Source organism: Streptomyces sp. NPDC037410 (genome assembly GCF_055602235.1).
The window spans coordinates 1-55,295 of sequence record NZ_JBVJWR010000031.1 but is presented as its reverse complement, the minus strand read 5'-3'; the positions used below and the strand labels follow the sequence as shown (position 1 = coordinate 55,295).

The window sequence follows — 55,295 nt, the reverse complement described above, 5'->3', positions numbered from 1 at the left end:
CCCGGCGTCAGCGCCACCGTCGCCCGAGAGTCGGGCCCCGACCTCGACGTCCACATCGTCACCCACGACGAGGCGGCGAAGGGCCGCAACCTGCCCGTCAAGCGCCGGGCGAAACTGGGCCGGTCCCGCACCATCTGGGGCTGGCTCGTCGGCCTCGTCGGACCCGTGCTGCTCACCCTGCTGCTCGGCGTCACCCCCGAGATCGGGCTCGCCAACGACGTCCTGCTCTTCCTCACCCTCACCGTGGCCGCCGCCCTCCTCGGCGGCCTGCGCCCGGCACTGGCCTCATCGGCCGCCGGATCGGTGCTGCTCAACTACTACTTCACCCCGCCGATCCACGAACTCACCATCGCGGACCCGGAGAACATCGTCGCCCTGGTCGTGTTCGTGGGCGTGGCGATCTCCGTCGCCTCCGTGGTCGACCTGGCCGCCCGCCGCACCCACCAGGCCGCCCGGCTGCGGGCGGAAGCGGAGACGCTCTCCTTCCTCGCGGGCAGCGTGCTGCGCGGCGAGACGAGTCTGGACGCGCTCCTGGAACGACTCCGGGAGACCTTCGCCATGGAGTCCGTCGCGCTCCTGGAGCGCCATGACGACACCGAGCCGTGGACGTGCGTCGCCTTCGTCGGCACCCGGCCGGTCGGCCGTCCCGAGGACGCCGACGTCGACATGCCGGTCGGCGACCACCTGGCGCTCGCCCTGACCGGCCGCGTCCTGCCCGGAGAGGACCGGCGCGTCCTCGGCGCGTTCGCCGCCCAGGCGGCGGTCGTGCTGGACCGGCAGCGTCTCGTCGACGAGGCGGAGGAGGCCCGCAGGATCGCCGAGGGGAACAAGATCCGCACCTCGCTGCTCGCCGCCGTCAGCCACGACCTGCGCACCCCGCTGGCCGGCATCAAGGCTTCGGTCTCCTCACTGCGCTCCGACGACGTCGACTGGTCGGAGGAGGACCGCGCCGAACTGCTCGCGAACGTCGAGGAGGGCGCCGACCGGCTCGACCACCTCGTCGGCAACCTCCTGGACGTCTCACGCCTGGAGACGGGGACCGTGACCGCCGTCCTCCGGCAGACCGACCTCGACGAGGTCGTCCCGATGGCGCTCGTGGGCGTGCCCGACGACAGCGTCGAGCTCGACATCCCCGAGACCCTGCCCATGGTCGTCGTCGACCGTGGCCTCCTTGAGCGGGCGGTCGCCAACATCGTCGAGAACGCGGTGAAGTACAGCCCCGCCGGCACACCGGTCCTCGTAGCCGCCAGCGCCCTCGTCGACCGCGTCGAACTCCGTGTCGTCGACCGCGGCCCGGGCGTTCCCGACGAGGCCAAGGACCGCATCTTCGGCGCCTTCCAACGCTACGGCGACGCCCCGCGGGGCGCGGGCGTCGGCCTCGGCCTCGCGGTGGCCCGCGGCTTCGTCGAGGCCATGGGCGGCACGGTCACGGCGGAGGACACGCCCGGCGGCGGCCTCACCATGACCATCAGCCTGCGCATGGACGCGGACGCCCCGCCGTTCCGCCCGGAGGAGCGCGCGGAGACGACCTGACCAGCCCGGATCGGGCCGTCCGCCGGCCATCCCGGCTCTCGGCGCGTGCGACTCGGCTGTCGTCGCCGGCTGTTCAGACGACCCGAGTGGGGGTGTCCCGCGGTCCGGCGGGTGACGTGGAGCGCTCCCCAGGGCGACCGCCCGAGACTTCCGTGACGGCGGGAGCGGTGAGCGTCGGGTCGACGGTCAGCAGCGTCGTACCCAGGGGCTCGGCCAGCGACCGCAGTACGGCCTCGGACAGCCGGATCCACGGCTGCTCGGGGCCGAGCGTCGCGGCCAGCCGGCCCGGGTCGGTGAAACCGACCGCGGTGCGCGTGCCCAGCGGGGTGCGGAACATACGCACGACCACCTCCGCCGACCCCGCCCGGACGGGGACGTACAGCAGGGCGGCCGTGGTCCGTTCCTCGGGCTCGGGGTCGTCGTCGTACCGGAACAAGCACATGGGGCCCTCCTGGGGATGCAATGACGGCGGCTCGCGCCCCGGGGAACCGGGGAGCCGGCCCGGGAGCGGAACACCGAAGCTATCCCCACCCCGTCTCCCTCCGGCCAGGCCCTGACGCGGCCTTGACGACGACCGGCCGAGTCCATACGGGCCGCTGACTCCTCCCCGTCCCACCGTGCTCCTGGTCGCCGCGCTCGTCGCGTCCCGTACCTGGGACAGCACGGCGGACCGCCACGCCCCGCAGACGGTCAGCGCCGCCGGGCTCAACCTCGCCCTCGACGACATGGACGCGCAGGCCGCCAACATCCTGCTGTCCAGCGGGAACGCGGGCAGCGAGCGCATGGGCCTCCCGTACGTGAAGGCTGTCGAGTTCTACGAGCAGGCACGGCACACCATCAGCGGGAAGCTGCGCACGCTCGCCGTCGCGGCGGAGGGGGAGCCGGAGGACGAGCGGGCCGTGGAGACGCTCACCGAGGACTTCGCCCGGTACCAGGAGCTGCTGGGGCGGGCGTTGGAGAACGACGGCCGTGCCGGCGGCAAGACGGACGCGCTCGCCGACCACCGTGACGCGACCGACCTCCTCGCCGCGCGACTCCTGCCCGAGGCGCGCGGCCTGGTCGAGGCCAACGACCACGCGTCGTACGACGCGAAACTCACCGAGACCTGGGCGCGTTACCGGGCCGATCACGAGGACCGGGTCTTCACCGGCGAGTTCCGGCGCGAGCTGGACGACATCACCTTCGCGGGCGAGCGGGAAGCGGCCGAGCGGACGGTCGAGGCCTACGCCGCGTACCAGCGCGACGACCGCACTATCCGGTCCTTGGCCGACGGCAAGGAGCGGGAGGCGATCACCTTCGGCATCAGCTGGGACCCCGGCAAATCCAATGCCCACTTCGGCGCCTGGATGAAGGCGCTGGACGACGTGACCGCCATCAACCAGGCAACGTTCGACAACGCCGTACGGGACGGACGGGAGACTGACACCGACCGGCTGCCCTGGGCGGTGGGCGCATTGCCGGCCGCCGGCGTCCTCACGGTGCTCGGTCTGCGCCCCCGCCTCGCCGAGTTCCGCTGACCGGACACCCGACCGCAACGCTGCGCGAGGGATGCGAAACCCGCTCCATACGAAACCTTGACGCCGAACTCCCGTACGACAGAGAACCTGACGCTCCCTTATCGGCAATCGTGGTTCACGTGACGTCAACCATCCATCTGCGCCTGCCCCTTGGGCAGCGCTCCCAGCACATGGTGATCTGCGGCGACGACGGTCTCGCCCACCGTCTCGCCATCGAACTCGACGCCGTCTGCGGCGAGACGGTGACGGTGGTCCTGCCCTCGCGGCGCGATGTGTACGGGGCGGAGGTCGCCGACCTGCACCGCGACCCCCGATCGCCGGTCGAGTTGCTGGTGGCGGCGAGGCCGGACGAGCAGACCCTGCGCGCGGCCGGTGTCGAACGGGCCGCCGCCCTCGCGCTGACGTACGGCGACGACCAGGTCAACATGACCGCCGCGCTCCTCGCCCGCAGCCTCAATCCGGCCATACGCCTGGTCATCCGCATGTACAACCGCGAGCGCGGGCGCCATCTGGAACGGCTCCTCGACCGGGCCGCCGAGGTCGGGGGACAGGCGGACGACGCGTCCCTGGACGCCTCCACCACCGTCCTGTCCGACGCCGACACCGCCGTTCCGGAGCTGGTCTCGGCCGCCGCCGTCGGCCAGGGCCACACGCTCCAGGTCGAGGGCAAGGTCTTCCGAGGCGTGGTACGCCCCGCCGGGGCCCCTGGCAGGCCGACCGATCTGGCCACGCTCGCCGTGCTGTCCGGGGCTCACCAGGACGACCCGGCGAGCGAGGACAGCGCGGAGACGCCCGGCGAGAGCGGCACGCTGCTGCTGCCGGACACCCGCACGGCCTACCATCGCCAGTTCACCCACGGCCGGCTCATGCTCGAAGAGGTCACCCACCACCACGACCCGGAGACCCCGAGGGCCTCCCGCGCCTACCGGGACCTGCTGTTCGGACATCTGGCCCACCTGCCGTGGAAGGTCTTCGTGTCCAAGGAGGTCACCGCCGTGTACGGGGCGCTGGCCGCGATCGTGCTGCTGCTCGCCGTGGTGACGTCCCTCGTCGTGGACGTCCCGCTGTGGAAGGCCGTGTACCTGCCGCTGCTCGACATCTTCACCATGGGGGACCCGGCGACCGACGAGCAGCCGGCCCGCCGGATCCTGCAGCTCGTCGCCGGCTTCGTCGGACTCGCGATCCTCCCGCTGGTCGTGGCCGCCACCATGCACGCCACGGAGGCCTTCCGCACCGCTTCCGCGAACCATCCGCCGTCCAAGGACCTGAGCGACCACATCGTCCTGGTCGGACTCGGCAAGATCGGCACACGGGTCCTGGCCCGGCTCGGCACCACCGATCACAGGATCGTGGCCGTCGAGCGGGACCCCCGCGCCCGCGGGGTCGCACTCGCCCGCGAGCTCGGGATACCCCTCCTCCTGGAGGACGCCACCGCGCCCGGTGTCCTCGACCAGGCCCGCATCGGGCGGAGCAAGTCCCTGCTCGTCCTCACCCGGGAGGACAGCGAGAACCTGGACATCGTCATGGCCGCCCGCGAGATCAACCCGGGCATCCGGGTGGTGATGCGGCTGTACGACGACGACTTCGCGGCCACCGTCTCCCGGACGATGCGTGCCTCGTACCCGGCCGCCCTGACCCGCAGCCGGAGCGTGTCCGCGCTGGCCGCCGGGTCCTTCGCCGCGGCGATGATGGGCCGGCACGTGCTGGGGGTGATGCCGGTCGAGCGCGGCTCGCTGCTGTTCACCGTGGTCGACGTCGCCGGGCACCCGGAGCTGGAGGGGCGCTCGATCCACGAGGCGTTCCGCGAGCACGAGTGGCGCGTCCTGGCCGTCGGCGCCGCGGGCGCCCGGTTCTCCTCGTCCTCGATGGACACGCTCGCCGGGCTGCGGCTCGACCGGCAGGGCCTCGACTGGCGCCCGCCGCACGGGCGGGTCCTGCGCGCGGGGGACCGGGTGGTCCTGGCGACGACCCGGCGGGGCCTCGACTTCCTGATGACCGGGGTGCAGCCGCACCCTCCGGGGCGGAGGCCCTGAGCGTCGGGCAGGGGAGCGACGGCCGGGGGCGAGCGGAAGCGTCGCCGCGCGGACGGTCACGGGCCCGCCCCGGTAACCATTGGCCTCGGCCACCTTGCGGCCGTACGGAAGCCACCGCGACACCGGAGCAGTCAGAGGTCCATGCCGGAGGCCCTGAAGACGGCCTTGGCCGCCTCTCCGTCCACCATGCTGGACAGACGCCGCAGAGTGACGACCCCGTACTCCAGCGTCCCCCGCTCCTGTGAGACGCGGGCGCCGGCGTCCAGCAGATGCCACAGACGGGGATTGTCGACCAGGACGCGCGGATCCAGAGGGACGAGCCCGCCGTCGCCGTCCTTGAGGACCAGTCTTTGCGCGACCCCGTCGGACCACACGACGGACGTCAGCCGATCCGTCCGGACCTTCCGGGTCCGGAACAGGTCGCGTGTCGCGAGCCACCCGGGGCCGGCGGTCACGCGCGGAGGCAGCAGGATCAGGAACAGCGACAGGGCCAGAACCGCCCAGAGGCCGGAGCGCACGACGCCGAGTGTCCCGTACGCCGCGTCGACGACGAGCAGCAGAGCGAGAAGAGCCGCCGCGCAGCAACCGGCGTACCGGAGGTCACCGGCCCACCGCTGGTTGTGCGCCACAGTGTCGGGCGTCGCCGGGGAACGCCACGGGTGGCGTGCTGTGAAACGCCGTCGCATACGGCCAAGCTAATCCCGACCGATGGAAGGGCCCCCGCATCCTGACGTGCCTTTGGCGGCGAGTCCCCAGGTCTTGACGCCTTCCTGACGTCACGGCGCGACCCGGACGACGAGCCTCGACGTCGCCTCGGCGCACCGTCTGATGGCCGACGACACCGCCCTGCTCTGGGCCGGCGACTATCGTGTCGAAGGTGTGGAGGCCCGTCCGCAGTGGGAACCCGTTTCAGGGCAGGATCGCTCGCTGCTCGCGGTGGAATTCCAGACTTGGAGGTGCCGCACACCACCTCGGACGATCAACGCCAGGGGCGAGACGATGCGCTGCCAGGGCACGTCATCCACCCTCGTCCATGGTGCGCGATCGATGATCTCCGACGATGCGTCGCCGGGTCCCGCTCCCCGACGGGCTGTGGTCACGCTGATCGGCCGGAACTTCCACTCCCGCAGACCGCACCACGCCCTAGACTGCGACCGCTCCAAGACCTGGAGATCATCGGGAGGGCGTGCAAGATGAAACGAGCACTGATCGGCGCATTCGCGGCCGTGGCGTTAGTCGTGTCCGGGGGGAGTGTCGCCACCGCTTCCGACAGCGCTGCGCCACGCACCACGCACGGCCCTTGCCAGTACACGCAGACCCCGGACGAGCCGCCGGCGCGCCCCGTTCCGCTGCCGCCCGACCCGCGGCGCACCCCCGGTCGTGGCACGGTGGACATGGCGGTTCCGACCAGCCATGGCTCGCTCCCGCTGCACGTGGACCGGGCCAAGGCACCGTGCACGGTGCAGAGTTTCCTGCACCTGGCGCGGCACGGGTTCTACGACCGTACGGTGTGCCACCGTCTGACGGCGTATCCGACGCTGAAGGTCCTGCAGTGCGGCGACCCGACCGGTACCGGCGAGGGCGGCCCCGGGTACAAGTACAAGGACGAGCTGCCGGTGGACCTGCCGCCCGCACCCACCGATCCCACCGGCACGCGCCGCCTCTACGGGCGCGGCCTGCTGGCGATGGCCAACGCCGGTCCGAACACGAACGGCTCACAGTTCTTCGTCGTCTACGGCGACTCCGCACTGCGACCGAACTACACGGTGTTCGGCACGGTCGGCCCCGACGGCCTGACGACACTCGACAAAATCGCCGCCGCAGGCATCGAGCCGACCGCGGAGAACCCGGCACCGGTCGACGGCACACCCGTCCTGCGGACCGAGCTGCTCCGCGTCCGGCCGTCCTGCCGGCATTGACGCACCGCGACGTGGCCACGTCCTCGATGAGCATGCCTGGCGCCTGCGGCCGCCCCAGGGGGACTACGCCGACCGGGTGAATCGTCCGGGAGCGGAAGGGGAGGGCTTTGGACCTTGTGCCCGGACGACGTGAAGCGCCCAAGGTCCAACCTCTGCACTCCGTACGATGCTGCCCGTGGACATCGCACCAGTTGTCCGGTCCCGGCTCCCTGCCGGGGCCGGACTCCGTCTTGGACGTACGGGCGGCCCGACCCGCGTGACTCCGAGCGTATTCAGCCACCAGCCGTCGCCGATGCACCTCGGGCCCTGGTCAGATCGTGACCGGGCCGTGGGCGGTGGCGAACTCGACCGAAACCAGGCCCGGTTCCTCATCTTCGACCCAGGTGACGTCAATCTGGTCGAGGGGGTGGTCGGCCGGTTCGCCGAGGAATTCGGCGATGGAGGCGGCGTCGCCGGCGATGGAGACTCCGTGGATGGTGGTGGAGGTGCGCGGGTCGGCGCTCGGGCGCTCCTCGCTGGGGACCAACCACTGAAGGAAATAGGGTAGTTGCGGGTCCTCCAGTAGTTCCAGCAGGCCGATCTGCTTCCACCTCAGGTCGAACCCGTCGGGGCGGACACGGTGGCCCTCGGTCGAGGTGCGGCCGAGGCGGGCCTCGACCGGGGCGATGTCGTCGACGGAGACCACCCAGCCGAGCCAGCCGCCGCCCTCGGCGGCGCGGCGCGCGACCGCCTGGCCGAAGGGTGCGCGGTCGGCGGCGGGGTGGTCGAGTGTGGTGACGACCTCGACGTAGGTGCCGTCGCTCAGCGGGAGAATGAAATTGCGGGTGCCGAATCGCGGGTGCACGCCCCCGTCGACGAACCCGGCGCCGAGGGCCGATCCGATCCGCTGGACGGTCGAGACGAAGCTGTCGCGGGCCACCGCATAGGACACGTGATCAAGTCGCACTTCGGCATCATCACCCGACAACCCGTCCACATCCCGACGCCACGCCCGCCGCCCCGGCCGCGTCCGTCGTGGATTCAGTCGTGGAGCGGATCGATCATCGTCATCCCGGCTGGGGAGGCCACCCCGGCCCGGTTGAAGCGGGCAGCAGCACCGCGGCGTCGTCGAGGCCCACGCCCCGCTCGGTCAGCCGCTGCCACACGCTTTCGAGCCGGCATGCAGCACCATGCGCATGGCAATTCCACGAGGCGGGCTCTATGCCTGACGGCGTGTGCCCGTGCCCCGGGCAACGAGTCGATCGGTAAGTCGCGTGATCGGTTGGATGGTGCATGGCGGCGGTCGCCGCCCTCGGACCGTAGGCAATCGGTCAGGGAGGTGAAGCCCGCCGACGCGTGGGCTTCGACGTAGGCGCGGCAGGCGTCGCTGGGTCTCAGCAGGGCGATCGAAGCCCTCTCGCAGCGCCTGACGATTCGTCAGGAAATTCGGCAAGTGGTCAGCCCTTGACCTGCAAAAACGCAGGCAGGGAGCCTGAGTCCAGGAGTACCTCGATGATACGTACGATGTTCAAGTCGAAGATCTGACTATGTGGCGTCGCCGCAGGTCAGGGGCATCATGTGCCCCCCTCAGGTCAGTAAACGGTCAGCACGCGTCCCAGACGTGTCCCCGCTTGCTGACCCTCGACCCGCAGCGCGGCGCTTGAGCAGGCTCTTGGGCTGGAACGGATGGTGCGTGACATGGCCCGACAGCTCGCCCGCGGCATGGGGTCCTTCTTCAAGGACTGCGGCTGCACCAAGCCCACCCGCTGCCCTCACCCGTACTCGATCCGATTCCGCGACGCGCTGGGCAAGCAGCGCGAGGAGTCCGGTTTCGGTACGCAGGACGAGGCGATCGAGCGTCTTACGCAGCTCTACACGGAGAAGAAGACCACGGCGCCGTCGGTGGCGGCAGCCCGCCGTGAACTGGGACAGCAGACGGTCGAGGAGTACACGAAGCAGTGGCGGCCCCGTCAGCGCAAGATGACCGAACCGACTACTCCACGGGCGAGCACGTCGACAGCTCGATCAACGTGCGCATCGTCCCGCGCCTCGGATCGCGGAAGCTGAACTCAGTCACCCCGATGGTGGTCGAGCGGTTCCTGGACGAGGTGGAGAGCGACGGGGTCGGCCGCGGAACCAGATGAACATCTTCCGCACCCTCAAGACGTTCCTGCGCGACGCCTATGGCAAGGGGGCCATGGCCGACGATCCGGTGAAGGGGGTGCAGGAGCCGGAATATACGCCGGGAATTGTGGTCATCCCGTCCCTCGCGTACGTGACGAAGGCGCTGGCCGTTGCCGATGAGGATCTCGCGCTGGAGATCGTGATGATGGCGGGGTGCGGTCTGCGCAATGGTGAGGCGCGGGCGGTGAACGTCAACAATGTCGTGGCGGATGACGTCTACCGGGTGGGTGAGCAGATCCGCTCCAACACGCTGAGGCCGGCGAAGTTGAAGCACCGCAAGGTGGGGGAGTTCCGGGAGGTACCTCTGCCTCGGTCGGTGCGGGAGGCGATCGAGCGCTATGAGGCCAAGCACGGCACGACGGAGGACGGGTATCTGTTGCGTGGCCCGGGCGGCTACTTCACCGAAGGCATGGAGCGGCGTCGGGTGAAGAGGCTCTTCAAGAACCTCCCTCCGGAAGAAGGCGTCGGGACGTACGGCTTCCGGCACTACTTCGCCTCGAACGCCCTCGGCAACGGCATCCCGATCACCGACGTCGCGGAATGGATGGGTCACAAGTCCATCGAGGAGACGTACCGGACCTACCGGCACCTGATGCCGGGCAGCATCACCAAGGCCGCCCGGATCCTGGACGCCGGCCTCTGGGAAGCCACCTGATTTCTCTGGGGGATGGTTCGGTCATGTCCGGGGTTCGGCGCGCGAACGGGAGGGACGGTCTCGCACCGGTCCGGCGTGATGTAGTCGTGCGGCATTCCCGGTGTTCCGGGCGGCCGGCGGGAACCACGCCCCTCAGCAGCCCGGGCGCCGGCACCCGTTCCATGATCGTGAGCCGGTTGTGCATGTTGACCAGCGGCCAGCCCCACAGGTACGCGAAACGTCCCATGGTGCGAAGGTATTCATCGGTCATCCGCTGCCCGGCAACGGGCGCGGAGAGGTCGGCGGACGCTTGGATGGTCCGGATCCAGCGTTCCTCGTGGCCAGGAGGTGGTGTCGGGCCGACGTACAGGTCGACGGTGCCGGCGTCGCGCGGAGCGAGCGTCTCGTACAGCGACCGCAAGGCCGCCTTCCGCTCGTCGGTCACCAGTTGGGAGCGGGTCGCGGTGTCGTAGACCGTCAGGGACCACAGCAGCGCGGCCGTTACCGAGGCCGGGACGCGCAGACGGTACGTGCGGGAGCGCCGAGCCAGGCGCCGCCCGGCACGCCCCCTAGCGCGTCGTTGAGTCTCCGCAGTCCGTCGCCGCCTCGGCGAGTGCGTGCACCAGTGGGGTCGCCCGGTCGGTGCGCCAGATGAGGGCCCACTGGACGGGCGGGGCATCGTGGAGGGGGAGGAAGGCGATGTCGGGTTGCGCGTGGTAGCGCCGTCCCTCGTCGGGGACGGCGCACACCGCGTCGCCTGCCGCGACGAGGGCAAGGATCTCGTAGAAGGTGGAGGCGGCCGGGCCGCGGCGGACAGGGCGTCCAGCCGGTGTGCGGGCCGGTAGGACGGCGCTCTCCCAGTAGGCCGGAAGAGGGCCGTCCAGTCGGGGTACGACGTGGTCGCCGAGCACCTCCATGCTCACCGACTCCTGCCGGGCGAGCGGGTGGTCCCGGGCCACCATCAAGTGGAGCGGTTCCTCGCGCAGCACCACGCCGACGGTCAGGTCCGGCTCGCGAACCGGCAGCCAGGTGGTGACCGCGTCGACCTCACCCGCCCGCAAGGCTCCGAACGGATCGCTGAAGAACACTTCCCTGAAGCGGAGTTCGACGGACGGGTGCCGGGCCCGGAAGCGGCTCAGAACCGGGCGCATGTCGTGCATCTGAGCACCCATGACCCCCAGCGTCAGTGTGCCGGCCGAGCGGCGGGCGATCGTGGTCACCTCCGCGATGGCTTCCTGGATGCCCTCGTATGCCGGCTTCACCCGCTGGAGCAGCACCTCTCCGACGGGGGTCATCCGCACGTGGCGGCTGGTCCGCTCGAAGAGCGGAGCGCCGATGAGGCGTTCCTGCTTCTTGATCGCCTGGCTGACACGGGCTGGGGAGACATGCAGGCGTTCGGCGCTGCGGCCGAAGTGGAGCTCCTCCGCGAGCGTCAGGAAGATCTCTATGTCCCGCAGTTCCATTCCGTCCCGGTCCCCTCGTGACCCCGAATTCGTGAACCTCTGGGTTAACGATCCTAACAAGATCGGCCGTTGCTCCCGGGCTTCTCGCTACGCATGCTGGTTACCGCACACGGAGCCGCCTTCCGCAGGTGGCGACATGAACCGTACGAGACTGCTGAATCGACCCGCTCCCTTCAGCTGACGGCCCGAAAGTCATGGACCGCGCGGGAGGCGGTTGCCTCATCGGCCTGGATCCTCGCCGCCCAGGGCTTTGCCCGCCGCGCACGAACCCCCACGGAGAGATTCCCGCGTGACATCTGACCCGAGCGCCGGCCGGACACCTGACCCGGCCACCCTCCATCCGCTGCCCGCCCACGAGCGAGTCGTCTTCCTCAAGCCACTGGTCGCCGGGACCAACGTCGTGGCAGGTGACTTCACCTACTACGACGACCCGGACGGCGCGACCGACTTCGTGCAGCGCCGTGTGCTCTACGCCTACGGTCCGGAACGGCTGATCATCGGCAAGTACTGCGCGATCGCCGCGGGCACCAGGTTTTTGATGGCGGGCGCCGACCACCCGTCGATGGGAGTGTCCACCTTTCCCTTCACCATGTTCGGCGGTCAGTGGGCCGAGCAGACTCTCGACATCGTCACCGGCATGTCCAGCCGCGGGGACACCGTGGTCGGCAACGACGTGTGGTTCGGATACGGAGCCACCGTGATGCCGGGAGTACGGATCGGCGACGGCGCGGTGATCGCGGCCGGCTCGATGGTCACCGCCGACGTCCCGCCGTACACCATCGTGGGCGGGAACCCGGCCAGAACGATCAGGAAGCGCTTCGAAGACGTCGACATCGAACGACTCGTGCGCGCCGCCTGGTGGGACTGGCCCGTCGAGCTGGTGACGGCGCACGCCCGCGTCATCATGTCCGGTTCCCCGCGGGACATCGCGCGCATCGCCGCCGCCGAGGGTCTGGAGCAGCAGTGACGACCCGGGGCGTCGAGGAGTACGCGGTGTCCGGTCGCGACAGCGGCCCGTACGCGCTCACCACGGGACCGGACGGTGCGTTGTGGTTCACCATGGTGCACAGCGGCCGGATCGGCCGGCTCGTCCCCGGACAGGATCCGACCAGTCATCAGCTCGCCCCGGACAGCGGCCCGACGGTCATCAGCAACGGGCCGGACCGCGCTCTGTGGTTCACCGAGTACCGGGCTCACCGGATCGGCCGTATCACGACGGCCGGCGAGGTGACGGAGTTCGCGCTGCCGACCGCGCGGTGCGGTCCCTTCGGTATCGCCGCGGGGCCGGACGGCGCGCTGTGGTTCACCGAGACCGCCGCCGACCGCATCGGCCGTCTCACCGTCGACGGGTCGGTCACGGAGTACCCGCTGCCGTGCACCGGCGCGTTCCCCTCGGCGATCGCCGCGGCCGGGGACGCGATGTGGTTCACGTTGAACCAGGCCAACGCCATCGGCCGCATCGGCATGGACGGCTGCGTCACGGTCCATGAGCTGCCCACCGAGGCGGCTGCGCCGGTGGGTATCGCCGCGGGGCCGGACGGCGGCGTCTGGTTCACCGAGATCGCGGCCAGCCAGATCGGTCGCCGCGCGCCCGACGGCCGGATCACCGAGTACCCGTTGCCCGACCGCTCGGCCAGGCCGCATGCCGTCACCACCGACGCCGACGGCACCGCGTGGTTCACCGAGTGGGGTGGCAACCGCGTCGGCTCGATCACCTCCGACGGCACGATCACCGTCCACGACCTGCCCACCCCGGCCTCCGAGCCGCACGGGATCACGGTGGGCCCGGACGGCGCCCTGTGGACGGCCCTGGAGACAGGCGCACTGGCCCGCATCGAACCGACCACCACCAGAACCGGCAGCACCACCAGGAACACCGAACAGAGGAGCACCTTATGAAATACGCCCTCGTGATCTTCGAGACACACGCGTCACGCGCCCGGATCCAGGCCGACCGCGACGCCTACCGAACGGCGTACGAGACGTGGATCGGTGAGCTCGCGGCAGCGGGCAAGCTGGTGGGCGGCGACGCCCTCGACACCGAGTACCAGGGCCCTGTCACCGTGCGCAAGACGGCGGAGGGATCCGTGGCGGTGACCGAGGGGCCCGTGCACAGCGGCGAGGAGACCCTCGGCGGCTGGTTCGTGCTGGAGGTGGCCGACCATGCCGAGGCGATCGAGCTGGCCAGCGGCTTTCCCACCCCGGAGGCGCTCGAAATCCGCCCGGTCCTCGAATCGGCCTGAACAGCGGGTGGCCCTTGCCACCCTCTGCCCGGACGCCCGGAGCGCCTGAGCAGCACGACCATATGATCCCCAACGCCAGACCCTTTCACAGGAGTTGACTTGATACCGACATCGGTGAGCTACCGACCTCTGACCGGCCCCGAGGAGATCGACCTCTTCTGTCGGCTCTCCTACGTCCTCGACCACGAACTGACCGACGACTTCGCCAACGGATGCCGCCGCCCCGAGTGGACCTGGGTGGCCCTGGACGGCGACCGTCTCCTCGCCCGGCTCGCTTGGTGGACGACCCCGGGCGGTGACATGCCGCTGCAGTTCGACTTCTTCGACATCGACGACACGCTGCCCAGGGCCGACCGCGACGAGATCGGCCTGCGGCTGTTCAGGACGGCGACGGCGAGCGTCTTCCCGGCGGGCGCGAAGCTGCCGGAGTACGGCCGCTTCGTCCCGCCCAACTGGCATGAGGACCCCGCAGCCCGCGAGGTGGTCGAATCCCGCACGCGCGTGCTGGAGAGCACGGGCGCACGGCTCCTGGTCGAACGACTGCGGCTGCAGTGGACCCCCTCGTCCCTGCTCCCGGAACTCAGGGAACGTCTCGTCTTCCGGCCGGTGGTCGACCGCGAGGACCTCCTCGCCCTGATGGCCCCGGTCATGGAGGGCACCCTCGACGCCCACGGTCAGGCTGACCTGGCATCCGGACTGACCCCGCGCGAGGCGGCCGAACGGCACTACGACGGCGAGTTCGCCAACTTCAAGAGCCCGCACAAGTGGTGGCGCATCGCCGAACTGGCCGACGGCGGCGGTCCAGTGGGCTTCGTGGTCCCGGCCCGCAACAGCTACCACCCGATCATCGCGTACCTCGGTGTCCTGCCCGCACACCGCGGCAACGGCTACATCGACGAGATCCTCGCCGAGGGCACCCGCATCCTGGCCGGCGAGGGCGTCGACCGGATCAGGGCATCGACGGACCTCGGCAATATCCCCATGGCGCAAGCCTTCTCCCGCGCCGGATACGCCAATTTCGAACGCTCCCTCAATCTGGTCTGGGACTGACCCCACCTGCTCCGTCTGCGAATCCCCCCAATGGCTGTCGCCCCGCGCGACCTTCGCGTAAGCGTCAGCCGAACCCCGTGACCAGGCTCTGGGCGATCTCGAGCCTCTGGTTCAGGCAGCATTGAGCAATAGGGGCGTGGGGGGATCTGATGACTGGCCAGTGGGAGACGCTCGGCAAAGCGGGCGGCATCGAGGCGTACCTACACCGTCCGGTGGGTGAGGTGCGGGGTGCGGTGGTCGTCTGCTCCGAGCTGTACGGAGTCAACGCCTACGATCGCGCCGAGCGTGGCGGCCACGAACGGGAACACCTCGGCGGTGAGAGTGGCGGTGGCCGTCGCCGCGTCCCAGCCGTCCTGGTCGATCGCTCCGGTGTATCCGAGTTCGGCGAGCACGTGCTCGCGCGGGATGGTCGCGGCCTCGGTCGGCAGGTCGGCGATGGTGACGACCGCCGAGACGGCTCCGCTCCTACTCGGGCGGTGCGAAAGGGAAGTCGGCGGACGCCCGCGCCTCGCCGTCCGTGGTGACGGTGAGCAGGGCGTACCCGGGCATGGCGGCGATCCACCGATGGGCCTCCTCGGCGCCCAGAACCATCGCCGCCGTCGCGTACACATCGGCCCACAACAGTTCCGGGCCGGTCACGGTCGCCGCCAGCAGAGCGGTGGCCGGGGTCCGGGTGCGCGGGTCGGTGATGTGCGCGCCGCGCTCCGACGTCCCCGAGGTGGCGACCGCGTGATCACGCCCCGCCACCACTGCCAGCAGCCGCCCTGGCCGGCGGGGATCCGCGACGCCGATGCGCCAGAGTCCCGCCGGTCCGGGCGCGCCGCCCACCCGCACGTCCCCGCCCGCGTTCACGCACACGTCGGTGGCGCCTGCCTCCCGCAGCACCCGCCACGCCCGCTCGGCGGCCCAGCCCTTCACCAGACCGCACGGATCCAGGCGGCCGTCCGCCCAGGCGTCGAAGGCTCCCCGGGTACGGCTGTGCGCCCGCTCGCACAACTCCAGCACCCGGCGAACCTCGGGCGGGGCGTCAGCCCGGCCCAGCTCGCCGCGTCGTAGTCGGCTCACGGCGCTGTCCGGCAGGAACGGGGAGAACACCCGGTCGGCCTCGTGGAGCAGGGCGACGGCCTCGTCCAGCGCGGTCCGTAGTGTCGGCGTCGGGCGGTGGCGCAGCGCGAACGAGAACACGGTGCCCATCACCGGTTCGACGTGCCGCCACGGAAACGGAGAGGTATCGGCCTGGTCACCCATGGGCCTGGTCCAGCGCGCTCTGGAGAGACTGGACGTAGCCCTCGCTCGTGTACGTGGCTCCCGACACGGTGTCGATGTGCGCGCTCTGCGCGGTCAGCGCTTCGCCGGTGAGCATCGGCACCGCATAGCCGGCGATCTCCCGGTCGCGTCCGTTCTCCGAAGGGGTCCTGAGCGCCACGACCTCGGTGAGCCGCCCACCGCTGATCGTGACGCGAACCTGCACCGGCCCGTACCGGGTGTCGATGGTGTCCCCGGTGTACGTGCCGGAGGCCGGCGTCCCGGACCCCGCACCGGGCGATCCAGGTCCGGTCGGGGCGGCGGAGACCGGCGGAGCGGCCGGATGGTGTGGTTTCAAGGCGAGCAGGGAGCAGATCGCGGCCACGGTCACGGCGACGGAGAGCAGCGAACGGCGCATCGGAGGCCCCCTCGGGGTCGGTCGGCGGAACAGGCATCGGAATCGGCGGGCCGGTCTGACGTGGCGGGCTCAGAAGGCGAAGGACTCGTGGTGGATCCGTCGGGCGGGAACACCCGCCGCGCGCAGCGCCTCCTCCGCCGCCGCGGTCCACTCGGGTGGACCGCACAGATAACAGACCCGCCGAGCGACGTCCGGCACCAGTCCGCGGAGCGTCCCGGCGTCCAACGACAGCCGGTAGCCGGCCGGGTGGCTCACCGAGTAGTACACGCGCGTGCCGCGCAGCGCCGCGACGGTGTCGATCTCGTGTCTCAGGACCAGGTCCTCGGGCCTCCGGGCCCAGTGGATCAGCACCGGATCCTCCGGCAGCGTTTCGAACAGCGTACGCAAGGGGGTGATGCCCACTCCGGCCGCCAACAGCAGCGTCGGACGTCCCCCGGCCCGGTCCGCGGTGAGCGCCCCGTACGGTCCCTCGGCCCATACGCGGGTGCCGGGGCGCAGCGCGGCGAGCGCGGCGCTGTGGCCGCCCACGGCCTTCACCGTGATCCGCAGGCTCCGCCCGTCGGGGACGGCGGACACCGAGTACGGCGAGGCGGTCCACCACAGCCCGGGGGACAGGAACCGCCAGCGGAGGAACTGCCCGGGGCGGACGGTGAGCTCCTCCAAGTGCTCGCCGGTGATCAGCACCGACACCACTCCCGGGGACTCCCGCCGGACGTCCGCGACACGCAGTCCGTGCCGCCGCGACAGCCGCAGCGGCGTGAGCATCCGGAACCAGACGATGAGCGCCGCGGCCCCCACGTACAGCGCGTACCAAGCGGCCCGTACCGCCGGCCGGTCGAAGTCCGCGCCGTTCGCGATCTGGTGTCCGAAGGCGAGGAACACCGCCGCGTACGTGAGCAGGTGGAGGTAGTACCAGGTCTCGTGGCTCAGCCGGCGCCGGGCGGCGCGCGCCGAGACCGCCGCCGTCACCAGCAGGAGCAGCAGTGCGCCGGTCGCCTTGAGCATGTCCGGATAGTGCAGAACCACCCGGACGCCCTCGGTGACAGGGTCCGTCCGGCCGGTGAGCGCGTAGCCCTCGACGATCAGCACCGTGTGGGTCAGCGTCAGGCCGATGGTGTAGCGGCCCGCCGCCGCGTGCCAGCGGGCCAGCCGATCGGTGCCCACCGTCCGGTCAAGGAGCGGTACCCGTGCCATGAGGATCACCAGCAGCGCGCAGGCGTAGCCGGCGAGCAGGCCGGTGATCCGGCCCGCTCCGGTGAACCAGCCTGCCGGTCCCACCACCGATGCCGTGTCCACCCACCACAGGGCGAGCACGGCCGCCGCCCCGGCCCAAGACATCACCTGGACGGCTCCCACCATGACAGTCGCCGATCCGGCGGTTCGGCCGACGCGGTGTCGGCCACCCGGCCGTGCGACTTCCGTGATCATCCGCTTCCTCGCCTTCGGACTGGTGGCACCCGGTCTCTCGCCTCAGGTCCGTGACGCTCAGGCCCCGCCCACTGTGGTCCGCGATCCTGTGAGGACCTTCTGAACCCGGCCCCACGCGGGGCCTGGCAGCCCACCCCGGATCCACCCCGGACCAGGTGGAACACGGGCGGGCGCCGAGGACTCGTTCAGAGGAAACTCAGAGCCACGGGCGGATCACCGACCCGGCGCCGTCCGGCATCCTGGGAGGACCATGAACCCATCGCCGCGCACCGAGGTGCGCCGCTCCGACGGCACCAGGCCCCGGGTGCTGGTCGTCGACGACGAGCAGGACCTCACCGAAGTGCTGGCCGCAGCCCTGCGCGCCGAGGGCTGGGAGGTGCGCACCGCGGGCACGGCCACCGAGGCCTTCGCGTCCGCCGACGACTTCGGCCCGGACGCGGTGGTCCTCGACTGGATGCTGCCGGACCACGACGGACCCCACGTGCTGACCCGGCTGCGCGCGGCCCGCCCCGACCTGTGTGTCCTCTTCCTGACCGCGCGCGACGCCGTCGAGGACCGGATCGCCGGGATCACCGCCGGCGCCGACGACTACGTCACCAAACCGTTCAGCCTGGAAGAGGTGCTCGCCCGGCTCCGGGGACTGTTGCGCCGCGCCGGACTCGCCGACGCCACGCAGGGTGGCGGCCCGCGCCTGAGCATCGCCGACCTCGTCATGGACGAGGAGGGCCACGAGGTCACGCGGGGCGGAACACCGGTCGACCTCTCCCGCACCGAGTTCGAGCTGCTGCGCTACCTCCTGCGCAATCCGCGCCGCGTGCTCTCCAAGCAGCAGATCCTGGAACACGTCTGGCGGTACGACTTCGGCGGGCGCGCCCATGTGGTCGAGCTGTACATCAGCTATCTCCGCAAGAAGATCGACGCCGGCCGCTCCCCGCTCATCCACACCGTGCGCGGAGTCGGTTACGTGCTCCGCCCCGAGCGGCGATGACGACGCAACGCCCCCCACGCCCGTCGCGTGCCCCGTCGTCGCCGATCCGCCTGCCGCGTGTCCGGCCCCGGTGGCCGCACTCGCTCCGTGCCCGGCTCACCACCGGACTCGTCGCTCTCCTCGCCCTCGCCTGTGTCACCGTCGGCCTGGTCACCGTGCTCGCGCTGCGCGGTTTCCTGGTCAGCCGTCTCGACCAACAGATCGCGGAGGCCGGTGGCCGGTTCGCGGTCAGCCTTGAGCACGAGAACCGGCCCGACGCCGACAACCGGGGCGACACCCGAGGCCAGGCCGACGGGACATTCGGCGCCCGGCTGCTGGGAGGCCGGGTCGAACAGGCCGCCGTGGTACGCGGCACCAGCGACATCAAGGTGCCGCTCACGGCCGACGACGCGCGGGCGCTCGCAGCCCTTCCGGCGGATGCCCGGCCCCGTACCCTGCGTCTCGCCTCCCTCGGCGCGTACCGGGTCGCCGCCTGGACCGGCGACGACGGAGACGTCCTGCTGTCGGGACTGCCCCTGCACCCCGTCGAGGAGACGGTGGAGCGGCTCGCGGCCGTGGAGACGGTCGTGTTCGCGGTGGTCCTCACCGCGGCCGGCGTGTCGGCCGCCGCCTGGATCCGGCTTTCCCTGCGCCCTCTCGAATCCCTGGCCGCGACCGCCGACCATGTGACCCGGCTCCCGCTCGCTTCGGGGCAGGTCGCCATGCCGACACCGCTGCCCGGTACCCGGCCGGAGTCCGAGGTGGGGCGGTTGACCGGTGCGTTCAACCGGATGCTCGGCCATGTCGGCGACGCCCTGGACCGCCGCCACGTCGTCGAGGAACGGCTGCGTACCTTCGCCGCCGACGCCGGACACGAACTGCGTACTCCCGTGGCCACCGTACGGGCCCGCGCAGAACTCGCCCTGCGCAGCCACGGTGACACCCTGCCCGACGACGTCCGGCACGCCCTGGAACGCATCGACGCCGAGTCCCGCCGCATGAGCCTCCTGGTGGACGAACTCCTGCTACTGGCCCGGCTGGACGCGGGCCGCAGCCTGCGCCGGGATGCGGTGGACCTGACCCGCGTGGTGCTCGACACCGCGGCGGACGCGCTCGCCCGGCACCCCCTGCACCACTGGGAGCTGGACCTCCCGGAGGAGCCCGTCCACGTCACCGGTGACGACGACCGCCTGCGCCAGGTCCTCGCCAACCTCCTCGCGAACGCCGGAGGGCACACCCCGGACGGCACCCGCGTCACGGTCGCCCTCGCCGCAGACGCCGACGGCGTCACCCTCAGCGTCACGGACGACGGCCCCGGCATTCCCCCCGAGCTGGTGCCCGGCGTCTTCCGGCGATTCACCCGGGGCGACTCCTCGCGCTCCCGCTCGACCGGTTCGACCGGGCTCGGCCTCGCCATCGTGGACGCCGTGATCCACGCCCACGGCGGCCACGCGACGGTCACCAGCCGACCCGGCCGTACCCGCTTCACTCTCTGGCTGCCGCCGCGCCGAGAGGAGACGCATGACGTCGAAGAGAGAGCCTAGGTACGTCGGTTCAGAGTGGTACGCCCCGGGCCATCGTCATACGAAGGCCGGTTCCCGTGCGCGCTGTCCGTGAGCGGGTACGGACCATGCTCAGGCATCGGATGCGTGGTCTGCGGTGGACTCGACACGCCTGGGACGCCGCGCTGCCGCCCGAGTGCGGAAGGCGACGGGGGTTCGTGGCCCGGCAAGCGGGCGCGACGATCCAGCTCGCACAGCGAAGGGCACGGACGCCCGGAACCGTGCCCGCTCTCAGTCCTTCGATGCGGCCAGGGCCCTGGTCAGGCGCTCGACGGCCTCCCTGGCCACCGGAGCCAGTTCCGGCCGTCCGGTGACCTGGACCAACAGGGCGGGGTCCATGGCCTCCACGAGGACACCTTCGAGTGTGGTGCGTACCACGACGTTGCACGGCAGAATTGGCCGTGACCCTCGAAGCCCCGTTCCCGGAGGCGCTGAAGCGGGTCCGTGAGGCTGGCTGCGCCCAGCGGGTACATCAGACAACATACCCCGGGGAGTATGCATTCCGGATGGCTCTCGCGCTTGATTCACACCAGTGGGTGTTCCGAACGCAGACGTTCGTGGAACGCCGTCACGCAGCCCCTGCAGGAGGCGGCCTGCGCGTCCCGAGCCTGCCGCGGCCGAGCCGATCCTGGGCAAGCGGATGGCGTGCGGCGAGATCGAGGAGGAGTGCCGTCGGCGCCTTGAGCGCATTGCGGACCGGGGAGACGTAAGCGGTCGCGGCCGGGGATGCGGGTGGGGGCTCGTCCCGTCACGCTGGGAGCATGGCCGATCGGATGTCCGAAGGGCCGGGCGGGACCGGTGATGCGTTCCGCGCGCTCGCCGCACGGGACGGCCGGCGCGGCGGGCTCCTGCCGTCGGCGCTGGAGCGCGGTAGGGCCGGCACGGCCGAAGAGCCCGAAGCGTGGGCGCCCCGGGTTGCGTCGGCAGCGGGCCTGCCAGCGGCCGCGGGTCTTGGCGCCGCCACGTACTACGCGGATCTCGCCGCCCCGCACGGCGAGCGGCACGTCCGCGTGTGCACCGCGACGGCGTGCTTCGCCGCAGGCGGCGGACGGCACCTGGAGCAGGTCGAGGAGGCACTCGGCGTGCCGGCCGGACGTGTCGACGCCGAGGGCCGCACCTCGCTCCAGGCCGTGCACTGCCTCGGATACTGCTACGCGGGCCCCGCCGCCCTCGACGGCACGCGCCCCTGCGCGGGGCCCGACCTCGTCGACCAGCTCGCCGGGCGTACGGAGCCACACGCACCCGGCATCCCCGCCGCCGACACCACAGGCGCGCCGGTTCTGCTCGCGGGCATCGCGGCCGGCGAGCCCGTCTGGGACGTGTGGCGCCACGCTGTGAGCCGGCTTCGGCCCGAGGACGTGCGCGAGCGGGTCGCGGCCTCCGGGCTGCGCGGGCGTGGGGGCGCAGGATTCCCCGTGGCGGCCAAGTGGGGCGCCGCGCTGGGAAAGGGGGATGCGTTCGTCGTCGCCAACGGGGACGAGGGCGACCCCGGGTCGTACGCTGACAGACTGCTCCTGGAGGAGGACCCCGAGCGGGTCCTCGTCGGTCTCGCCCTCGCGTGCCTGGCCTGCCGGGCGCGGCGCGGCACCGTGCTCGTTCGCTCGGAGTACCCGAACGCGGCGGCCCGTCTGCGCCAGGCGGTGAGCCGTGCCATCGCGGCGGGGGACCTCGCCTCCTCGGTCCACGAGGTCGGCCCGAGGCCGTTCGTCGAGGTCGCCGAGGGTGCCGGGTCCTACGTGGCCGGTGAGGAGACCGCGCTCATCGCCCGCCTGGAGGGCCGTCGCGGTGTCGCGCGTCCGCGACCTCCGTATCCGACCGATCACGGCCTGTGGGACGCGCCCACCGTGGTCAACAACGCGGAGACCCTGGCCGCCGTCCCCTGGATCGTGCAGCACGGGGGTGCGGCCTACGCCCGGCGCGGCACAGCGGACGAGACCGGAACGAAGCTGGTCTGCCTGTCCGAACGGTTCGCCCGCCCGGGCGCGTACGAGGTGGAACTCGGCACACCGGTACGGGAGATCGTCACCCGGATCGGTGGTGGTCTCAAGGAGGGCCGGGAGCTCGTCGCCCTCCAGATCGGCGGCCCCCTCGGCGGCTTCCTCGCCGGAGACGCCCTCGACGTTCCGCTCACCTCCCATGCGCTCGCGGGCCGCGGCGCCGCCCTCGGGCATGCCGGCATCGTCGCCTTCGACGCGGACGTCGACCCGGTCGAACTGCTCCGTCACACCTGGGAATTCGCCGCCGAGGAGAGCTGCGGCGCCTGCTCGCCGTGCCGCGTCGGCAGCAGTCGTGGGCTCGCCCTCGCCCGTGCCGACGGTCCACCCGGGGAGACGTACGAGCCGATGGCCCGCCTGATGACCGAAGCGAGCCTGTGCGCCTTCGGCCGCCGAGTCCCCCTGGCCGTCCGCAGTCTCGCTCGCGCCTACGGTACGGCCCTGGCGGGGTGGGACCGGTGACGCACCTTCAGGTCGACGGCCGCACCGTCGAGCTGCCAGCCGGAGCGACGCTGCTCGACGCGGCACGGGCCGCCGGCGCCGAGCTGCCCACCCTCTGCCACGACGACCGCCTCCGTCCGGCCGGCTCCTGCCGGACCTGCCTCGTCCACGCCGACGGCCGGACCGTCGCCGCCTGCGTCACGCCGGCCGCGCAGGGCATGACGGTCGACACCGCCGGTGAAGAGGTACGGAACCTGCGCCGGGAGGCCGTCTCCCTCATCGTCTCGGCACTCCCGCCGCACGCGCTCGCGGAGGGGGCTCCCAGCGAACTCGCCGAAACATGCGAGAGGTTGGCGATCGAACCGGTCACGGCCGCCGCGTCCCCCCTGCGTGGTCGTGACGACAGTCATCCGTACGTCCAGCTCGACCGGGACCTGTGCATCGCCTGCGGGCGCTGCGTCCGCATGTGCGCCGACGTCCAGGGAACGTTCGCGTTGACCCTCACCGGGCGCGGCTCCGACACGGTAGTGGCCCCCGGCACAGGCGGGCCATGGGCGGATTCGGACTGCGTCGCCTGTGGCGGTTGTGTGGACACCTGCCCCACCGGCGCGATCACCCAGCCGGGGCCCGGCCAGGGGCTCACCTCCCGGCGACCGGATCCCGACCGGGTCCGCACCACGTGCGGGTACTGCGGAGTCGGCTGCACTCTCGACGTCGTCGTCCGCGACGACCGCGTGGCCGCGGTCCTCCCTGCCCGGGACGGGCCCGTGAACCGGGGGCACGCGTGCGTGAAGGGCCGTTTCTCGTACGGGTACCTCACTTCGGCCGAGCGCCTCACCGAGCCCCTGCTCCGCCGCGACGGCACTCTGACCCCGGTGAGCTGGGAGACGGCGATCCGTGTCATCGCGGACGGGCTGCGAGCCGCCGTCGACCAGGGCGGTTCCGACGCGGTCGCCGTGATCTCCTCGGCCCGCGCCACCAACGAGGAGAACTACCTGGTCCAGAAGTTCCTGCGGACCGTGATCGGCACCAACAACGTGGACAACTGCTCCCGCCTCTGCCACGCGCCCTCCGCCGCCGGGCTCACGGCGTCCTTCGGGCGGGCCGGCGGGACGGACCCCTTCGACGACGTGGAGACCGCCGACTGCCTTCTCGTCGTCGGAGCGAACCCCGTCGAGGCCCATCCCGTCGTCGGAGCGCGGCTCCTCCAACGGGCCCTCGACGGCGCAACCCTGGTCGTCGCCGACCCGCGAGCGGTCGGCCTCGCCCGTCACGCCGACCTCCACCTGCGGCCTCGTCCCGGCACCAACGTCGCCCTCTTCCACGGTCTCGCCCACGTCCTCGTGGCCGAGGGCCTGACCGACTCCGCGTTCCTGCGCGAACGCGCCATCGGGCTCGACGAACTCGTCATGCTCCTGGCCGACTACCCGCCCGAACGCGCCGCCGGGATCACCGGCGTCCCCGCCGAGGACATCCGGACGGCTGCCCGGTACTACGGCCGGGCCGAGCGCCCCGCCGTCGTCTACGGGCTCGGTGTCACCGAGCATCTCCATGGCACCGACGGCGTGCGCACCCTGGCCAACCTGCCCATCCTGCGCGGCGCCGTGGGCGGCACCGGACGGGGCTTCGGCATCAGCCCCCTGCGCGGCCAGAACAACGTCCAGGGCGCCTCCGACATGGGGGCCCTGCCGGACTTGCTTCCGGGCTATGGCCGGGTCACGGACCCCGAGGCCCGCGCCCGCGCCGAGGCGGTGTGGGGCCGGCCGGTGCCGCCGACGCCCGGGCTGCGCATCCCGGAGATGTTCACGGCGGCCCGGGAGGGGCGGCTGCGGGCCTTGTGGGTCATCGGCGAGGACGTGTGCGCAACCGACCCCGACAGCCGGCGCGTAGCCGAGGCCCTCGACGTCTGCCCGCTGGTCGTCGTCAACGAGCTGTTCCTCAGCGAGACCGCCCGGCACGCGGACGTCGTCCTGCCGGTGGCCTCGTGGCTGGAGAAGGACGGGACCTTCGTCAACTTCGACCGCCGGTTCCAGCGGGTCCGCGCCGCGGTCAGCCCGCCCGGCACCGCCCGTACCGACTTCGATGTCGTTCATGCCATCGCCACCGCGATGGGTGCCGATCTCGATTGTCCCGCGCCTGCGGAGGCACTCGCCGAGTGCGGGCGGGTCGCACCCGTCTTCGCCGGGCTCTCGTACGAGCGCCTCGATCGCGAGGGAGCCGTGCCCTGGCCCTGCACCTCGCCCGACCGGCCCGGCGAAGCCACCCTGTACGCCGAGGAGTTCGCGACCCCTGACGGGCGGGCCCATCTCTCCGCCGCCCCCTATCTACCGCCGGGCGAGGAACCGGACGCCGACTACCCACTGCTGCTCGTCACGGGACGCCGCTGGGCCCACTACAACTCCGGCAGCATGACTCGGCGCGGCGCGAACCTCATGCTCGACTCCCGTGGGCGTCTCGACCTGCACCCCGAGGACGCCGCACGCTACGGGGTGCGGGACGGCACCCCCGTACGCGTCGACAGCCGTCACGGACGGGCACGGCTCATTGCCCGTGTGGGGTCCGAACTCGCCCCGGGACAGGTCTTCTGTGCGTTCCACTTCCCGGACGACGGCGTCAACTCCCTCACGTCGGACCATGCCGACACCGTGACCTCGTGCCCGGAGTACAAGGTCACGGCGGTGCGGCTGCGGCCCGCCGAGTCGGACGACTGACCGGCGCCCCAGATCACTCGTGGGGCACGAGGGCGACAGGGGCGCGGCTGTGGTGCAGTACGGCGTGGGCCACACTGCCGATGTGGGCGCCCAGCGTGGAACGCCGAGTGCGCCGGCCCACGATCACCAGGTCCGCGTCCCCGGAGGCCTGCACCAGCTCCAGGCCGGCGGATCCGATCACCACGCGCGCGGTGGCCGTCACATCGGAGTACTTGGCGCGCCACGGCTCAAGGAGATCGTCCAGGGAACGCTCGATCTCGGGGGCCACGGCGAGCCGGACGTCCGGCACCATGGCCGGTCCGAGCGTGCCGTAGAGCGGAAGCTGTTGTGCGTGGACGACGTGCAGGACTCCGAGCCGTCGTGCGGCCGCCTCGAACGCGAACTGCAGGACGGCATCGGCGGGTTGCTGCGCGTCGATCCCGACCGTGACGGAGCGGCGTGGTGAGGCGTCGCCATGGTCTCGTACGAGGACGACGGGCCGGTCGACGACACCGGCCACGGACAGTCCCACCGAGCCCACCAGATAGCCGGCCACACCGCTCAGCGCGCGCGAACCCAGGACCAGGAGCTCGCCCTCCTCGGCCGCCGCGACGAGGCCCGGCACCGGCCCCGAGGGGATGAACCTGACGGTCACCGAAAGCCCCGGGCGCCGCGCGCGCAGCCGTTCGGCGGTCCGGGCGAGCAGCTCCTCGGCCCACGGCTCCTCGGACGCCCGTGCCGCGAACGGGGCGACGGACTCCGGCCACGGTTCCCTCGCGTGCACCAGACGCACCCCGGTGCCGCGAAGCATGGCCTCGTCGGCCGCCCACTCGGCGGCCGCGTCGGCCTGCTTCGTGCCGTCGATGCCGACCACGATGCCCTGCGTCATGACCGTCCACCTCCTGATGTGATGTCATCGTTCTCGTAGCCCAGCCGGGTGCGGGAGACCGAGACGACGCCGTCGACCGTCGCACACATGCGCTCGATCGCCGGGATCATGCCCCGGTACGCCACGGTGCCGCCGAGCTCCACCCGCCCGTTGCGCACCTCGACGGTCAGGGCGGCCGTATCGAGGCGGAGAGTGCCGACGAGTACGTCCTCGGTGATCTCGCGGCGGATGTCGTCGTCCTCACGGAGGAAGACTCCCAGCAGGTCGCGGCGGCTCACGATGCCCACCAGCCGGTCGCTGTCCTCGACGACGGGGAGTCGCTTGACGCCCTGTACCTCCATGAGCCGGGCGGCTTCCACCACGGTCCAATCGGGCCGGGCGCAGACGGCGGGTGCCGACATCAGCTCCTCCGCGCGCGTGCCCTCGGCCTTCGCCCGCTCCCACGCCTCGAACCCCGGCACGGCAGGCAGGTCTCCCGGTGCGGCGGCCTGGTCGGCGGTCTTGCGCAGCAGGTCGGCCTCCGACACGACACCGATCACGCGATTCGCTCCGTCCACCACCGGCACCGCGGTCACCCGGTTCTGTGAGAGCACCCGCACGATCTCCTTGAACGGAGCGTCGCCGTGGACACTCACCACCTCACGGGTCATCAACTGGCCGATCCTGCGGTGACGCATCACCCGCTCCTTCCGTGCATGGACGCGCCCGCGTCCGCCTCCGGCACCACGCCGAGCAGCCGCCGGTCGTCGTCGACGAGCGGGACTGCCGAGATGTCGTGGTCGGCGAGGAGCCGGGCGATGTCCTCGAACCCGGTGGTGGGAGCGCCGGTGACCACGTCGTGCGTCATCACCTCGAAGACGGGCCGGTGCTGCATGACGCTCCTCCCTTCACGGGATGCGAGGCCCGGTGCGTCCCACAGTGCCGCGCGGGCCGTGCCCGGCAGCAGTGCCGAATGGTCCCCTTCCGGGACTGTTGGCCCCTGTGAGGCGGGCCGACCGGCGTGCAGGATGAAGACAAGGCGGTGCAGTCTCGGAGGACGCCGCGTCCGCGCGCTCGTGCCGGGACGCGCTCGTGCCGGGAGGAGAGGGCCATGACCGGAACCGGAACCAGAACACGACACAGCCGGGACGGGTACCGCGCAGGGCTGTGGGCCCGCGTCGGCGACCGGCTGATCGTCGGCGGCGCCACCGTCGGGGACGAGGGGCGCGACGGGGAGATCGTCGGTCTGCATCACCAGGACGGCACTCCTCCCTTTGACGTGCGGTGGTCGGACACCGGACGGGTCACGCTCGTCTTCCCCGGCCCCGACGCGCGTGTGCAGCACTTCCCGCCGTCCGGCCGGGAGGCGTGACCCGGGCCCGCGGGCGCGGTCACAGCGGGCCGCCGCGGCTGACGACTCCGACGGGGTGTCCACCGCCGTCCACCACGGGAAGCCGCTTGAGACGGCCCTGCTCCATCAGCCGGGTGGCCCTCGCGAGCGTGGCGCCCAGCGGAACTGTGGCGGGCGGAACGGACATCGGGTGGACCGCTGTCGATCCGCCGGTGCCCTCTTGGGCGTCGCCCGGGACCTTGCCGAGCACGTCCGCTCCGACACCACCCGTGCGTCATCACGTCGTCGACGGTACGCGGATGCTTCATGACGGCCTCTGATAGCCCGGTCCTGCGAGGTCCTGTCGCACGGGTGCGTGTCACCACGAATCTGCGCCGTCGGGCCCCGGGAGGGAAGGGCCGAACGGGGTCCGGAAGGGCCCGGTCAGCCCTCGCATGCGAGGGCACGGCGTGGTTGCCTGAAGGTGAGGAAGGACCCGCGTGAGGACGCGGAGCAGCGGTCTCGTACCGCGCACCGCGCAATCAGGATCCGCGAGAAGCGGATGGGTCCTTTCTCCCGTCGCGTCTGCGCGCAGCCGCCGACCGTGCTTCCGGATGCGGGTCCGGTCCGGGCCGTGCGGACCGGGGCCGGGACCGACCGGCCCTATCGAGGCACCGCGCCCGGTGCGAGCGTGGCAGCGGGCCCACTCATCCGTGGAAGGCGGTGGGGACGATGAAGTCGCCCGTGGTGGTAGGCGTCGACGGTTCCGACGGCAGCCTGACGGCCCTGGACTGGGCGGTCGACGAGGCAGTACGGCACGGACAGCCGCTGCGTATCGTGCACGCCTCGCTGTGGGAGCGGTACGAGGGAGTGGTACCGGCCTGGAGCACGGACCGGCCGTCGGGCCAGGTCTTCGCGGAGAACATCGTCGGCATCGCGGCGGAACGGGCCCGGCGCCGCTCGCCCGATCTCACCGTCACGACGGATGTCCTCGCCGAGGACGCGACCACGGCGCTGCTCACCGCAGGTCAGGAGGCCATGCTCCTGGTCGTCGGATCCCGAGGGCGGGGAGAGCTGGCCGACCTCCTGCTCGGATCCGTCGGTCTCGTCGTCGCCGCCCGGGCTCACGGCCCGGTCGTCGTCGTCCGTGGGGACCGGCAGGCCCTGGAGGCGCGCCACCAGCGGATTCTGCTGGGCGTCGGCGATCACGACGTGGACGCGCCGGCCGTGCGGTTCGCCTTCCGCGAGGCAGCCGTACGAGACGCGGAACTCGACGTCGTACGCAGCTGGCGACGACCGGCCCACGGACCCGTCGACCACCCGCTGCTGGCCGGCGAGCCCAGCGCGCACCTCGAGCACCGAGCCTCGGAACTCCTCGACAAGGCCCTGGAGGCGACGGCGAGTGAGTACCCCCACGTACGGCTGCGCAGAAGCACGGTCGAGGGCCTTGCCCACCGGGTGCTGACCGAGCGCTCCGCCGCCGCCGACCTGATGGTCGTCGGGGCGCGACGCCAGGGCCGAATGGTCGGCCTGGAGCTCGGCAGGGTCGCCCACCGTGCTCTGCACCATGCTGCGTGCCCGGTCGCCGTCGTTCCGCGGCACGACCCCGTCGCCTCGGAGGGAGACCTGTGATGAACCCCGCAGACCGGCACCACATGAGCGACCTCGGCCGCCGGGTCGAGGCCAGGCGCACCCGCCTCGGCCTGTCCCGCGAGGAGGTGGCCGCACGCGCCGGATCCACACCGGGCTACATCGCCCTCCTGGAAGAGCAGCTGCCCGCCCCCGCGATCGAGTTCCTGGTCCGGCTGGCGAACGCACTGGACACGACGGTCCAGGACCTCACCGGATACGCCACGGATTTCGCGCCCGGAAGGGGTAGGGCCGGGTATCACGCCCGGATGGACGAGATCGACGCATCGGAATGCTGGGAGCTGCTCGACGACCATGGCGTCGGCCGTGTCGCGGTCACCGGCCCCGACGGGCCGGAGATCTTCCCCGTGAACTACCAGGTCGTCGGCAGGGAGGTCCTGTTCATGACCGCGGCCGACGCGCCGCTCACGCGCGCGGCGGAGTCCGGCGCGGCGATCGCCTTCGAGGAGGGCCACGTGGACGAGGCCTTCAGCCAGGGCTGGAGTGTCCTCCTCGTCGGACCCGTGCGCAGGGTGTCCGACCCGGATGCGGCCCGGACGCTCGAAGGCGCGATGTACTCGGCGCCATGGGCCGGAGACGGGCGGAACACGATCGTGCTGCTCTCGCCTCGCCGGGTGACGGGACGACGCGTCGTGGTCCAGGGCGCTCCCGGGGTGCCGTCCGCCTCCGACTCCTGACATGTCGGCGTCCGGCCCCGTACGGCAACGCTTTCAGGCCCCCTGCCCCGCCTCCGGAAGAAGGGGCCGTGCAGGTCTCGGTGGGGGCCGAACGGCCCATCCGGGCACGGTCCAACGGATGCGAGCCTGAGAGGGCGATTTCCCGGGGGCGTATCGCGAGGAGGAGACCATGACCAGCGAGATCCCCGGCCGACCGGAGTTCGGCGACGTCGTCGTGGGAGTCGAGGGATACCCCTCCACACGTTCCGCGGCGCTCTGGGCCGTCGCCGAAGCCGACCGCCGGGGCTTTCCCTTCCGCTTCGTCCACGCCGCCGGCACCGACCGGTGGGCCTACTGGGCCGGCTCCGAGACGGTCCAGGAGATACGCGAAACGGGCCGCGACTTGCTGATCGTCGGACACCACGTGGAGACGGGCACGAGCACCCCCGGCATCCTCATCGAGGCGAGCAGCCGCACCGACCTGATCGTCAGGGGCCGGGGCCGCCGCCCGCTGGGCGTCGGGCCGTCCCTGGGGCGCGTTGCCCACGCCCTGATCCACCACGCCCACTGCCCGGTGGAGATCGTCCCCACCGCCGGCCGTACACGGGACGAGGAGCCATGAGCGACGTCCTGATCGGGATCGACCCCCGCGAGCTGTCCGTCCCCGCCCTGGTCTGGGCCGCTGACGAAGCCGTACGCAGAGGTGCCCGACTGCGCCTGGTCGCCGCCGTGCCACCCGTACACGACCGCCTCCGTTTCGACGCGCTCGCCCACCAGAGCTCCCTGCGCATCCGAGCGGAGTCGGCGCTCGCCAACTCGCAGGACCTCGTACGGGAACTGCACGACGGGCTGTGGACCATGACGGAGCTCGTCGACGGACTGCCGGCCACCGTGCTACGTGACAGGACACGGGGCGCCGCGCTCGCCGTGGTGGGCTCGCGCCGGCTCGGCAGGGCCGCCGAGGTCCTCAGTGAGGGCTCGGTGGCCGTCCCGCTGGCCGCGCGCGCCGACTGCCCCGTCGTCGTGATCCGCGAGCCGGAGCACATCGCTGTCCACCCGCCGTTGATCGTCGTCGGCGTCGACGGCAGCAGGGACTGCCGGGCCGCCGTCGGCTTCGCCGTGGCGGAAGCGAGCCTGCGCGAGGCACGGCTCATGGCGGTCTGGGTGTGGCCCCGGCCCCTGCTGTCGCGCGACGGCGAGGCCGAGGGCCTGGCCGACCGCCGTCGGCTGCTCGCCGAGTCGGTCGCCGGCTGCGCCGCACGCTACCCGGACGTCACCATCGAGCAGGTGATCACGCGAGGTCATCCCGTCGAGGAACTCGCCCATGCCTCCCGGGAGGCCCTGGCGGTGGTCGTCGGCCGCAGGGGTCGAGGAGGGTACTCCGGCATGCGGCTCGGCTCCACGGTCCACGGCCTGCTGCGCCACGCCGCCTGCCCCGTGATCACCGTTCCCCTGCCCGAGGCGGGCAGGACGAACGGAACCCCTGGCGGGGCCGATCGGTCCCGGCCCCGTGCGGACCGACCGGCCCCGACGGGGTGACCCTCTCGGCACTCGGGCGCCCCGGCCCCGGGCGGCACAGTGGGAGGACGAGACCGGCTCCCGGACCGCGGTCCGGATCCCCTGAGAGGTGAGCTCGATGCAGCAGATCCGGATCAGCCGCCGTCCCCAGCCGACCCCCCGCCCCCGCCCCCTCGACCTGCGGACGCCGTCCGGCCGCCCGCTCCCGTACTGAGAGCACTCTCGTACCGAGACCACTCGTACTGAGGGCACGGTGAGAATCGTGGAGACACCATGGGACCCGTGGAACGGGTCGTACCGTTCACGGAGCTGGGCCGGCACGACACCGGACGAGGCCAACCCCATGATCGGCTGGCGCGGCGCGAGCCGGTACTGCAGCGACGGCCACCGCGAGGGATTCGCCCTCGAATGCCGTGCGCTGAGGCGGGTACGAGACGTGATGGGACTGACCAACGTCGTCGTCGTGATCCCCTTCTGCCGGACCCTCGGCGAGGCCGACCGGGTGCTCGCCGTGATGGCGGAGGAGGGCCTTGCGCGCGGCGAGAACGGACTGAGCGTCTACGTCATGGCGGAGATACCGGCCGACATCATCCTGGCGGAGGAGTTCGCGGAACGCTTCGACGGGTTCTCCATCGGCAGCAACGACCTCACCCAGCTCACTCTCGGAGTCGACCGCGACTCCGAAGCCCTCGCCCATGTCTTCGACGAACGTGACCCGGCCGTCGTCCGCAGCATCCAGGCGCTCGCCGCCCGCGCCCACACCGTCGGCCGCCCCGTCGGCCTGTGCGGGCAGCGGCCAAGCGACGATCCGGCGTTCACCGCGTTCCTCGTCGAGGCAGGCCTCGACTCGATCTCGGTGGCACCGGACAGTTTCGCGGCGGTCAAACGCCATGTGGCCCAGGCGGAGGCGACGCTCGACGCGAGCCCCGGACGAGGGGAGTGAACATGCCGCGCAGGACACGACGCCGTCCCTCCCGGGACACCGAGCCACCGCTCCGTCGGTCCGAGCGCCGGGAGGCGACGGGCGAAGGGCTGCCCTGGGGGCCCGGGATGTCACCACGACCCGCGGCTATGAGCACGCGTCCTCGGCGTCCGGTGCACACCGTCCGGGTGTCCGCGGTCTTTCTCTGACCGTGGCGGCCCGATCCGATCGCAAGCAGGGGGGCTGGAAAGGAGGACACGGCCATGACGTCGGTGCGCTGCCCATCTGTGGGCCGGACAACCGGCTCCACGGCATCATCACCGACCGGGACATCGTGGTGAAGTGCCTCGCCAAGGGCAAGGACCCCCACCACATACGGCCGGACTGCTTGCCCAAGGCAAGCCGGTCACGGTCGACGCGGACGCCGACAGCGAGCAGGTGCTCCGCACCATGCAGGACCACCACATCCGCCGCGTACCCGTGATCGACGACCATCGCCTGGTCGGCATGATCAGCGAGGCGGGCCTCGCCAGGCATCTGCCGGAGGAACGGGTGGGCCGCTTCGTCGAGAAGGTCTGCCGCTGACCACACGGGCAGCGGTACGCGTCGGAGGACAGGTGACCGCATGCCGGAACGTGCCGGTCGTACGGGCGGGACGCCCGCCATCGAACTGAGCCGGCTGACCAAACGATACGGATCGGTCCTCGGCGTCGACTCGCTGTCGCTGACAGTGGCGGCCGGGGAGGTCTTCGGTTTCCTCGGCCCCAACGGGGCCGGGAAGACCACGACCCTGCGCTGCCTCGCCGGGCTGCTGCGCCCCACGGCGGGCCGTGCGAGGGTGCTCGGCCTCGATCCCGTCGCGAACCATCCGCGACTCGCGCCCGAACTCGGCTACCTACCCGGTGAGCTGCGCTTCTACCCCGAGCTCACAGGAGAGGAGACGCTCGAACTGCTGACCGCGCTGCAAGGCGCCCCGTCGCCCCGCCGACGGGAGCTCTGCGCGCGCCTCGACCTCTCCGACAGGGACCTACGACGGCCCGTCCTGGGCTATTCGCGGGGCATGAAGCAGAAGCTGGGGCTCGTCCAGGCCCTCCAGCACGACCCCCGGCTCGTCGTACTGGACGAGCCGACGGAGGGCCTCGACCCACTCGTGCAGGAGACCTTCTACGAGCTCATGGCGGAGGCCGCCGCGGCCGGGCGCACGGTGCTGCTCTCCAGTCACGTCCTGCCGGAGGTGCAGCGAGCCTGCGGGCGGGTCGCCATCATCCGCGAGGGCCGGCTCGTCACCGTCGAGCGGGTCGCCGCGCTGCGCGAGGCCCGGGCGAGAAGGATCAGGGTCACCCTCGCAGGCGGAGGCGACGCTCCACGGAGCCTCGGGGCCGCCGACCGCTGGAATCCGCGGTGGCAGGGCGACCGCGCCGAACTGCTCGTCCCGCCGAGCGACATCACCGCCACCCTGCGTGAACTGCTCGCCCTCCCCGTCGCCGACATCACCGTGGAGGAAGCGGGCCTCGACGAGGCGTTCCTCGACCTCTACCGGGACGGCGGCCACGATCGGGACGGCGGCCACGACCGTACGGCCGAGGGACCGTCATGAACGCCCGCCTGCCGCTGTTGTGGCTCGCCCTGCACCGGCGACGCCGTATGCTCACCGCTCTCGTGATCGGCATGGTGGCCTTCGAGACGCTCATCGTCGTCGTGACCAACACGATCCCGCCCGGACAGCTCTTCTCCGGCGGCGGCAAGGGACCACCGTCGGCGTACCGGGCGTTCAGCGGCTCCAGCGGGGACGTCTCGATCGCCAGCTACCCCGGGCTGCTCGGCGCGGGACTGGTCCATCCGTTCTGGATCGCCCTCCAGCTGACCGTGATCGGCTCCCTCGCCGCCGCCGCGGTCGCCGCCGACGTGGAATCCGGCACGATCGAGCTCGTCATGGTCCGGCCCGTCACCCGTGCGCGGCTCCTGGCCGAGCGCACCGCGGCACTGCTCGTCGCCTCCGCCGCGCTGACCGCGGCCGGCACCCTGACCGTCGCGGCCGGGGTGGCACTCTCACCGGACATCCACGCGGACGTCGGCCTCGGGGGCGTGGTGGCGGCCGGGGTCATGGGGTACGCGTTCGTCCTGTGCGTGACAGGACCCGCCCTCGCGGTGTCGGCGGCGGGACGGCGACGGTCCGAGGTCCTGGGGGCGGTCATCGCGATCGGCGCGATCGGGTTCGCCGTCAACTTCATCGCTCTCGCCTGGGAGCCGGCAGCACCCCTGCGGTACGCCAGCCCGTTCCACTACTACACCCCGGGTGACGCCCTCGCGCGGGGCGCGATCCTCTGGCCGAGCCTCGCGGTACTGGTCGGCGTGGGGGCCGCCGGGTTCCTCGCCGCCCACGTGCTGCTGCGCCGCCGCGACCTCGCCCCGTGAGGCGGTGAGTGCGCGGTGTGGAGGTACGTGGGCCGGTCGGTCCCTTCCCGATACGGCCCATTCGGCCCTCCCCGACAGCCCCTTTGGGCACTGCGCCGTGCGAGGGCGGGGCGGGAGGGTGGTTCTCGGGGGCCGAACCCGGATCTACGACCTGATCCACCCACCAGGCTGATCTCGGGACCCGCGGACGAGGAGCGGAACGATGACCGGAGACAAGGTGGAACGCAGGCGCAGCCTCTTCCCCGACTTCAACGACTGGTTCAACCGTGAGTTCCCCGGGCTGCCCGGATGGCGTCCCGGTACCGCCGCGCACTCCATCCCGGTGGAGGTGTCCACGGATGACGACGGGTACGTGCTGCGGGCCGAGCTGCCGGGAATGGACCCGGACGACATCGGCATCACCGTCGACGACAACCTCATCACGGTGAGCGCTGAGCACAGCGAGAGCACGGAGGACAAGGAGCACTCGGAGTTCCGCTACGGATCCTTCCGCAGGACCGTACGGCTCCCGGCCGCGATCCCCGCCGACGACGTCCATGCCTCGTACGAGGACGGCATCCTCACCGTCCGTATCCCGATGCCCGAGGAGAAGCCCGAGATCCGCCGGACCATCCCGGTACGGCGCGCCGACGGCGGAGGCAGGGGAGCGACGTCATGAACGCCAAGCGCGTCCTGGTCGCCTACGGCAGCAAGCACGGCGCGACCGCCGGGATCGCCGACGAGATCGGGAAGACCTTGCGGGCCGACGGATTCGACGCGGTCGTCCTGCCCGCCGACGACGTCAGTGACGTCAGCGGCTACGACGGAGTCGTCCTGGGCGGAGCCCTCTACGCCGGGCGCTGGAACGGCACGGCCCGCCGGTGTGCCCGGCGCAACGCCGACCAGCTCCGCCGCCGACCCGTCTGGATGTTCAGCAGCGGGCCTGTGGACAGCTCCGCCGAGCAGCACGACATCCCGCCCGTGCCCGGCGTCGCCCGCCGCATGAAGAAGCTCGGCGCGCGCGAGCACGTCACCTTCGGCGGCGCTGTGACCGCCGAGACGTCAGGTCCGATCGCCCGGTCCCTGGTCCGTCACGGGAAGGGCGGGGACTTCCGGAACCCGGAACGGGTCCGCGCCTGGGCACACCACATCGGAACCGAGCTCGGCACTACGCGCTGAGACCTCGGGCGGGCCCGTCCCACCCCGGAGGCGCGACATGAGGCACCACGAGCAGTCGGGCCGCGAGCCCACCTCGGCCGGGAACGGACCGGCCGGGCGTCGCGTCCTGATCCTCGTCCTGGCGATCGCCGTGATCTGCGGAGCGGTCGCCGCCGGGAGGCTGTGGAACGCCGGATCCAGGGCCGACCGTGAACTCGCCGTCCACCGTCACCAGGTACGGGCGACCACGACAGGACGGGCCGAGGAACCGCCCGTCGCCGCCCGCCTCGGCGCACACCTGCGGTTCGTCGCACCGGCGTCGTGGGAATACCCGGACCACGTCCGTCGGTCCGGGACCGTCCCTGTCCCTCCGCAGACGCCGCTGGGCAGCACCGTGACCGTCTGGGTGGACGACAGTGGTGCCCCCGCTCGCCCGCCGGGTGGCACCGCGGAGCGCGCGCTGACCACGCTCGCGGGTGGCATCACCGCGGCAGGTGCTGTCGCGGCGTCCGGCGCGGGTGTTCTCTTCCTCGTACGACGGCGCGCCGAAGGCCGCCGGCTCGCGGCCTGGGAGCATGAGTGGGAGCAGGTGGAGCCCGTCTGGTCCGGCCGCCTCCGGCGGCGCAGCGGCCCCGGGCCCGGCGATGAATGACCGCGCGGGCGGCCGTGCCGCCGAGCGGCAGACCACGGGACCGGGTGAGGTACTGCCCTTCGACCCCAGCGAGCCTCTGCCCCGGCTGCGCCGTGAACTCGCGACCGGGCCGGACGGGTTGTCCGCACGCGAGGCCGCCCGCCGCCTCGCCGTCCACGGACCGAACGAGGTACGGCGCAAGGCACGGACCTCGTTCGTACGCGAGCTGACCAGCCAACTGATCCATCCCCTGGCCCTGTTGCTCTGGGCGGCGGCCGCGCTCGCCTTCGTCGCGGACCTCGCGGTGCTCGGCTGGGCGATCCTGGCGGTCATCGCCGTCAACGCAGCCTTCGCGCTGCTCCAGGAACGGCAGGCGGAGCGCGCCGTCGAGACCCTCGCGCGCTACCTGCCCGAGCACGCCCTCGTCGTACGCGACGGCAAGCCCATGACGGTGGAGGCCCGCGAACTGGTGCCGGGCGACGTGATCGTCCTGGAGGAGGGTGACAAGGTCCCGGCGGACGCGCGCGTCACCGAGGGCGGGGTCGAGGTCGACCTCTCGATGCTCACGGGGGAGTCCGTACCGGCCGAACGGATGGCCGCCGCCGGGCTCCTCGGCGCCCCGCTCCTGGAGGAGCCGAACCTCGTGTTCAGCGGGACGACCTGCGTCGAAGGACAGGCCCGGGCCGTCGTGTTCGCCACTGGGCATCACACCGAGCTGGGCCGGATCGCCGCCCTGAGCCAGCGCACCCGGCGCGAGGCGAGCCCCCTGGAACGGCAGGTCTACGTGCTCTGGCGCGCGGGCTGGCAGCTCGGCGATCCGACAGGAACCGGCAGCCCCCTGCACCACGCCTACGTCACGGCCACCACGGCCACCTTCGCCGGCATCGTCACCTGCCAGGTCGGCACCGCCTTCGCAGCGCGTACCGACCATGCCGCCCTCCGTGCCATCGGGGTGTTCTCGAACCCGCTGCTGCTCGCCGGCATCGCCTTCGAACTCGCCTTCACGGCCGCGCTCGTCTACGCGCCCCCGTTGCAGCGCCTCTTCGGCACCGCTGCCCTTCCCTTGGATGTCGTCCTGCTCGTCGCTACCTTCCCGGTCCTGGTGTGGGGCACGGACGAACTGCGACGGGCCTGGCGGCGCCGGCAGCGATCGTCGCCGACGATCAGGACAACCGCGCGCGTGGACACCCCTCGGTGAAGGTGTGGTCGTGCGCCTGGGGCGCGAAGACGTGGCTACGCCCCGGCATCAACAGTGAGCTCGCACCGTACGTCCACCACCCCTTCGACGGCGCGGGCCAGGCGGGCCGCGACCGGGATGAGCGCGGCGTCGCGGACCGTGCCGGACATGGTCACGACACCGGCATCGACGCGGACCTCGACCAGACGGTGAGAGAGCGGGAACAGGTGCTCGACCACATCGTGGCGCACCTCGGCCGCGAGATTCTCGTCAGGGCGGAGGAACACCTTGAGAAGGTCGGACCGGCTCACGATGCCCTGGATCGTGCCGCTCTCGTCGACGACCGGCAGCCGCTTCACGTGGTGGGCGGCCATCAAGCGGGCGGCCTGGGGCAGGGACGACTCGGGAGCGACGGTGACGGCCGGCGAGGTCATCAGGTCTTCGGCCCGGCGGGAGCCGGCCTTGGCCGTGGCGTCACCTCTGCGGAGCTGTTCGACGAGGCCGAGGCGGTGGTCATGGAGCTCTTCCTTGAGGATCAGGTCTCCTTCGGAGACGATGCCGACGACCCGGCTCTCTCCTTCGACGACGGGAACGGCGCTCACCTTCCACCGCTCCATCGTGGTGACGATCTCCTTGAACTCCGCGCCGGGCAGCACGGCGACGACCTTCTTGGTCATCACGTCGGCGACGGTGAACGGCTGGGCGGTCATGGCTCTCTCCTCAGCGGGGGATATAGGCGCTGGGCGCCGGCTTCACCGGGCGTAGGCCAGCGGTTCCGTTCCGATGCGCGGCTTGATGTCGTCGAGCAGCCGGTCGCGGGCCGAGAAGAGTCGGCGCGCCATCGTCGCGGCGACGCGGGCGAACACGGCCTCACCGACGGACGGGTCCCGCACGCAGAGCTCTCGTACGGCCTCCGCGTCGAACTCGAGGGCGATCACGTCGGTCGTCGCAGTGGCGCCGAGGCGCCAGTGGTACGGGGGCACCATCCAGGAGCAGCCGAGGAGCGCTCCGCTCACTAGCGTGTCCACGACGGCGTTCTGTCGGCCGGGGACATGCGTGTCGAGTTCGACGCGGCCGGTCTGGATGATCCAGAAGCGGTCGGCGTGCTGACGCTCGTGGAAGATGCGTGTGCCGACGGGGAAGCGGACTGGACGGGAGTGCTCCAGGAGCCGGTCGCGTGCCTCCGGGGCGAGTTCGTTCAGCAGCGTCCTCGTGGTGCTCATGGTGTCCTCCAGCCCTTCCCCCCAGGGTCCCGCGCTACGGGCGCGCCCTGCGAGGGCCGCGCGGGGCACACCCGGGGGACCGGAGGGCCCGGTCAGCGGACCAGGACGGCCTCACCGGACCGGGGTACGACGGCCGTCCAGCCCAGTTCGTGGTCGATGCGGTCGCGCAGGGCTTCGGACGCGGCCGGTTCGCCGTGGACGAGGTAGGTGGTGTGCGGGGGAGGGGCGCCGCGCAGCCAGCCGATGATCTGTTCCGCGTCGGCGTGGGCCGAGAAGTGGGGGACGTCGGCGACCTCGGCCCGTACGGGAACGTACTCGCCGAACATCTTCAGGGTGCGCACTCCGTCCACCAGGTCCCGCGCGCGGGTGCCGGCGGCGGCGAAGCCGACGATGACCACGGCGTTGCGCGGATCGGGCAGCAGCCGGTGCAGGTGGTGCAGGACGCGGCCGCCGGTGGCCATGCCGGCCGAGGAGACGATGACGGCGGGTCCGCGGGTGCTGTTGATGTCGATGGACTCCTGGACCGTGCGGGCGGCGAGGAACGGCGCCGGACTCAGTGCGGCCTCGCCCTCGGCCAGGATCTCGGGCCGCAGCTCGGCGGACCGCTCGCGTACGGCGTCGCGGTACACGTCCAGCGCGGCCAGGGCCATGGGGCTGTCCACGTACACGGGGACCGAGGGGGGAAGGACGCCCGTCTCGCGCAGCCGGGTCAGCTCGTGCAGGACGACTTCGGTCCGGTCGATGGCGAAGGCGGGGATCACGACCGTGCCGTCCCGGGCGAGGGTCCGCTCGATCACGGCGGCGAACTCCGACCGCGCCGACTCCTGGTCGTGACGGCGGTCGCCGTACGTGGACTCCATCAGCAGCACGTCGGCGCCCGAGAACGGCTCCGGCGGCAGCAGCAGCGGATGACCGGGCCGGCCCAGGTCTCCGGAGGCGGCCAGGGTGCGGCCGTCCTCCAGGGTCAGGTGCGCCCACGCCGAACCGAGGATGTGCCCGCCGTGATGGAGCCTGAGCCTGATGCCGGCCGTGATCTCCACGTCGGCGCCGACCGGGACCGGGTCGAAGAACGACAGCGTCTTCTCGACGTCGGAGTCGTCGTACAGCGGCTTGGCCGGACGGTGCTTGGACCAGCCGTGCTCGTTCGCGTGCCGGGCGGCCTCCATCTGGAGGTGCGCGCTGTCGCGCAGCACGATCCCGGCCAGCCGGGCGGTGGCGGCGCTCGTCAGAATCGGCCCGCGGAAGCCCTGCCGGACCAGACGGGGCAGGTAGCCGCAGTGGTCCAGGTGCGCATGGGTGACGACGACGGCATCGACGTCGGCGGCGTCACGGGCGAACCGCTCCCAGTTGCGCCGCCGCAGGTTCGCGAAACCCTGGAAGAGACCGCAGTCGAGGAGGATCCGCGCATGGTCGCTCTCGACCAGGAACTTGCTGCCGGTGACCGTACCCACCCCGCCCAGGAAGCTGAGCAGAGCCGGTCGCGGGGTCGTGGGAGCGGGGTTCGGGGCTGCCTCGGACATGGTCAGCCCTCCTTCGCTGTGTGGGCCGGTCTCCAGACTCGCACGCCGCCCCTATGGGCCGGAGGGGTCCGACAGGCCCTTGCAGGGGGTCGATCGGCCCATGCGGCCGATGGCCGCCCGGCGCCGAAGGCGGCGCGGTGAACGGGCAGGCGCCACGCTTTCCGAGGCCGAGCGGTGTCGTGCTCGACACCGACGGTGTGCTCCTGGACTCCGCCCGGCTGCACGCGCTCGCCTGGAAGACCGCGTTCGACACCTGCCTCTCCGCGCGGGCGCACGACGGAGAGCGGCAGCCGCTCTTCGATGCCGATGCCGAGTACCGCCGGTTCGTCGACGGCAGGTCCCGATACGACGGGGCCGAGGCCTTCCTGACCTCCCGCGGCATTCGCCTCCGGCCCGGAGCCCCCGACGATCCGCCTGGTTGCGACACGGTCTGGGCGGTCGCCGCACACAAGGAAGAGATCTTCACCGCCATGGTCGACGCCCACGGTGTACCCGTCTACGCGGACGCCGCTCCGGCTCTCGACGCCTGGCGCACCGCAGGAGTGCCGTGCGCCGCCGTGTCGGCCTCCCGGCACGCCAGGGCGCTGCTGTCGGCATCCGGTCTCGACGGGCGCCTGGCGCTCATCGTGGACGGCGATGACGCCGCCCGGCTCCGCCTTCCCGGCAAGCCGGACCCGGCGATCTTCCTCCACGCGGCCGGCCTCCTCGGCATCACCCCGGCAGACACCGCCGTCGTCGAGGACGCGGAGGCCGGGGTCCGAGCGGCGCGTCGAGGCGGCTTCGGCCTCGTCGTCGGCCTCGACCGCACTCCGGACCGGCGCGCCGCGGCTTCGCTGCGGGCGCAGGGAGCCGATCTGACGGTCCCCGACCTGACGGCATTGGTGCGGAGCGTGTGGGGTGAGCGACGGTGACCGCCGGCTGGAGTTGGACGTACGACCGGTACGACCCCGCACGCGAGCGGCTGGTCGAGGCCCTCTGCACCCTCGGCAACGGTCGCTTCGCCACCAGAGGTTCGGCGCCCGAGTGCACCGCTGACGCCACGCACTACCCGGGAACCTACCTGGCCGGCTGCTACGACCGCCGCACGTCGGTCGTCGCGGGCGAACGGGTCGAGAACGAAGACCTCGTCAACCTGCCCCACTGGACGCTGCTGCGCTACCGCTGCCTGCCCGACGAGGGGCCGCCCGGCGACTGGCTGACGCCCGACTCCGAGGAGCTGCGCCACCACGACGTGCAGCTCGACCTGCGCGGGGGAGTGCTCACCCGGCGCCTGTTCTTCCAGGACGCCCACGGACACGGACTGCGCGTCACCCACACCCGGATCGTGCACATGGGAGAACCCGGGCTCGCGGCGCAGTACACCCTGTTCCGGACCTACGGCTGGAACGGGATCGTCGAGGTCGAGTCCGTCCTCGACGGCGCCGTCACCAACGCCGGCGTCGCGCGCTACCGCCACCTCGAGGGCCGTCACCTCACCGACCACCGGACCGGCTTCGACCCCGGCGGGGTGGCCTGGCTCGGCTGCCGCACGGTCGATCCGGGCGTCCGGCTCGCCCTGGCCGTCCGCACCGTCACCCACCCCCTGTGCCCCGTCAACGAGGCCGCGATGGGGACCGCCACGGTCCAGACGTACCGCCTCCCGGCGACTCCCCGGGGTTCCGCCACGGTCGTGAAGACGCTGGCGCTGCGTACCTCGCTGGACCGACCTGCTGTCGACCCCCTCGCCGCGGCACGTGAGGACATCGCCCGTGCTCCGACCTTCCCGCTGCTTCTCTCCCTCCACAAGGCGGCCTGGCAACGTCTTTGGGGGCAGGCCGAGTTGCACGTGCCCGGAGAAGCGGGCCGCATCCTGCGACTGCACCTCTTCCACCTCTTGCAGACACTCTCGCCGAACACGGCGGAACTCGACGCGGGTGTGCCCGCCCGTGGCCTGCACGGCGAGGCGTACCGGGGACACGTCTTCTGGGACGAGTTGTTCGTCCTTCCGTACCTCGGTCTCCACTTTCCCGAGGTGGCCAAATCTCTCCTTCTCTACCGACACCGCCGACTCCCGGTCGCCCGCGCGGCGGCGCGCCGGGCGGGCGGTGTCGGCGCCATGTACCCGTGGCAGAGCGCGAGTTCGGGCCGGGAGGAGACACCGGAGCTGCACCTCAACCCGCGCTCAGGACGCTGGCTGACCGACCACTCACGGCTTCAGCGTCATGTGGGCTCGGCCGTCGCGTACAACGTCTGGCGGTACGCGCAGGCGACCGGCGACCGCGGATTCCTTCACTCCGCCGGGGCGGAGATCCTCCTCGAAGTCGCGCGCCACTGGTCCGGGGCCGCCACGTTCGACCCCGCGCTCGGCCGCTACCGCATCCCCGGGGTCGTGGGACCGGACGAGTACCACGACGCCTATCCGGGGGCCGCGACCCCGGGCATCGACGACAACGCCTACACCAACGCGACGGCGGCATGGGTCCTTGCCCGCGGCCTCGACCTGCTGACTGATCTGCCCGACGCCCGGCGGACGGAGCTGCGGGAGCTGCTGTCGCTCGACGACGAGGAACTCGCCCGCTGGGAGGACGTCTCCCGCCGCCTGTACGTGCCCTTCCACCAGGGTGTGGTGAGCCAGTTCGAGGGATACGGAGACCTGGCGGAACTCGACTGGGACGCCTACCGGGCCCGGTACGGCGACATCCGCAGGCTCGACCGGATCCTGGAGGCCGAGGGCGACACGGTCAACCGCTACCAGGCGTCCAAGCAGGCCGACACTCTGATGCTCGGCTACCTCTTCCGGGCGGAGGAGCTCTACGGGTTGTTCGCCAGGCTCGGTTACCGGCTGGACGACGAGGTGTGGCAGGCGACGGTCGCGTACCACCTGCGGCGCACCAGCCACGGCTCGACGCTCAGCAGCCTCGTCCACGGCTGGGTGCTGGCCCGGCAGAAGGGCGCCGACGCCTGGCAGTACTGCGAGGAAGCGCTGCTCGGCGACGTGGCCGACGTCCAGGGCGGGACGACCGGCGAAGGCATCCACCTCGGGGCGATGGCGGGCACGATCGACTTCGTCGAGCGTGGGATCACCGGCCTGGAGGCCGGTCCGGACGGGCTTCGGGTGGCGCCGATGCCGCTGGCGGAGATCCCCCGGTTCGCCTTCACGCTCTGCTTCCAGGGCCATCGTGGCGTCCGCGTGCGGGTGCTGCCAGGGCGGCTGGCCGTACGGGTCCCCGTTTCCCCGCAGGGTCCGCTGACCGTCGTGCTGCCCGGTGAACGGCGGTTCGCCGTCGCACCGGGGGAGGAGCGCTGGTTCCGGCTGTGAGTCAAGGGCCGCGGGCGGTGGCTCACGTGAAGGCGAGCACTTGACCGACCGGCCGCCGGGGCGTGGACCGGCCTCGCGGTCCGTACCCCAGTCGGATCACCATGTGGACGTAGCCCGTGGTGGACCCGGGGTCCCTGGCGACGGAGCGGAGTTCGGGCCATTCGAGCGGCTGGGACATGAGGGAGGTGGACAGCCCGTCCAGGGTGGCCCTGAGCAGCACCCGTTGCATCGCCTGGCCGGCCTTCAGCCACTCCGCCGGATTGTCCTCGACCGTGCCGAGCAGCGCGATCTGGGGGCTCTTCTCGAAGCGTGCGGAGACTCGACCCGGAACAAGGCGGTGGGAGTCGAAGTCCCGGACCGGGGAGGTCACGTCGTACTGCCGCGGTCCGAGGGCGTACTCGGGGATGCCCTCGGTCTCGGCACCCTCGTCGGCCGCCCCGGTGCGGATCCAGGCGGCGATCTCTTCGCGCACCGCCGCGTCCGCGGACTCGAACCGCTCGGAGTCATGGACGAGGTCCAGCACGGTGTCGGCGTGCCAGGCGCCCGGCACTGTCAGCCGGCACCCCTCCAGGAACGCCGCGGAACGGAGTCCGTCGAGGATTTCGGCGGGGATCCGCTCCTCGGTGAACGGGAAGCGGCTGGTGTGGCGCTCACGCAGGGCGGGCCGGAGCGCGGCCAGTTCGCCATCGTGTTCAAGGGCGGCTCCAGGCAGGCGGACGTCGGCGAGATGCCAGGGATCCTCGGGATCGGGCAGCAAACGGACCACGGCGTGCCGGCCACGGTGGGCGGCGGCGACCCGCAGGCCGAAGAGGGCGGCGCCGCAGCCGAGATGGAGGCCGCGGCGGTCGGGGTCCTCGCGCGGCATTCCGCGAGCGGGGTCGCCGTACAGCTCGACGGTGCCGGCATCCGTCCGGTGCACGAACCGCCACGGCTGTGCGTTGTGCATCGACGGTGCGGTGACGGCGTCCTCGACCAGTGAGGACACGAGCGTGCGGGTCAGCGCGGTGGGGGACACGGTTCTTCCGTCCTGACTTCACCTGTTGGTGCGGTCACCGGGTGAGGTCGTGCGCAGTGTCGGTCGGGGAGGTGAGGCGGGTGTCGTCCTCCATGGTGGTCAGCCGGTCCACGACGGCGACGACGCCGTCGACCCGCTCACTCAGCTCGACGATCGTCCGGGCCTGACTGCTCCGCTGGAGGCCGCCCTCAAGCGTCACCACGCCGTCCAGGACGTGTACGTCCACCGCATGGTCGGCCAGGCCCATGCCGGCGCTGAGGACGTCCTCACGGATGCGGTGCCGTATCTCCGCGTCCGGACGGAGGAAGACGCAGAGCAGATCACGGCGGGTCACGATGCCCACCAGTCGCTCCTCCTCGTCGACGACGGGAAGGCGCTCCACTCCGCGGCGCACCATCAGACGGGCCGCGTCCGCAACCGACTGCTCGGCGTGCACCGTGACCGCCGGCTCGGTCATCAGCTCCCGTACGGCCGGCTCGCGGCGGGCGAGGAGGTCGCTCTCGGAGACGACGCCGAGCACACGGTCGTCCTCGTCCAGGACGGGGACTCCGCTGATGTCGTGCTCGGCGAGCAGCTTCGCCACGTCCTTGAACGAGGTGGCGGGGACGGCCGAGACCACGTTGTCGGTCATCAGGTCGCCGACCTTCATGCGCTTCATGGCCGCGCCTCCTCTACGAGCGTGCCGTTCCGGTGCGCTGCTCCGTGTCACCACAGTCGTCGGACCGTGGAGGGTCTGCGAGGGCCGAACGGTCCAGGGTGGGGGCCCGAACGGACTCGAACCCCACGCGTGCCGGGCCCCGGGGGCGTGGTGGGACCTTTGGGCCCCGTCCTTGCCCCCAGCGGCCCTCGGGGCCCGCCGACTCGGATGCGAGGGTGGGAGCAGTCCCCTCGGAGCAGGTGAGGAGGGAGCATGGAAGCGACCACAGGCCGTCCCGGCCTCGGCAGGGTCGTCGTCGGTGTGGACGGATCGCCGTCCGCACGGACGGCGGTGACCTGGGCGGCACAGGAGGCGACGCTGCGGGGGACCGGCCTCTGCCTGGTCCACGCCACGGACAGCGACGCACTGTTCCTCTCCCCGGCCGAGACCGACCGCAGCCGACGGGCCGGCCGGACACTGCTCGACCAGACCGCCGAGGCCGTCACCGTGCTCCACCCCGGGCTGACCGTCGTCAAGGAACTCAGCGACGGCCCACCCTCCGGAAGTCTGCGGAGTGCGGCCGCCCTGAGCGGCACGATCGTCGTCGGTCACCGGGGCCTCGGCGGGTTCTCCTCCCTTCTGCTCGGCTCGGTCGGTCTCGAGACCGTGGCGGCGGCCACCACGCCGGTGGTCGTGGTACGCGGCGCAGTCGAGCCCGCCGTGTCCGACGCCGTCCTCGCGGCGGTACGGGACGACAACGACCTGGGCTGTGCCCGGGCGGCGGCCCGCGAGGCCCTGCTGCGCAAGGTGCCCCTCCGGCTTCTGCACGTCCGGAGCGCGGGGCCGGGCGCCGGGGCGCGGGTGGTGCTTCGCAACGGCGCGGAGCGGAACGCCCGCGACCATCTGCTCCCGGTGTCGGAGCTCGCCGACCGTGTCCGGGAGGAGTTCCCGGAGCTGACCCTGCACGCCGACGGCGAGAGGAGCCGCAGTGTGCCCGGAGCTCTCGTCGACGCGTCACACCACGCCGGCCTTCTCGTCGTCGGCGGCCGGCGGTCACCCGGATACCTCGGACCGACCCTCGGGCGAACCACGCTGAGCCTGCTGCAACACGCCCACTGCCCGGTGGAGCTCATCCCACGGCACGGCGCCGGACACGGGAGCACATGATGACCAGCATCAACGAACGACACGACATCGTCGTGGGCATCGACCCGGTCAAGAGCTGGCACCTCGCGCTGGCCTGGGCGGCCGACGAGGCCCAGCGGCGCGGTCTCGCACTCCGCCTCGTCGTGGCCGCGCCACCGCGGCACGACACGCACCGGCGCGACGACACCCCTCGGCACGCGGCTCAGCTGCGCGCCGGCACCGAGTCCTTGCGCGCCGCCGTCGCCTGGGCGCACGCCCGGCAGCCGGACGTACGGGCCACCAGCGCGGTGATCGACGGCGTCCCGACCGGGGTGCTCGCCGGACTGTCTCGGGAGGCCGCCATGGTGGTGCTCGGCTCCCGGCACCTCAGCCGGACCGAGGAGTTCCTGAGCGCCGGCTCCTTGGTGGTTCCGGTCACGGCACGAGCGGCCTGCCCCGTGGTCGTGGTGGGAGACGCGGAGCACAGCACTCAGGACCAGCCGTACCTCGTGGTCGGCCTCGACGGCAGCGAGTCCTCGCGGACCGCGCTGGCCCTGGCCTTCGAGGAAGCGGACCTCCTGCACAGCGCGCTGCGGGCCATCGCCGTCTGGCAGCCGCCCGTCTTCTCCGTGCACACGGGTGACACGCTGTTCCACACGGAGCGCCGACTCCTCTCGGAGACCACCGCCGGGTACGCACAGGAGTACCCCGACGTCCGCCTCACCCACGAGGTGCTGATCGGCTCGCCCGTCGAGATGCTGGCGGGGGCCGCCGAGCACGCCCTGGCCGTGGTCGTCGGCCGCCGGGGCCGAGGCGGGTACACGGGGATGCGCGTCGGGTCCGTCGTCCACGGGCTGCTGCACCGTGCCCACTGCCCGGTGATCACCGTGCCCGCCGGGTGAGCCCGCCATGAGGACCTCAGCGGCGGACCAGGCACCCTCGTCGGTCAGGGAGGTGGCCGGACTCACCGAGGCGGAGGCCGCCCGGCGACTTGCCCACACGGGCCCCAACGAGGTGGCCGCGAGAAAGCCCGTACGGCTCCACGCGCGCGTCCTCGCTCAACTCCGTGACCCGCTGATCATGGTGCTCCTCGGAGCCGTCGCCCTGACCCTGGCGATCGGTGACCATGCCGACGCGATCGTCATCGCGCTGGTCGTCGTGGTGAACACGACCGTCGGCGTGGCACAGGAGATCCGGGCCGAGACCGCCGTCGCCGCCCTCTCGGCCCTGAGCGCCCCGCACGCGCGCGTGCGGCGCGACGGCGCCGTGCGCGACGTCTCGGCGTCGGCGGTCGTCCCGGGAGACGTCCTCATCCTCGGCGAGGGTGACATAGTCGCCGCTGACGCCGAGCTCGCCGAGGCGTCCGCCCTCCTCGTGGACGAGTCCATGCTCACAGGGGAATCGGTGCCCGTGGACAGGGAGGTGGGAGCCACGCTGAGTGCGGGCACCGTCGTCGTCCGTGGGCGAGGCGTGGCCGCCGTCACGGCGACCGGCGCCTCCAGCGCCCTCGGCCGGATCGCCGCCCTCCTCGACGACCGGCGCGAGCCGACGCCGCTGCAGCGCCGACTCGCCGCCCTCGGCCGCGTGCTGGCCGCCGTGACGCTCGCCCTGTGCGCGCTGGTCTTCGCCCTCGGCCTGGTACGCGGGCTCCCCCTCGGCACGATGGCCGTCACGGCCATCAGCCTGGCCGTGGCCGCGGTCCCCGAATCACTCCCCGCCGTCGTCACGCTGGCCCTGGCGCTGGGCGCCCGCCGCATGGTCGCCCGGCATGCCCTGGTGCGGCGACTGCCCGCCGTGGAGACGCTCGGCTCGGTGTCCGTCCTCGCCACCGACAAGACCGGCACCCTGACGGAAGGCCGCATGGTGGTCCAGCACGTCTGGACGCCGCGCCTACGCGCGGAACTCACCGGCATGGGATACGAACCCGAGGGCGAGATCACGGTCGAAGGCCGACCGGCGGACAAGCGCGAGCTGCAGCCCCTGGCAGAACTGCTGACCGCGACCGCCCTGTGCAACGACGCCGCCCTGCGCTCACCGGACTCCACGACGCCCGACGCTCGTTGGACCGCTCTCGGCGACCCCATGGAGGCCGCCCTGCTCGCGGCCGCGGCGAAGGCGGGCTGCCCGGACCAAGGTGTGCTGTCGGCGACGTACCCCCGGATCGGGGAGGCGCCCTTCGACAGCCTCCGCAAACGCATGACGACCGTGCACGCCGTGCGGGACGGGAAACTGCTCGTCTGCCTCAAGGGGGCTCCCGAAGCCGTACTCGACCCGGCCGTACTCCTCGACGCCCCGGGCCTCCTGGCGGAGGCGCGTCAGGAGGCCGCGCGCCTCGCCGCCCGCGGATACCGCGTGCTCGCCGTCGCGTCGGGCCTGCGGGACGACGTGCCGAGCCCGGTCGCGGCCGCGGAGTCGGGCCTCACGCTCCGCGGTCTCGTCGCGCTGAGCGACCCGCCCAAGCCGCACGCCGCCACGACCCTCGCCGCCTGCCGGGCCGCCGGCATCACCCCCGTCCTCATCACCGGCGACCACCCCGCCACCGCACGGGCAGTGGCCTCCCGTGTCGCGCTCCTGACCGACGACGAGGAGACGGGCGGCCGGGCCGTCACGGGGGCGGACGTGGCCGCGGGCCGGATCGCCGATCTCACCTCGGTCCGGGTCTTCGCCCGCACGGACCCCCAGCAGAAACTGGACATCGTCGAGGCCTGGAGAGCCAGGGGAGCGGTCACCGCCATGACCGGCGACGGGGTCAACGACGGCCCCGCGCTGCACCGGGCCGACATCGGCGTCGCCATGGGCGCGCGCGGCACGGAGGTCGCACGACAGGCGGCGGACCTCGTGCTCACGGACGACGAGCTCTCGACGGTCGTCGCGGCGGTCGAGGAAGGGCGGCGCGTCTACGACAACATCCGCCGCTTCCTCGTCTACGGGATGGCCGGCGGCGCCGCGGAGATCCTGATCATGCTGACCGGCCCGCTCCTCGGCCTGCCCCTGCCCCTGAGGGCGGGCCAGATCCTATGGATCAACCTCCTCACCCATGGCCTCACGGGAGTCGCCATGGGCGCCGAGCCGGCATCGCCCGGCGTCATGCTTCGCCCTCCGCGCCCGCCTGACCAGCACATCCTCGGGGGAGGCGCCTGGCAGCGGCTGCTCCTCCTCGCCGCCGTCGTCACGGCCGCCGCCCTCGGCGCGGGCCTCGCCGCCCGCGCGCTGGACCTCGCCTGGCAGAGCGTCCTCTTCCTCGCCCTGCTCGCCGCGCAGCTCGGCGTCGCCCTGGGCCTGCGAGCCCGCCTGCTGACCCGGAGCAACCCCTTCCTCCCGCTGTCGGTCCTCGCCTCCGCCCTGCTGGCGGCCGCGGCACTGTACGTGCCCTTCCTGCGCTCGGTCCTGGAGACCGAACCGCTCGGATGGGCGGGCATCGGCCTCGCTGCCGCGTGTGCGCCTGTGGGATTCGCCGCCGCCCGACTCGTCCGGACCGCATTCCGGACCCCGGCCCGCCAGGAAGGGGCGGAGCACCGGGGCTACGGTGAGAGAGGGCGCGTCAGTTGTGGTCCGCGCGCCTGACGCGACCGGAGGTATCGATGGGCCGGGAGGATGCCGACTCCGCCGACACACGGCTGCCACGCCTCACGGTCCAGCGCGAGCGGTGGCAGGGCTTCGGGTCGGCGGTGGCCGTCACGGTCGCACATCGTCGAAGCCGTGGACCAGGCCGCCGCGGTGCTCGGGTTCGCGCCCGCCGTGCGCATGGAGGGCCTGCTCCCTCGCGGTGTCGGTGAGCGACGACGGGGTGGGCTTCCGCCGCGGAGGGCTCCTCAGCGGACTGCGCAACCTCACCGAACGGGCCGAACGCCTCGGCGGTGATCTGTCCGTCCGCCGCCGGTCGGAATCGGCGGGCGGCACGCTCCTCGAATGGCGCATCCCCCTGCCGCTCGAACAGGCCTGAGAGACCGGCCTGCCGCTCGCCGGCCGGAATGACCGGTCTGCTGGTCGGCGGCCGGAATGACCGGCCTACTTCTCGTCGGTGCCGTGCTCGTGGACCTGCGCCGCGATCACGGCCGCCTGTACCCGGCGCTCCACACCGAGCTTGCCGAGTAGCCGCGAGATGTGGTTCTTGACGGTCTTCTCCGAGAGATACAGCTGCTTGGCGATCTGGCGGTTCGTGAGACCTTTGCCGATCAGCTCCAGCACGGAACGCTCCCGTTCGGAGAGCGCCGCGAGGCGCTCGTCCTCCGCCGGCTTGGACGCCTCCGGGTCCCGCAGCGAGCGCATGAGCCGGGCGGTGGTCGCCGGGTCGAGCATCGACTGACCGGTGGCCACGGTCCGTACCGCCGACACCAGGTCCGCGCCCTTGATCTGCTTGAGGACGTACCCCGCGGCGCCGGCCATGATCGCGTCGAGGAGGGCGTCCTCGTCGTCGAACGAGGTCAGCATCAGGCAGGCCAGGCCGGGCATCCGCGAGCGCAGCTCCCGGCACACGGAGATCCCGTCGCCGTCGGGCAGCCGGACGTCGAGGACGGCCACGTCGGGCCGCAGCGCGGGCCCCCTGGCCAGCGCGTGGGCCGCCGTCGACGCCTCCCCGACCACCTCCAGGTCGGGCTCGTCGTCGAGCAGGTCACGAAGACCACGTCGGACGACCTCGTGGTCGTCCACGAGGAACACCCTGGTGGGCGCGTCGGCTGCCGGCAGATCGGACATGGAGACCCCTGTGGTCGGTGGCACCTACCCGCCCCCCATGAGGATTGTCCGTCAAGAAGCCCCTTCACGGGCACTGAGCTCCATCCTGACGTCCACGACACCGTCCACCGCTCCCACGGCGCGGGCGAGCAGCGGAACCAGCGTCCGATCGGAGAGCGGGCCATGCAGGGTGGCCACGCCTTCCTCCACGGTGACGTCCAGCCCTGCGGGGACGGCGGACTCGCCGAGAACCGAGTGGCGGATCTCAGCCGCGATCTCGTCATCAGCGCGGAGGAACACCTTGAGCAGGTCGCTCCGGCTGACGACCCCTTCCAGCATGCCGATGTCGTTCACCACGGGCAGCCGCTTCACCTTCCGCCTGGCCATGATCCGCGCCGCCTCGGCGAGCGTCGCGTCGGCGCGCACGGTGACGGCTGGACTCGACATGAGTTCCGCGGCTCGTACCGCCCCCGCCTCGGCGGCCTCCTCCGGCCGCGGTTCCACGCCCCGAAACTCCTCCTTCGGCAGCAGATCCGCCTCCGAGACGACCCCGACGACCCGTCCCTCCCCTTCCAGGACCGGGATGGCACTCACCTTCCACTCGTCCATGAGCGCGACGATCTCCTTGTAGGGCGCGTCACGGCCGATCGCGATGGCGGTGTGGGTCATGACGTCACTGACGGTGTGGTGCGAGGCGGACATGATGTTCTCCCGGGGGACGCGGGTCCAGAGGCTGCCGCGGTGCGGTGCGTACGGGTCCAGCAGCCGCATCCGGGCGGAGACGGGTCGTTGATGGTCGCGGTGGTCGGCGGAGAGGGAGTCACGGGGATCCGCGGCAGAGGACTCATCGGGGACCTCCTCGATACTCCCACCGGATTCCCTTCTCAGTTTCCGCTCGTGCGACGCACTGAGGGAGGGCCGGATGGGCCCTCCGTGCGCCCTCAAGAGAGGCGCCATGCGCACGGTTCGAAGTGAGCGAAGACGCGAGGGCGATGCCGTCGCTTGGGCCGGGCGGGAGGTGGGGAGGCTCATGTCGAAGCGCGACGAATGCCTCTCAGACACCTCAGCCGGTGCTGGTGAGGCGTGCGGCGAGGAGCGCGATGTCGTCGTCCGCCGATGCGGGGACGAGGTGGGTCAGCAGGTTGTCGCACAGGTCTTCGAGGGAGGGGGCCGGCTGGGCGAGGAGGCGGGTGAGTTCTGCGAGGCGGTCGTCGATGTCGGCGCCGCCGGCTTCGACGAGGCCGTCGGTGTACAGCACGAGGGTGCTGCCGGGAGGGAGCGAGATGTCCGCGGTTCTGAAGTGGGTGCTGCCGACGCCCAGCGGGGTGCCGGGAGGCACATCGACGAGCCGGACCACGCCGTCCGGCGAGACGGTGGCCGGGGGCAGATGGCCGGCGCGGGTGATGCGGCACCGTCGGGTGCGCGGGTCGACGACGGCGTAGAGGAACGTGGCGAGCATCGGCTCCGCAAGATCTTCGAGGGTCGCCTCCAGCTGGAGCAGCAGTCGTTGTGGTTCGAGGTCGAGCCGGGAGAGTGCCCGGACACTGGCGGAGAGCCGTCCCATGACGGCGGCGGCCTGGGTGCCATGACCCATGACGTCGCCGATGACCAGCGCGGTCTTGCCGTCGCTGAGAGGGATGACGTCGTACCAGTCTCCGCCGACTTCGTTCGCGTCGCCGGCGGGCAGGTAGCGGTGGGCGACCTCGATGCCGGCGGGCGGGGTGATGTGCTGGGGCAGCATGCTGCGCTGCAGGATGAGGGCGGTGTCGTGTTCGCGGTGGTAGAGGCGGGCGTTGTCCACACACACCGCGGCGCGGGCGGCGAGTTCGCCCGCGAGCGTGACGTCCTCTTCGCTGAACGGATTTCGGGTCCTGCCACGGAAAAAGGAGGCCGCGCCGAGAACAACCCCGCGGGCGAGGAGCGGCACCATCAGGAAGGAGTGCACGCCATGCCGGAGGAGTAGGGCGGGCGCGCTGGAGTGGCGGGCCGCCGGGGCGATGATCTTCTCGTCGAGACGGGCTATGAGGTACGGGCGGCGGGCGACGAGGGCCTGGGTGTAGGGAGCCAGGGTCGGGAAGGTCAGGGTGCGACCGAGCGGGGCGAGGATGTCGGCGACCGGCGAGCCGCTCGGCGGGGCCTTGCCGAGGCGACGCAGCTTGGCCCCGCCGACCAGGCCGGAGCCCAGGTGGTCTCCGGTGGAGAGGGCGTCCAGGACGTCGACGGTGACGATGTCGGCGAGGTCGGGGACTGCGACATCGGCAAGCTCCTGAGCGGTGCGCTCCAGGTCCAGGGTGGTGCCGATCTTGACGCTCGCCTCGTTGATCAGGGCGAGGCGACGGCGTACGACGTCGGCCTCTAGGTGCACCCGCTGCTGGTCGGTGATGTCGATCAGGGTCGCGCACAGACCGATCGGGCCGCCCTTGGCATCCTCCAGCCGCACGTACGAGCACGACCAGACCCGATCGTGGTCGGGGTCGGCAGGGGTGCGCCCGGTTCGGCGGAAGTCCAGAACGGGCCGTCCAGTGGTCAGGACCGTGCACATGGCGGACTCCATCTCGGCCGCGTTCACTCCGGGCAGCAACTCGATCAGGCGGCACCCGACGTGGGCAGCCTCCGGCAGGCCGTTCATGGCCTCCAGAGCGGGATTGACACGCAAGAACCGCAGCTCGGTGTCCAATACGGCGATGCCCACAGGCGACCGGTCGAACAGTCCGTCCCATACGGCGGAGGAGCCGCGGACGCGGCGGGCATCGTGAGCGTCGGCGGCGAACACCAGGACCGTGGCATCACCGCCTTGGCGGGGAGACGCAGGCACCGCCCAGATCTCCAGTTCCACCGGATGACCGTCCCGGTGCCATGCGGTCACCGTGCCCGTAGCGCCACGGCCGGCGACCGCCCGGTCCCACAGGGACCGGCCCAGACCATGGTCGGCGTCCGGGTGCAGCAGGTCGACGATGTGGCGGCCCAGAACCTCGCGGGAGCGGTGACCGAGCAGGTCGCGGGCCGTTTCGTCCCAGCCCACGATCCTTCCGTCGGCGCCCGTGACGACGACGGCCACGGGCAGGGCACCCAGCCAGCCGCCCGCGTCACGGGCGGCGCCGCTGGTCACTTCGTCGAAGGGAACCCGCTCCATCGCCGCACTTCGCTGTCACGTCCGGATCGCGTCGTCACCTTCAGTATGAGCGTGCTCCACCACCTTTGCGCTGCCCGCTGCCCGCCGCGCGTGGAGAACTCGGTGATCTCGGAAAGCGACGCCTGGCTCGTTCCCGGAACGGCTGCCTGTCGACGAACCGACACGAACGGGACGCCCTTCTACCTCGCCGAAGCCCTGCCATACAGCCCGACGCCACGAACAGGCCTGCCAGGTGCGGCAAAAGAGAACGCAACGGGCCTACAGACTTCTCCAACGAGTGATCCGGACATTCACGAGGCGCTCGGTGTCACGGCGCCCAGCGCGAACTCGAAGGCCAGGAACCAGTACAGAGCGGTCATGAGGCGTTTCGACATCTTTGATCCTTCGGGAGGGGGGAGTTGGGCAGGGCGATGCCTCCGCACGGCGATGGCATGGCCCCCGGAGGCTTGCTCCCGGGGGTCAGCCCCGCAGGGTGGCGATGGCCTTCTCGATACGCCGTCGGCGCGTCTCGGGCTTCTTCGCGCTCTCGATGGCGCGCACGTGCTCGCGCTTGCGGCTGTGGGCAAGGTCGTCGTAGGCGGCGCGGGCGACCGGGTCGTCGTCCAGAGCCTGGGTGAAGTCCGCAGGTTCGACGACGACGCGCGGCTCGGTATCGAGGGCCAGTTCGACCTCGACCTCGTCGCCGATCGCCACACCCGCGGCCATCCGGTTGGCATGGCTGAGGCCGAGCAGATGGCGGCCGCGCAGGAGGGCGACCCGGCTCTTCCACGCATGCCCGTTGACCGTGATCGTCACCGGCGGCCGCGCGCCCCCGCCGAGCGCCGCCACCACCTCGGACGGAACTTCCAGCCCCCGCATGGGCTCGGGCGGCTCGACGTAGGACCGAAATTTCATGATCTTCCCCTGTTCGTCCTGCTGGTTCACGACGGCACGCGCCTCGCCGTCCGGGACTGTTGCCCCGACGTCACCCCGGCGCGGGGGCGGGCTACGCTGCGGCTTCCCAGGTGAAGCCGTCCGGGTCGGTGAAGGTGTCGGTGGTGCTGCCGAGGACGATGCGGTGCGAGCC

General features: G+C 71.9%; 56 protein-coding genes and 1 pseudogene (1 of these 57 running past the window's edge). 33 read left to right on the top strand and 24 right to left on the bottom strand.

Features of this window, described 5'->3' with window-relative positions; genetic code table 11:
• Positions 1-1,533, top strand: the 3' portion of a protein-coding gene (locus ACZ7HT_RS34325; protein ID WP_471173288.1) for a DUF4118 domain-containing protein. It extends 1,005 nt beyond the left edge of the window; the window shows 1,533 of its 2,538 coding nt (coding positions 1,006-2,538); the start codon falls outside the window, past its left edge; its stop codon occupies positions 1,531-1,533.
• Between the two features lie 73 nt (positions 1,534-1,606).
• Here the strand turns inward: ACZ7HT_RS34325 and ACZ7HT_RS34320 are convergent, their stop codons facing one another.
• A complete protein-coding gene (locus ACZ7HT_RS34320; RefSeq protein WP_471173287.1) occupies positions 1,607-1,975 on the bottom strand; it encodes an SAV_915 family protein in 369 nt (122 codons plus the stop codon).
• Between the two features lie 175 nt (positions 1,976-2,150).
• Here ACZ7HT_RS34320 and ACZ7HT_RS34315 point away from each other — a divergent pair, with 175 nt between their 5' ends.
• Together ACZ7HT_RS34315 and ACZ7HT_RS34310 are read left to right on the top strand one after the other, a co-directional pair.
• Complete coding sequence (locus ACZ7HT_RS34315) at positions 2,151-3,050, top strand: hypothetical protein (protein ID WP_471173285.1); 900 nt, start codon at positions 2,151-2,153, stop codon at positions 3,048-3,050.
• A gap of 119 nt (positions 3,051-3,169) precedes the next feature.
• A complete protein-coding gene (locus ACZ7HT_RS34310) occupies positions 3,170-5,083 on the top strand; it encodes an NAD-binding protein (protein WP_471173283.1) in 1,914 nt (637 codons plus the stop codon).
• A 131-nt stretch (positions 5,084-5,214) separates the two neighbouring features.
• Here the strand turns inward: ACZ7HT_RS34310 and ACZ7HT_RS34305 are convergent, their stop codons facing one another.
• Entirely contained in the window at positions 5,215-5,769 is a 555-nt protein-coding gene (locus tag ACZ7HT_RS34305) for a hypothetical protein (RefSeq protein ID WP_471173282.1), read from the bottom strand.
• Positions 5,770-6,477: 708 nt separating this feature from the next.
• Between ACZ7HT_RS34305 and ACZ7HT_RS34300 the strand changes: the two genes are divergently transcribed.
• Complete coding sequence (locus ACZ7HT_RS34300; RefSeq protein ID WP_471173281.1) at positions 6,478-7,002, top strand: peptidylprolyl isomerase; 525 nt, start codon at positions 6,478-6,480, stop codon at positions 7,000-7,002.
• Between the two features lie 310 nt (positions 7,003-7,312).
• Here the strand turns inward: ACZ7HT_RS34300 and ACZ7HT_RS34295 are convergent, their stop codons facing one another.
• Positions 7,313-7,978 (bottom strand): VOC family protein, encoded by a 666-nt coding sequence (locus tag ACZ7HT_RS34295; RefSeq protein WP_471173278.1) that lies wholly within the window; start codon positions 7,976-7,978, stop codon positions 7,313-7,315.
• 701 nt (positions 7,979-8,679) lie between these two features.
• On the opposite strand from ACZ7HT_RS34295, the gene ACZ7HT_RS34290 reads away from it, so the two are divergent.
• Together ACZ7HT_RS34290 and ACZ7HT_RS34285 are read left to right on the top strand one after the other, a co-directional pair.
• Positions 8,680-9,048, top strand: coding sequence for a hypothetical protein (locus tag ACZ7HT_RS34290; protein WP_471173276.1), 369 nt, complete (start codon positions 8,680-8,682; stop codon positions 9,046-9,048).
• 73 nt (positions 9,049-9,121) lie between these two features.
• Entirely contained in the window at positions 9,122-9,820 is a 699-nt protein-coding gene (locus ACZ7HT_RS34285) for a tyrosine-type recombinase/integrase (protein WP_471173274.1), read from the top strand.
• On the opposite strand, the gene ACZ7HT_RS34280 is transcribed toward ACZ7HT_RS34285, so the two are convergent.
• Complete coding sequence (locus ACZ7HT_RS34280; RefSeq protein ID WP_471173272.1) at positions 9,771-10,478, bottom strand: DUF1214 domain-containing protein; 708 nt, start codon at positions 10,476-10,478, stop codon at positions 9,771-9,773. The two genes, ACZ7HT_RS34285 and ACZ7HT_RS34280, sit on opposite strands and share 50 nt — an antisense overlap.
• A complete protein-coding gene (locus tag ACZ7HT_RS34275; protein ID WP_471173270.1) occupies positions 10,369-11,262 on the bottom strand; it encodes a LysR family transcriptional regulator in 894 nt (297 codons plus the stop codon). Before ACZ7HT_RS34275 ends, ACZ7HT_RS34280 begins: the two co-directional genes overlap by 110 nt.
• A 289-nt stretch (positions 11,263-11,551) precedes the next feature.
• Between ACZ7HT_RS34275 and ACZ7HT_RS34270 the strand changes: the two genes are divergently transcribed.
• The 4 genes from ACZ7HT_RS34270 to ACZ7HT_RS34255 all read left to right on the top strand — a co-directional run bounded on the left by ACZ7HT_RS34270 (position 11,552) and on the right by ACZ7HT_RS34255 (position 14,555).
• Positions 11,552-12,229, top strand: a complete 678-nt coding sequence (locus ACZ7HT_RS34270) for a CatB-related O-acetyltransferase (protein WP_471173268.1) — start codon at positions 11,552-11,554, stop codon at positions 12,227-12,229.
• Positions 12,226-13,161 (top strand): Vgb family protein, encoded by a 936-nt coding sequence (locus tag ACZ7HT_RS34265; protein WP_471173266.1) that lies wholly within the window; start codon positions 12,226-12,228, stop codon positions 13,159-13,161. Before ACZ7HT_RS34270 ends, ACZ7HT_RS34265 begins: the two co-directional genes overlap by 4 nt.
• Positions 13,158-13,505, top strand: coding sequence for a YciI family protein (locus ACZ7HT_RS34260; protein WP_471173265.1), 348 nt, complete (start codon positions 13,158-13,160; stop codon positions 13,503-13,505). The genes ACZ7HT_RS34265 and ACZ7HT_RS34260 overlap by 4 nt, the downstream gene beginning before the upstream one ends.
• Before the next feature lie 114 nt (positions 13,506-13,619).
• The gene (locus tag ACZ7HT_RS34255; protein WP_471173263.1) at positions 13,620-14,555 is read left to right on the top strand and encodes a GNAT family N-acetyltransferase; all 936 of its coding nucleotides are present in this window, start codon (positions 13,620-13,622) and stop codon (positions 14,553-14,555) included.
• 200 nt (positions 14,556-14,755) lie between these two features.
• Here ACZ7HT_RS34255 and ACZ7HT_RS34250 read toward each other — a convergent pair whose 3' ends face one another.
• From ACZ7HT_RS34250 to ACZ7HT_RS34235, 4 genes are all read right to left on the bottom strand, one after another.
• Positions 14,756-14,947 (bottom strand): hypothetical protein, encoded by a 192-nt coding sequence (locus ACZ7HT_RS34250; RefSeq protein ID WP_471173261.1) that lies wholly within the window; start codon positions 14,945-14,947, stop codon positions 14,756-14,758.
• Positions 14,948-15,020: 73 nt separating this feature from the next.
• The gene (locus ACZ7HT_RS34245; protein WP_471173260.1) at positions 15,021-15,749 is read right to left on the bottom strand and encodes an FAD:protein FMN transferase; all 729 of its coding nucleotides are present in this window, start codon (positions 15,747-15,749) and stop codon (positions 15,021-15,023) included.
• Between the two features lie 46 nt (positions 15,750-15,795).
• Positions 15,796-16,218 (bottom strand): FMN-binding protein, encoded by a 423-nt coding sequence (locus ACZ7HT_RS34240; RefSeq protein WP_471173258.1) that lies wholly within the window; start codon positions 16,216-16,218, stop codon positions 15,796-15,798.
• 69 nt (positions 16,219-16,287) lie between these two features.
• Complete coding sequence (locus tag ACZ7HT_RS34235) at positions 16,288-17,646, bottom strand: ferredoxin reductase family protein (RefSeq protein ID WP_471173256.1); 1,359 nt, start codon at positions 17,644-17,646, stop codon at positions 16,288-16,290.
• Positions 17,647-17,896: 250 nt separating this feature from the next.
• Here ACZ7HT_RS34235 and ACZ7HT_RS34230 point away from each other — a divergent pair, with 250 nt between their 5' ends.
• Positions 17,897-18,634 (top strand): response regulator transcription factor, encoded by a 738-nt coding sequence (locus tag ACZ7HT_RS34230; protein ID WP_471173254.1) that lies wholly within the window; start codon positions 17,897-17,899, stop codon positions 18,632-18,634.
• A complete protein-coding gene (locus tag ACZ7HT_RS34225; RefSeq protein WP_471173251.1) occupies positions 18,631-20,157 on the top strand; it encodes a sensor histidine kinase in 1,527 nt (508 codons plus the stop codon). Before ACZ7HT_RS34230 ends, ACZ7HT_RS34225 begins: the two co-directional genes overlap by 4 nt.
• 249 nt (positions 20,158-20,406) lie before the next feature.
• Here the strand turns inward: ACZ7HT_RS34225 and ACZ7HT_RS34220 are convergent, their stop codons facing one another.
• On the bottom strand, positions 20,407-20,553 hold the full coding sequence (locus ACZ7HT_RS34220) for a hypothetical protein (RefSeq protein ID WP_471173249.1): 147 nt from the start codon (positions 20,551-20,553) through the stop codon (positions 20,407-20,409).
• Between the two features lie 383 nt (positions 20,554-20,936).
• On the opposite strand from ACZ7HT_RS34220, the gene ACZ7HT_RS34215 reads away from it, so the two are divergent.
• Positions 20,937-22,631, top strand: coding sequence for an NAD(P)H-dependent oxidoreductase subunit E (locus ACZ7HT_RS34215; protein WP_471173248.1), 1,695 nt, complete (start codon positions 20,937-20,939; stop codon positions 22,629-22,631).
• Positions 22,628-25,321 (top strand): formate dehydrogenase subunit alpha, encoded by a 2,694-nt coding sequence (gene fdhF, locus ACZ7HT_RS34210; RefSeq protein ID WP_471173246.1) that lies wholly within the window; start codon positions 22,628-22,630, stop codon positions 25,319-25,321. Before ACZ7HT_RS34215 ends, fdhF begins: the two co-directional genes overlap by 4 nt.
• Before the next feature lie 13 nt (positions 25,322-25,334).
• Here the strand turns inward: fdhF and ACZ7HT_RS34205 are convergent, their stop codons facing one another.
• Genes ACZ7HT_RS34205 through ACZ7HT_RS34195 form a run of 3 tightly spaced genes read right to left on the bottom strand, consistent with a single transcriptional unit; the run spans position 25,335 to position 27,063 of the window.
• Positions 25,335-26,189, bottom strand: coding sequence for a universal stress protein (locus ACZ7HT_RS34205; protein ID WP_471173244.1), 855 nt, complete (start codon positions 26,187-26,189; stop codon positions 25,335-25,337).
• Positions 26,186-26,866, bottom strand: coding sequence for a CBS domain-containing protein (locus tag ACZ7HT_RS34200; protein WP_471173242.1), 681 nt, complete (start codon positions 26,864-26,866; stop codon positions 26,186-26,188). Before ACZ7HT_RS34200 ends, ACZ7HT_RS34205 begins: the two co-directional genes overlap by 4 nt.
• The gene (locus ACZ7HT_RS34195; protein ID WP_471173241.1) at positions 26,866-27,063 is read right to left on the bottom strand and encodes a CBS domain-containing protein; all 198 of its coding nucleotides are present in this window, start codon (positions 27,061-27,063) and stop codon (positions 26,866-26,868) included. The genes ACZ7HT_RS34200 and ACZ7HT_RS34195 overlap by 1 nt, the downstream gene beginning before the upstream one ends.
• Before the next feature lie 216 nt (positions 27,064-27,279).
• Between ACZ7HT_RS34195 and ACZ7HT_RS34190 the strand changes: the two genes are divergently transcribed.
• Positions 27,280-27,540, top strand: a complete 261-nt coding sequence (locus ACZ7HT_RS34190; RefSeq protein ID WP_471173239.1) for a DUF1918 domain-containing protein — start codon at positions 27,280-27,282, stop codon at positions 27,538-27,540.
• A 19-nt stretch (positions 27,541-27,559) separates the two neighbouring features.
• Here ACZ7HT_RS34190 and ACZ7HT_RS34185 read toward each other — a convergent pair whose 3' ends face one another.
• Positions 27,560-27,769, bottom strand: coding sequence for a CBS domain-containing protein (locus ACZ7HT_RS34185; protein ID WP_471173237.1), 210 nt, complete (start codon positions 27,767-27,769; stop codon positions 27,560-27,562).
• Between the two features lie 461 nt (positions 27,770-28,230).
• Between ACZ7HT_RS34185 and ACZ7HT_RS34180 the strand changes: the two genes are divergently transcribed.
• From ACZ7HT_RS34180 to ACZ7HT_RS34125, 12 genes are all read left to right on the top strand, one after another.
• Positions 28,231-29,130: a universal stress protein gene (locus ACZ7HT_RS34180; protein ID WP_471173235.1), complete on the top strand. Its 900-nt coding sequence runs from the start codon at positions 28,231-28,233 to the stop codon at positions 29,128-29,130.
• Positions 29,130-29,825 (top strand): helix-turn-helix domain-containing protein, encoded by a 696-nt coding sequence (locus tag ACZ7HT_RS34175; protein WP_471173233.1) that lies wholly within the window; start codon positions 29,130-29,132, stop codon positions 29,823-29,825. The genes ACZ7HT_RS34180 and ACZ7HT_RS34175 overlap by 1 nt, the downstream gene beginning before the upstream one ends.
• Positions 29,826-29,994: 169 nt before the next feature.
• Positions 29,995-30,426, top strand: coding sequence for a universal stress protein (locus ACZ7HT_RS34170; protein WP_471173231.1), 432 nt, complete (start codon positions 29,995-29,997; stop codon positions 30,424-30,426).
• On the top strand, positions 30,423-31,343 hold the full coding sequence (locus ACZ7HT_RS34165) for a universal stress protein (RefSeq protein WP_471173229.1): 921 nt from the start codon (positions 30,423-30,425) through the stop codon (positions 31,341-31,343). Before ACZ7HT_RS34170 ends, ACZ7HT_RS34165 begins: the two co-directional genes overlap by 4 nt.
• A gap of 241 nt (positions 31,344-31,584) precedes the next feature.
• Complete coding sequence (locus tag ACZ7HT_RS34160; protein WP_471173227.1) at positions 31,585-32,265, top strand: putative PEP-binding protein; 681 nt, start codon at positions 31,585-31,587, stop codon at positions 32,263-32,265.
• Positions 32,266-32,586: 321 nt separating this feature from the next.
• A complete protein-coding gene (locus ACZ7HT_RS34155) occupies positions 32,587-32,829 on the top strand; it encodes a CBS domain-containing protein (protein ID WP_471173225.1) in 243 nt (80 codons plus the stop codon).
• A gap of 40 nt (positions 32,830-32,869) precedes the next feature.
• Positions 32,870-33,841, top strand: coding sequence for an ABC transporter ATP-binding protein (locus tag ACZ7HT_RS34150; protein ID WP_471173223.1), 972 nt, complete (start codon positions 32,870-32,872; stop codon positions 33,839-33,841).
• Entirely contained in the window at positions 33,838-34,659 is an 822-nt protein-coding gene (locus ACZ7HT_RS34145; protein WP_471173222.1) for an ABC-2 transporter permease, read from the top strand. Before ACZ7HT_RS34150 ends, ACZ7HT_RS34145 begins: the two co-directional genes overlap by 4 nt.
• A 202-nt stretch (positions 34,660-34,861) precedes the next feature.
• A complete protein-coding gene (locus ACZ7HT_RS34140) occupies positions 34,862-35,317 on the top strand; it encodes an Hsp20/alpha crystallin family protein (RefSeq protein WP_471173220.1) in 456 nt (151 codons plus the stop codon).
• A complete protein-coding gene (locus ACZ7HT_RS34135) occupies positions 35,314-35,817 on the top strand; it encodes a flavodoxin domain-containing protein (protein ID WP_471173218.1) in 504 nt (167 codons plus the stop codon). The genes ACZ7HT_RS34140 and ACZ7HT_RS34135 overlap by 4 nt, the downstream gene beginning before the upstream one ends.
• Before the next feature lie 37 nt (positions 35,818-35,854).
• The gene (locus tag ACZ7HT_RS34130) at positions 35,855-36,448 is read left to right on the top strand and encodes an Rv1733c family protein (RefSeq protein WP_471173217.1); all 594 of its coding nucleotides are present in this window, start codon (positions 35,855-35,857) and stop codon (positions 36,446-36,448) included.
• Positions 36,441-37,625: a cation-translocating P-type ATPase C-terminal domain-containing protein gene (locus tag ACZ7HT_RS34125; protein WP_471173216.1), complete on the top strand. Its 1,185-nt coding sequence runs from the start codon at positions 36,441-36,443 to the stop codon at positions 37,623-37,625. The genes ACZ7HT_RS34130 and ACZ7HT_RS34125 overlap by 8 nt, the downstream gene beginning before the upstream one ends.
• 35 nt (positions 37,626-37,660) lie before the next feature.
• Here the strand turns inward: ACZ7HT_RS34125 and ACZ7HT_RS34120 are convergent, their stop codons facing one another.
• From ACZ7HT_RS34120 to ACZ7HT_RS34110, 3 genes are all read right to left on the bottom strand, one after another.
• On the bottom strand, positions 37,661-38,314 hold the full coding sequence (locus ACZ7HT_RS34120) for a CBS domain-containing protein (RefSeq protein ID WP_471173214.1): 654 nt from the start codon (positions 38,312-38,314) through the stop codon (positions 37,661-37,663).
• 42 nt (positions 38,315-38,356) lie between these two features.
• On the bottom strand, positions 38,357-38,827 hold the full coding sequence (locus tag ACZ7HT_RS34115) for a Crp/Fnr family transcriptional regulator (RefSeq protein ID WP_471173213.1): 471 nt from the start codon (positions 38,825-38,827) through the stop codon (positions 38,357-38,359).
• Between the two features lie 92 nt (positions 38,828-38,919).
• Positions 38,920-40,347, bottom strand: coding sequence for an MBL fold metallo-hydrolase RNA specificity domain-containing protein (locus ACZ7HT_RS34110; RefSeq protein ID WP_471173211.1), 1,428 nt, complete (start codon positions 40,345-40,347; stop codon positions 38,920-38,922).
• 179 nt (positions 40,348-40,526) lie between these two features.
• Here ACZ7HT_RS34110 and ACZ7HT_RS34105 point away from each other — a divergent pair, with 179 nt between their 5' ends.
• Positions 40,527-41,258: an HAD family hydrolase gene (locus ACZ7HT_RS34105; RefSeq protein WP_471173210.1), complete on the top strand. Its 732-nt coding sequence runs from the start codon at positions 40,527-40,529 to the stop codon at positions 41,256-41,258.
• The gene (locus ACZ7HT_RS34100; RefSeq protein ID WP_471173208.1) at positions 41,255-43,645 is read left to right on the top strand and encodes a glycoside hydrolase family 65 protein; all 2,391 of its coding nucleotides are present in this window, start codon (positions 41,255-41,257) and stop codon (positions 43,643-43,645) included. The genes ACZ7HT_RS34105 and ACZ7HT_RS34100 overlap by 4 nt, the downstream gene beginning before the upstream one ends.
• 22 nt (positions 43,646-43,667) lie before the next feature.
• On the opposite strand, the gene ACZ7HT_RS34095 is transcribed toward ACZ7HT_RS34100, so the two are convergent.
• Together ACZ7HT_RS34095 and ACZ7HT_RS34090 are read right to left on the bottom strand one after the other, a co-directional pair.
• On the bottom strand, positions 43,668-44,660 hold the full coding sequence (locus ACZ7HT_RS34095; RefSeq protein WP_471173206.1) for an Acg family FMN-binding oxidoreductase: 993 nt from the start codon (positions 44,658-44,660) through the stop codon (positions 43,668-43,670).
• A gap of 34 nt (positions 44,661-44,694) precedes the next feature.
• Positions 44,695-45,318 carry a CBS domain-containing protein gene (locus ACZ7HT_RS34090; RefSeq protein ID WP_471173205.1) on the bottom strand — a complete coding sequence of 208 codons (624 nt, stop codon included), beginning with the start codon at positions 45,316-45,318 and terminating at the stop codon, positions 44,695-44,697.
• Positions 45,319-45,570: 252 nt separating this feature from the next.
• Between ACZ7HT_RS34090 and ACZ7HT_RS34085 the strand changes: the two genes are divergently transcribed.
• The 4 genes from ACZ7HT_RS34085 to ACZ7HT_RS34070 all read left to right on the top strand — a co-directional run bounded on the left by ACZ7HT_RS34085 (position 45,571) and on the right by ACZ7HT_RS34070 (position 50,365).
• Complete coding sequence (locus tag ACZ7HT_RS34085) at positions 45,571-46,464, top strand: universal stress protein (protein WP_471173203.1); 894 nt, start codon at positions 45,571-45,573, stop codon at positions 46,462-46,464.
• On the top strand, positions 46,464-47,324 hold the full coding sequence (locus tag ACZ7HT_RS34080) for a universal stress protein (protein WP_471173202.1): 861 nt from the start codon (positions 46,464-46,466) through the stop codon (positions 47,322-47,324). The genes ACZ7HT_RS34085 and ACZ7HT_RS34080 overlap by 1 nt, the downstream gene beginning before the upstream one ends.
• Before the next feature lie 7 nt (positions 47,325-47,331).
• Positions 47,332-49,986, top strand: a complete 2,655-nt coding sequence (locus ACZ7HT_RS34075; protein WP_471173200.1) for a cation-translocating P-type ATPase — start codon at positions 47,332-47,334, stop codon at positions 49,984-49,986.
• A gap of 208 nt (positions 49,987-50,194) precedes the next feature.
• Positions 50,195-50,365 carry a hypothetical protein gene (locus tag ACZ7HT_RS34070; RefSeq protein ID WP_471173199.1) on the top strand — a complete coding sequence of 57 codons (171 nt, stop codon included), beginning with the start codon at positions 50,195-50,197 and terminating at the stop codon, positions 50,363-50,365.
• Positions 50,366-50,430: 65 nt separating this feature from the next.
• Here the strand turns inward: ACZ7HT_RS34070 and ACZ7HT_RS34065 are convergent, their stop codons facing one another.
• From ACZ7HT_RS34065 to ACZ7HT_RS34045, 5 genes and pseudogenes are all read right to left on the bottom strand, one after another.
• The gene (locus tag ACZ7HT_RS34065) at positions 50,431-51,117 is read right to left on the bottom strand and encodes a response regulator (RefSeq protein WP_471173197.1); all 687 of its coding nucleotides are present in this window, start codon (positions 51,115-51,117) and stop codon (positions 50,431-50,433) included.
• A 51-nt stretch (positions 51,118-51,168) separates the two neighbouring features.
• Positions 51,169-51,798: a CBS domain-containing protein gene (locus ACZ7HT_RS34060; protein WP_471173195.1), complete on the bottom strand. Its 630-nt coding sequence runs from the start codon at positions 51,796-51,798 to the stop codon at positions 51,169-51,171.
• Positions 51,799-52,159: 361 nt separating this feature from the next.
• The gene (locus ACZ7HT_RS34055; protein ID WP_471173194.1) at positions 52,160-54,229 is read right to left on the bottom strand and encodes a SpoIIE family protein phosphatase; all 2,070 of its coding nucleotides are present in this window, start codon (positions 54,227-54,229) and stop codon (positions 52,160-52,162) included.
• 459 nt (positions 54,230-54,688) lie between these two features.
• On the bottom strand, positions 54,689-55,153 hold the full coding sequence (locus ACZ7HT_RS34050) for a YdeI/OmpD-associated family protein (RefSeq protein ID WP_471173192.1): 465 nt from the start codon (positions 55,151-55,153) through the stop codon (positions 54,689-54,691).
• A 61-nt stretch (positions 55,154-55,214) separates the two neighbouring features.
• Positions 55,215-55,295 (bottom strand): annotated as a pseudogene (locus ACZ7HT_RS34045) (glyoxalase); the annotation flags it as partial.

Coding starts and splice junctions, on each gene's coding strand:
- ACZ7HT_RS34280 (WP_471173272.1), bottom strand. CDS start 10,478: ATGCCCCGCCCGTCCAGTGGGCCCTCATCTGGCGCACCGACCGGGCGA.
- ACZ7HT_RS34195 (WP_471173241.1), bottom strand. CDS start 27,063: ATGCAGCACCGGCCCGTCTTCGAGGTGATGACGCACGACGTGGTCACC.
- ACZ7HT_RS34135 (WP_471173218.1), top strand. CDS start 35,314: ATGAACGCCAAGCGCGTCCTGGTCGCCTACGGCAGCAAGCACGGCGCG.
- ACZ7HT_RS34240 (WP_471173258.1), bottom strand. CDS start 16,218: ATGCGCCGTTCGCTGCTCTCCGTCGCCGTGACCGTGGCCGCGATCTGC.
- ACZ7HT_RS34075 (WP_471173200.1), top strand. CDS start 47,332: ATGAGGACCTCAGCGGCGGACCAGGCACCCTCGTCGGTCAGGGAGGTG.
- ACZ7HT_RS34320 (WP_471173287.1), bottom strand. CDS start 1,975: ATGTGCTTGTTCCGGTACGACGACGACCCCGAGCCCGAGGAACGGACC.
- ACZ7HT_RS34090 (WP_471173205.1), bottom strand. CDS start 45,318: ATGAAGCGCATGAAGGTCGGCGACCTGATGACCGACAACGTGGTCTCG.
- ACZ7HT_RS34300 (WP_471173281.1), top strand. CDS start 6,478: ATGGCGGTTCCGACCAGCCATGGCTCGCTCCCGCTGCACGTGGACCGG.
- ACZ7HT_RS34205 (WP_471173244.1), bottom strand. CDS start 26,189: ATGACGCAGGGCATCGTGGTCGGCATCGACGGCACGAAGCAGGCCGAC.
- ACZ7HT_RS34150 (WP_471173223.1), top strand. CDS start 32,870: ATGCCGGAACGTGCCGGTCGTACGGGCGGGACGCCCGCCATCGAACTG.
- ACZ7HT_RS34120 (WP_471173214.1), bottom strand. CDS start 38,314: ATGACCGCCCAGCCGTTCACCGTCGCCGACGTGATGACCAAGAAGGTC.
- ACZ7HT_RS34165 (WP_471173229.1), top strand. CDS start 30,423: ATGAGCGACGTCCTGATCGGGATCGACCCCCGCGAGCTGTCCGTCCCC.
- ACZ7HT_RS34200 (WP_471173242.1), bottom strand. CDS start 26,866: ATGCGTCACCGCAGGATCGGCCAGTTGATGACCCGTGAGGTGGTGAGT.
- ACZ7HT_RS34245 (WP_471173260.1), bottom strand. CDS start 15,749: ATGGGCACCGTGTTCTCGTTCGCGCTGCGCCACCGCCCGACGCCGACA.
- ACZ7HT_RS34235 (WP_471173256.1), bottom strand. CDS start 17,646: ATGATCACGGAAGTCGCACGGCCGGGTGGCCGACACCGCGTCGGCCGA.
- ACZ7HT_RS34290 (WP_471173276.1), top strand. CDS start 8,680: ATGGCCCGACAGCTCGCCCGCGGCATGGGGTCCTTCTTCAAGGACTGC.
- ACZ7HT_RS34085 (WP_471173203.1), top strand. CDS start 45,571: ATGGAAGCGACCACAGGCCGTCCCGGCCTCGGCAGGGTCGTCGTCGGT.
- ACZ7HT_RS34110 (WP_471173211.1), bottom strand. CDS start 40,347: ATGTCCGAGGCAGCCCCGAACCCCGCTCCCACGACCCCGCGACCGGCT.
- ACZ7HT_RS34305 (WP_471173282.1), bottom strand. CDS start 5,769: ATGCGACGGCGTTTCACAGCACGCCACCCGTGGCGTTCCCCGGCGACG.
- ACZ7HT_RS34060 (WP_471173195.1), bottom strand. CDS start 51,798: ATGTCCGCCTCGCACCACACCGTCAGTGACGTCATGACCCACACCGCC.
- ACZ7HT_RS34080 (WP_471173202.1), top strand. CDS start 46,464: ATGACCAGCATCAACGAACGACACGACATCGTCGTGGGCATCGACCCG.
- ACZ7HT_RS34055 (WP_471173194.1), bottom strand. CDS start 54,229: ATGGAGCGGGTTCCCTTCGACGAAGTGACCAGCGGCGCCGCCCGTGAC.
- ACZ7HT_RS34115 (WP_471173213.1), bottom strand. CDS start 38,827: ATGAGCACCACGAGGACGCTGCTGAACGAACTCGCCCCGGAGGCACGC.
- ACZ7HT_RS34260 (WP_471173265.1), top strand. CDS start 13,158: ATGAAATACGCCCTCGTGATCTTCGAGACACACGCGTCACGCGCCCGG.
- ACZ7HT_RS34275 (WP_471173270.1), bottom strand. CDS start 11,262: ATGGAACTGCGGGACATAGAGATCTTCCTGACGCTCGCGGAGGAGCTC.
- ACZ7HT_RS34190 (WP_471173239.1), top strand. CDS start 27,280: ATGACCGGAACCGGAACCAGAACACGACACAGCCGGGACGGGTACCGC.
- ACZ7HT_RS34180 (WP_471173235.1), top strand. CDS start 28,231: ATGAAGTCGCCCGTGGTGGTAGGCGTCGACGGTTCCGACGGCAGCCTG.
- ACZ7HT_RS34170 (WP_471173231.1), top strand. CDS start 29,995: ATGACCAGCGAGATCCCCGGCCGACCGGAGTTCGGCGACGTCGTCGTG.
- ACZ7HT_RS34130 (WP_471173217.1), top strand. CDS start 35,855: ATGAGGCACCACGAGCAGTCGGGCCGCGAGCCCACCTCGGCCGGGAAC.
- ACZ7HT_RS34230 (WP_471173254.1), top strand. CDS start 17,897: ATGAACCCATCGCCGCGCACCGAGGTGCGCCGCTCCGACGGCACCAGG.
- ACZ7HT_RS34285 (WP_471173274.1), top strand. CDS start 9,122: ATGAACATCTTCCGCACCCTCAAGACGTTCCTGCGCGACGCCTATGGC.
- ACZ7HT_RS34225 (WP_471173251.1), top strand. CDS start 18,631: ATGACGACGCAACGCCCCCCACGCCCGTCGCGTGCCCCGTCGTCGCCG.
- ACZ7HT_RS34140 (WP_471173220.1), top strand. CDS start 34,862: ATGACCGGAGACAAGGTGGAACGCAGGCGCAGCCTCTTCCCCGACTTC.
- ACZ7HT_RS34145 (WP_471173222.1), top strand. CDS start 33,838: ATGAACGCCCGCCTGCCGCTGTTGTGGCTCGCCCTGCACCGGCGACGC.
- ACZ7HT_RS34125 (WP_471173216.1), top strand. CDS start 36,441: ATGAATGACCGCGCGGGCGGCCGTGCCGCCGAGCGGCAGACCACGGGA.
- ACZ7HT_RS34215 (WP_471173248.1), top strand. CDS start 20,937: ATGGCCGATCGGATGTCCGAAGGGCCGGGCGGGACCGGTGATGCGTTC.
- ACZ7HT_RS34175 (WP_471173233.1), top strand. CDS start 29,130: ATGAACCCCGCAGACCGGCACCACATGAGCGACCTCGGCCGCCGGGTC.
- ACZ7HT_RS34065 (WP_471173197.1), bottom strand. CDS start 51,117: ATGTCCGATCTGCCGGCAGCCGACGCGCCCACCAGGGTGTTCCTCGTG.